The sequence below is a fragment of the Mesorhizobium sp. P2_B11 genome, assembly GCF_056404855.1.
This window is the reverse complement of sequence record NZ_JBFUDF010000004.1, coordinates 560,021-614,732: the sequence shown is the minus strand read 5'-3', so window position 1 is coordinate 614,732 and position 54,712 is coordinate 560,021. Positions and strand designations below refer to the sequence as shown.

Here is a 54,712-nt window from a genome sequence, read left to right as displayed (position 1 = left end):
GGTCATGGCTGCCTTACCCTCCCCCTTGTGGGGAGGGTCGATCCGCGAAGCGGAGCGGGGTGGGKGTTCTCGTAGGGCGCTACCCCCACCCCGCCGACCGGCTGCCGCTTTGCGGCACCCGCTCGGCGACCCTCCCCACAAGGGGGAGGGTGGAGGTCGGCGCGATCCGGCAGGACGGAGTGAGGGCGCGAAGGAACTCTCATTCTCGAAACTGAGCACCCCGACAGGCAATCCGCAAGTATAGGATCAGCCCGCCAAATACGTGTCCGCCCAGTTCGAAACCGCCCAGCGCGGATTGTTGGCGATGTTGCCCACCGTATCGCGCGCGACGCTGATGAAGCTCCATTCGGCGACGTTGATCAGCGGCAGGTCGGCTGCGACCTGTTTCTGGAATTCCTTGTACAAATCGGTGCGCGCTGCGGTGTCGAGCGTCTCCGATGCCTTGGCGATCAGCGCGTCAAGCGCTTCGTTCTTGTAGCCGCCCTGGTTGGAGAACGGCACGCCATCGGGAATGCCGCTCTGCACCAGGATGGTGGTCGAGATCGCCGGGTCGCCGCGGAACACCGGCGGACCGACGGCGAGGTCGAAGGCGTGATCGGTGTAGACGGCCTTGATGTGGGCGGGCGCATCGTTGTTGACGATCTCGGCGTCGATGCCGATCGCCGCCAGCGCCTGGCGCAGATAGTCGCCGAACTGTTTTGTCTCGTTGAAATAGGGCGCCGGTAAAAGCCTGAGCGCAAAGCGCTTGCCATCATCGGCCTTGGCGTAGCCGGCCTCGTCGAGCAGTGCGTTGGCCTTGGCGACGTCGAATGGATAGGTCGGCACGTCGGCGGTGTAGAATTGCGGGTCGTTCTTCGGCACCGGGCCGGTGGCGGTAGCGGCATAGCCGAGGAACACCGTCTTGACGACGAAGTCCTTGTCGATGGCATGCGCGATCGCCTGGCGCACCTTCACGTCCGCCAGTTCCTTGCGGCGATGGTTGATCTCGACGACCAGCTGATAGGTCAGCCCCTCATAGCCCTTGGAGATCACCTTCAGGCCCGGCACCTTGGAGATGCGGTCAAGGTCGGCCAGCGGCACGGCGGAGAAGGCGGCAAGCTGGATCTCTTCGGCCTCGAGCGCTGCCGCTGCTGAGGTGCGGTCGGGCAGCACCTGATAGATGATCTCGTCGAGATAGGGCTCGTCCTTGCCCCAGTAGTCGGCGTTTTTCGTGAGCTTGTAATACTGGCCGGCCTTGTACTCGCCGAACTTGAACGGGCCGGTGCCGATGGGTGCATTGTTGGCCGGGTTGTCCTCGATCTTGCCGACCTCGTAGATGTGCTTCGGCACGACGCTCGACAGTGCCGGCAAGGCATTGCGGATCAGCTGGAACGGCGTCGGCTTGGCGAATTTGAACACGGCGGTGAAGTCGTCCGGGGTGTCGACGCTGGCCAGATCCTTGAACACGGTGCGGCCGAGATTTTGCAGCGGCTTCCAGATCTGCAGCGCCGAGAAAGCGACGTCGGCCGAAGTGAACGGCTTGCCGTCATGCCATTTGACGCCCTCGCGCAGTTTGAAGGTCACGGACAGCCCGTCGGCGGCGCCTTCCCAGGAGAGCGCCAGGCGCGGCTGCAGGCCGTCCTTGCCGTCGAACGAGGCTTCGGCCAGCGTTTCGACGATCTTGCTGGAGATGAAGAAGACGCCGTTGGAGGCGACAATCGCCGGATTGAGGTTGCGCGGTTCGGAATCGGCGGCAAGCACGAGGCGGCCGCCCTTTTTCGGCGTCTGCGCCCAGCCCAATGTCGGCATGGCGGTTGAGGCCAGCAACAGGGCTGAGCCCGAAAGCAGCGTGCGCCTGGAAATGGTGAAATCTGACATGATCAACCTCCGTCCTCTCCGCGACCCTGCCGGGCGCGCCAATCCCCTTGGGCGCTGGCAGGCTATGCCAGCACCTTGCGGCGATTATGGCCCTTGCCAAGGGTTTCGCCAGAGACGGAATTGGCGCATCCTTGCTTGGCTTTGAAATTTTCGTCCGCTGGACCAGTTAGAAGCAGTGGTTCCATCGAGCTATCCTGGTAGGACCAGATTTGGCCGATGCCGATCGAATGACGACTTGGTGACCGGCAAGCGGTGCTATTTGCTGTGTTCTGGCTGGACCAGAGTGGGCAAAATGGTGCAGATTTGGTCGACAGCCAAGGGATCGGGCGCAGCGCGACCGGCGGTCCCATGGAAATCAGGGAGAGAACAATGAACATCGCCCCGGGCAAGAGCGCCGTCAGCAATATCCCGTTCGACCAGGCAAGGGTCGACCGGCTGATGGAGGAGGCCGGTATCGATGTGCTGCTGGCGACGTCCAAGCACAACACGCAATATCTGCTCGGCGGCTACAAATTCATCTTCTTCGCCGCCATGGATGCGATCGGCCACAGCCGCTATCTGCCTGTCGTCGTCTATGAAAAGGGCGGGCCGGACCATGCCGCCTATATCGGCAACCGCATGGAAGGCGCCGAGCATCAGAACAATCCGTTCTGGACGCCGACGCTGCATGCCGCCTGCTGGGGCACGCTCGACGCCGCCAATCTTGCGGTCGAGCATGTGCGCAAGATCGGCAAGGCAGGCGCCCGCATCGGCATCGAGCCGGCCTTCCTGCCATCGGACGCCTATGCGCTGATCCGCAAGGCGCTGCCGGACGCCAAGCTGATCGACGCGACAGACATGCTGGAGCGCATGCGCGCCATCAAGACAGAGGCCGAGCTCGAAAAGCTGCGCATCGCTTCCGAGCTGATCACCGATTCCATGCTGGCGACCATCCAATGGGCGCGCACGGGCACGACCAAGGCCGACATCATCGAGCATCTGCGGCGCGAGGAAACCAATCGCGGCGCGCATTTCGAATATTGCCTGCTGACGCTGGGCGCCAGCCACAACCGCGCGGCGTCACCGCAGGCGTGGAAAAAGGGCGAGGTGCTGTCGATCGATTCCGGCGGCAATTATCACGGCTATATTGGCGACCTCTGCCGTATGGGCATTCTGGGCGAACCCGATGCCGAGCTCGAGGATCTGCTGGCCGAGGTCGAGGCGGTGCAGCAGGCGGCCTTCTCCAAGGTCAAGGCGGGCACCATCGGCGGCGACATGATTTCGCATGCTGAGGGCGTGCTGAAGAAATCCAAGGTCGCTCCCTACACCGATTTCTTCGCCCACGGCATGGGGCTGATCACCCATGAAGCACCGTTCCTGATGACCAACCACCCCGTCACCTATGAAGGCACCTATGCGGGCAAACCGCTGGAGACGAACATGGTGCTGTCGGTGGAGACGACCATGCTTCACCCGACGCGGGGGTTCATCAAGCTGGAGGACACGCTGGCGGTGACGGATACCGGGTATGTGATGTTTGGGGATCGCGCGCGGGGATGGAACAGGGGTGGGACGGCTTAATTATAGTACGCCAGGATTGCCATTTTCAGGCTCGGAATAACCGCGAGCTCGCCTGACCGCTTCGTCGTAAAATATGAGCCAGGCAGTTTTAGCGCTTCGGATATGGCTATGTCCGTTTCGCGTGGGTTGTTCATGCACTGCAAGGATAGTGAGAAAAAGCCCTCCGGACCGACCCAGCCCTGTGGCACAGGCGTGTCCTGCCATTCGGCGTAGCTGTAGTAGTAAGCGTTCCGATCTGTGGCTGGATAGCCCCGACCCTGACGGGCATTTTGGAAAAACGACACCCCCTGTTGCCCAATTGCGGAAAGTGTCTCATCGGTCAGGTCGAAAATTGCTCCGCCACAAGCCTTCCGGAGAAGGACTACCGCATCGCTTCCTTGTGTGTTGACGCGATATGTCTTTATCTTATCGGGTAGTGCTTTCGTGTAAAAAGCACTCTTATAGTGCTCCCATCCGACCCAGGTTGATAGCGCGGCCACTACCGGAATTATCACGAAGTACCGGCGCAAGAATATGCCCCTTTCTGAGCGGGAATCGGCTGTCGGATAAGCCTATGTTTTGCCTTGAAGCCGGTTATTCGAAGGCGTTTATGTGCAGATTTCCACGATTTGAAAAATCTATGCGCCCGCCGGAATTAGCCTGAAATCCGGCAACTCCCGCAACACCAGTTCCGGTCCCGCCGGCGAATAGACGACGAAGAGTTGCATCGGTCCGTCGCCCGTGTTCAGCGTCGAATGGAAACGGCTTTCCGGCACGTAGATGGTGCAGCCGGGGCCGACCTTGGCGACGACCGGGTTGCCCTGTTCGTCCTCGACCATCTGCTCGCCATGGCCTGAGATGACGAAGATGATCTCTTCCGCGCCGGGATGGTTGTGGCGGGTGTGACCTTTGCCTGAGGGCAGGTCGACGACGCCACCGGAGAAACGCTCAGCGCCATTCACTTCAGGCGCGACCGTCAGCGCAAGCTTGCCCCAATCGAAGCCGAAGGCGCTGACGTCCTTGGGGTACACGAACACCTTGCTCTTGTCGGTCATCTCTCATCCCTTCTTCTTGTTCGGCGTTGTCTTGCGGTCGTGCAGCGTGACGGCTTTGAAATCCGCCGTCTGCCTGGCGATCGCGGCTTCGGCCGGCAGCCTCTCCATCGAGCTTGCGCCATAGAAGCCATGCAGGCCCTTGCAGCGGTCGAGGATGTAGCGGGCGTCGTCCGGCATCGAGATCGGCCCGCCATGGCAAAGCAGGATGACGTCCTTGCGCACCGAACGCGCGGCATTGGCGATAGCGTCGATCTCGACCACGCAGTCATCCAGCGACTTCGCCGACGTCGCGCCGATCGAGCCGCCTGTCGTCACGCCCATATGGGCGACGATGATGTCGGCGCCGGCCTTGGTCATGGCGCGGGCCTCGTCTGGGTTGAAGACGTAGGGCGTGGTCAGAAGGTCGAGCTTGTGCGCCTCGGCGATCATGTCGACTTCGAGCCCGAAGCCCATGCCCGTCTCCTCGAAGCTTTGCCGCATGCTGCCGTCGAAGAGGCCTATGGTGGGGAAGTTCTGCACGCCGGAAAAGCCCATCGTCTTCAGCTCGGCCAGCAGCAGCGGCATGATGACGAACGGATCGGTGCCGTTGACGCCGGCCAGCACCGGCGTCTTCTTCACCACCGGCAGCACCTCATAGGCCATTTCCTTGACGATCTCGTTGGCGTTGCCATAGGCGAGCAGCCCGGCGGCGGAACCGCGTCCGGCCATGCGGTAGCGGCCGGAATTGTAGATGATGATGAGGTCGATGCCGCCGGCTTCCTCGGCTTTGGCCGACAGGCCAGTGCCGGCGCCGCCGCCGACGATCGGCACGCCGTCGGCGATCATCGCCTTGAACTTCTTCAGTATGTCCTTGCGCGGTATGGCGGCCATGTCTGGGCTCTCACTGTCTGGCGATGTCGAGGAAGGCCGCGGTTGCAGCCTTGGCAAATTCCGGATCGTTGATGTGCAGCGGCAGCCGCGTGACGCGGCGCGTAGCGTTCGGCTTGATGGAGCGCTCGACGGCATCGTACAGGACGGCGTCGGCCTCAGCGTCGAAGAAGGCGCCGCCTTCGATGTCGAGCGCCGAGACGCCCTTTTCCGGGATCAGGAAGTGTACGGGACCCTCGCAGCGGCTCAACCGCTCGCCGATCCATTCGCCGATCTTGCGGCATTCATCCACTGTAGTGCGCATCAGCGTGACGTTGGGATTGTGCTCGTAAAGCAGCCGGCCGCGATACTTCTGGGGAATGGTCGGCGGCGCCCAGAAATTGACCATGTCGAGCGCGCCGACCGAACCGACATAGGGCAGCTTGGTGCGCGCGATGGCGCCGAAGCGATCCTCGGTTGCCGGCAGCACGCCGCCGAACAGCAGGTCGCAAACCTCCGTCGTGGTGATGTCGATGACACCGGCCAGCAGGCCGCTGTCGGCCAGCTTCTCCATCGAGCGGCCGCCGGTGCCGGTGGCGTGGAAGACCATGCAGTCGTAGTTTGCCCGCAACTGGTCGGCGATCGCCGTCACGCAAGGGGTGGTGACGCCGAACATGGTGAGACCCAGTGCCGACTTGCCGGTCGCGGCCGGCGCGGGTTTCGCTGCCATCCCCGCGATGGCCTGAGCCGCATTGTGCAACACGACACGCGACAGCCGGTTGAGGCCGGCCATGTCGGTCACCGAGGGCATCATGATGATGTCGGAGACGTCGACATACGGTGCGGTGTCGCCGGATGCGAGCGTCGAGACCATGATCTTCGGGACGCCCAGCGGCAGCGCGCGCATGCCGGCAGTGATGATCGAGGTGCCGCCGCCGCCGCCAATACCGATCACGCCTGATATGTCGTCGCGCGACCGGATGAAGCTGGTGAAGGCGGCGCCCATGCCGGCCACCGCTGTGCCGCGATCATCGATACCGAGCACACTGCCGGCTCCGCCCGGATGATGTGCCGCGACGTCGCTGGCTGGAATATCGACCGACACGGTGGCGCCGCGCGTGCCGATGTCGACGCGGGCAACCGAACTGCCGGTGGCGGCAATCGCATCGGCCAGGAAGGCAAGTTCCTCGCCCTTGGTGTCGGCGGTGCCCACCACATAGATGCGCTTCATCGCGTTCCCCGTCTTCGGTGTGCTGGGTCTGGCCGCGAAGGCCATTGCAATTTTTTGAGACGCGCGTATCGTATTGACATGAATGTCTCACGTCAACAAGCCGCTGGGAACGACGACGCCAACGAGGCGTCCGAACGCGGCCCGCGTGCCCGCACGAAACGGCTGATGCTGGAGACGGCGACACGGCTGATGCAGGCGGGCGTCACGCCCTCGGTCAGCGAAGTCGCGGAGGCGGCGGAGGTGTCGCGCGCCACCGCCTATCGCTATTTCCCGAGCCAGGCAGCCCTGGTGCATGCCGTGGTCGACGAGGGGCTCGGGCCGATCCTGACCTGGCAATCGGCCTCGAAAGATCCACAAGGCCGCGTCGCCGAACTGTTCGACACCGCGATGCCGCGCATCGAGGCTTTCGAGGCGACCTTCAAGGCGGCGCTGAAACTGTCGCTCGACCAGTGGGCGCAGCGCCAGGCGGGCACGCTGGGGGGCGAACCGCAGTTCACACGCGGTCATCGCGTCGAGCTGTTGAAGGACGCCATTGCGCCGCTCAAGGGGCAGCTGCCGCCGCGCGAATTCAAGCGCCTGGCGCAGGCGCTGTCGATGATGTTCGGCGTCGAAGTGCTGATCGTGCTGAAGGACATATGGGGGCTCGACAGCCGCGGCATGCGGTCGGTCGCCCAATGGGCGGCGGGCGCCCTGGTGCGTGCGGCGATGGCGGAAGCTGATGCGGTTCGACCGGCGGCAGCGGCGAAATAGCGCCAATCTGGTTCGACCAGATTTGGGCGAGCACTACTGACATTAACCAGGATGTAGGTGCCAAAACAAGGCTCTCCTATATCAAGGAGTAGGAAAATTAAGGGAAAACAGTCAGATACATGAGGAATCCGGTTATACAAGCTCCGGCTGTGGTCCAAGAAAGGGCTTGACGGCTATCCAAAATTGGTAATACCAGATCAGGACAGAAAAAGCGGATCGAAAGTGAGAGCTGCGATCCATTTTCCGGCAAAGCGAGGAGGCTTGGAACCGGAAAGGTGCGATCTCGGGAGGAACTACCAGGGCCGGCTTCACCGCCGGCTCGCATGACAAGGTAGAATGCGCACAAGGGAGGAAATGATTATGCGCAAGACAATGACCAGCCTGCTTGCTGGTATCGGCTTAGTGCTTGCCTGCGGAACGTCCGTTTACGCGCAGGATAAATCGCTCACCATCTTCTGGGCGGAATGGGATCCGGCCAATTACCTGCAGGAACTCGGCAACGAGTACGAGAAGGAAACCGGCGTCAAGATCACGGTGGAAACCACACCGTGGCCCGACTTCCAGACCAAGGCCTTCACCGAGTTCAACGCCCATGGCGACGCCTATGATATGGTCGTCGGCGACTCGCAATGGCTCGGCGCCGGCTCGACCGGTGGCCACTATGTCGACCTGACCGACTTCTTCAACAAGCACAAGGTCGGCGAAGTGATGGCGCCAGCGACGGTGAAATACTATGCCGAATATCCGGGCGGCAGCAGCAAGTACTGGGCCATTCCGCTCGAAGGCGACGCCGTCGGCTGGTCTTATCGCAAGGACTGGTTCGAAGACCCCAAGGAAAAGGAAGCCTTCAAGGCCAAGTATGGCTACGATCTCGACGTGCCGAAGGATTTCAAGGCGCTGCGCGACATCGCCGAATTCTTCCATCGGCCGGATCAGAAGCGATACGGCATCGCCATCTACACCGACAATTCCTATGACGCGATGGCGATGGGTTTTGAGAACGCGTTGTTCTCCTTTGGCGGCGAGCTGGGTGACTATAAGACCTACAAGGTCGATGGTTTCATCAACTCCGACAAGGCGATCGCGGCGCTCGACGCCTACAAGGAACTCTACAAGTTCACGCCTCCGGGCTGGGCCAAGTCGTTCTTCGTCGAAGACAACCAGGCGATCACTGAAAACCTGGCCGCGATGAGCATGAACTACTTCGCGTTCTTCCCCTCTCTGATCAACGAGGCGTCGAACCCGAACGCCAAGAACACCGGCTTCTTCGCCAATCCTGCCGGCCCCGGCGGCGACCAGTTCGCCGCGCTCGGCGGTCAGGGCATCTCCATCGTTTCCTACTCCAAGAAGCAGGAAGAGGCGACGAAGTTCCTTGAATGGTTCATCAAGGACGAGACCCAGAAGAAGTGGGCAGCGCTTGGCGGCTACACCTGCAGTGCCGCAGTGCTCAAGTCGGAGGAATTCCAGAACGCCACGCCGTACAACAAGGCCTTCTACGAGACCATGTTCAAGGTGAAGGACTTCTGGGCGGTGCCGGAATATGCCGAACTGCTGCAGCAGCTCAACCAGCGCGTCTATCCCTACATGATCGGCGGTGAAGGCACCGCCAAGGAGACGCTGGACGCGCTCGCAGGCGACTGGAACGCGACGTTCAAGAAATACGGCCGCGGCCAATAAACAATATGCCTCACGGAGGGGGTCTTTGCGCCTCCTCCGTTTTCTTTTTTGAACCGGGAGCAGGGTCTTGGCGACCACGATGATCACCACGCTGGACAGGTCCTCGCGAGCCGCCGCACGCGGCCTCAGCGACATTTCGATCCGCAATCTCTTCATCATTCCGACGATCCTGTTCCTGATCGTCTTCAACATCTTCCCGCTGATCTATTCGCTGGGCTATTCCTTCACCGATTTCCGCGCCTCGACCAATGCGCCGGCGAATTTCGTCGGGCTGCAGAATTATCGCGACCTGCTCAACGACCCCTATGTCTGGTCCAATTTCGCCATCACCGCGAAATACGTCATCATCTCGGTCGCCGGCCAGCTGCTGGTCGGCTTTGGCGTCGCCATGCTGCTCAACCGCGACATTCCGCTGAAGGGCTTGCTGACGACGCTGCTTCTGTTGCCGATGATGCTGTCGATGGCGGTCGTCGGCCTGTTCTGGAAACTGCTCTACGATCCGTCTTTCGGCATCATCAACTATGCGCTCGGCCTCGGCACCTTCGAATGGCTATCGGATCCGAAAATGGCGCTCTATGCGGTTGCGCTTACCGACATCTGGATGTGGTCGCCCTTCGTCATGCTGCTGTCGCTGGCCGGTCTCTCGGCGGTGCCGAAGCATCTCTACGAGGCGGCGGCGATCGACCGCGCCGGGCCGTTCTACACCTTCTTTCGCATCACGCTGCCGCTGGTCGCGCCGATCCTGATGATCGCGGTCATCTTCCGCACCATGGAGGCATTCAAGACCTTCGATCTAGCCTACATCCTGACCAGCCAGCCGACGGCCGAACTGATCTCGATCCGGCTCTACAAGATGGCGTTCCAGGAATGGCAGACCGGGCGCTCCTGCGCACTAGCCTACATCGTGCTGATCATGGTGCTGGCCATCACCAATATCTACGTCAAATACCTCAACAAGGTGAAGGAGCGCTGAGATGGCTGCCGTGCGCACTTCTTCCGAAATCGGCTTCAACCGCGTTGCAATCGTCGCCGTCCTGTTGGTGACGATCATCTTCCTGGCGCCGATCTACTGGATTGCCTCGACGGCATTCAAGCCGCGCAACCTTGCCACCACCATCCCGCCGACGGTCGTCTTCCAGCCGGAAATATCGCCCTTCGTCAAGCTGTTCACCAAGCGCTCGCAATTGCGCAACCCAGCGTCGCCGGAGGAGTATGCAGCCGCTCCCTGGTGGGAGCGCGTCGTCTTTGACGGCGGCGAAAAGATCGTGCGTGACGGCAAGGGCCAGGTGCAGTGGTCCGGCTATCCGAGCCGCTTCATGAACTCGTTGATCGTGGCCATAACCTCGACGGTGCTGGCGGTCGGCATGGGCACCTTCACCGCCTATGGCTTCTCGCGTTTCAAGGTGAAGGGAGAGGCGGATCTGCTCTTCTTCATCCTGTCGACGCGCATGCTGCCGCCGGTGGTCGTCGCCATTCCGATGTTCCTGATGTACCGGGCGGTTGGCCTCAACGATTCCCACCTCGGCCTGATCATCCTCTACACCGCTTTCAACCTGTCCTTCTCGGTCTGGCTGATGAAAGGCTTCATGGACGAGATTCCGAAGGAATACGAGGAGGCCGCCCTGGTCGACGGCTACACGCGCATGGAAGCCTTCTTCAAGATCGTGCTACCCGAGGCCGCAACCGGCATCGCCGCCACCGCCGTCTTCTGCTTTATCACGGCGTGGAACGAATATGCCTTCGCACTGATCATGACCAGCCGCCGTGCCCAGACCGCGCCGCCCTTCATTCCCAGCCAGGTCGGCTCCGGCCTGCCGGACTGGACGGTGATTGCGGCAGGCACTTTCCTGTTCCTGCTGCCGGTCGCGATCTTCACCTTCCTGCTCCGCAATCATCTGTTGCGCGGCATGTCCTTCGGAGCGATCCGCAAATGAGCTTTCGAGCCATCAACCAGAAATATCTCGAACCCGGCTCGCAGATCCTGATGGTGCTCGGCATCGTCGCGCTCTGCCAGCCCTGGAACATGCTACTGCACACATACGGCCTGACCATCATCCTAATCGGCCTGATCGGCTTCAACATCACTTCGAAGATCGCGCCGGAAGAGGAAGCCGGCACAGGCCATGGCGCGGACGAGCCGGCGCGAAATCCGGGAGCACCGCATTGACCCAGATCGAGCTTCGCGGCGTGCAGAAGTTCTTCGGCGCCGTCCAGGTCATCAAGGACCTCAATCTCAAAATCGACGACAACGAGTTCATCGTTCTGCTTGGCCAATCCGGCTGCGGCAAGACGACGACGCTGCGCGCCATTGCCGGGCTGGAGACGATCGATGGCGGCGATATCCTGATCGACGGCAAGCCGGTGCAGCACCTCAAGGCCGCCGACCGCGACATCGCCATGGTGTTCCAGTCGTTCTCGCTCTATCCGCATATGAGCGTCTACGAGAATGTTGCTTTCCCACTCAGGGCAACGCGCAAGAGCAAGGCCGAGATCGACCAGGAAGTGCGCTCGGTCGCCAAGACGCTGCAGATCACCGACCTGTTGGGCAAGAAGCCGTCGGCATTGTCGGGCGGCGACATGCAGCGCGTCGCTATCGGCAGGGCGCTGGTGCGGCGCCCGAAGGCGATGTTGATGGACGAACCGATCGGCGCGCTCGACGCCAAGCTGCGCGAAGAAATGCGGGCCGAGATCAAGCGGCTGCACATCAAGCAGGGCTCGACCACCATTTATGTCACGCACGACCAGATCGAGGCGATGAGCCTCGCCGACCGCATCGTCATCATGCACGAAGGCGTGCTGCAGCAGGTCGGTTCGCCGGACGAGGTCTATTCGCATCCGGCCAATCTGTTCGTGGCGCAGTTCGTCGGCAGCCCGGTGATGAATGTCGCCGATGCCTCCGTCACCGAAACAGCGTCCTCGGCCTCGGTCACCGTCGGCGGCGCTGCCGCCGGTTTCGAATTCCCGCGGGCGCTTTTGTCCAAGCTCAATGGCCATGCCGGCGGCCAGCTGGCGCTCGGCATCCGGCCCGAAGGCGTGCTGGTGCGCCATGAAGCGGCGGAAGGTTTTCTGCCGGTCGAGACGCAGATCGTCGAGCCGCTCGGCTCCTTCGACATTGTCGACCTCAAGGTCGGCTCCAAGATGCTGCGCGCCCGCACCAAGAGCGGCTTTGTCGGCGGCCCCGGCGAAAAGGTCTTCGCCCGGATCGATCCGACGCAGGCGCATTTCTTCGACACGGCAAGCGGCAAGTCGCTCGAGGTGAGACTCTGATGGCGCATATCCAGCTCAAGAACATTTCCAAGAGCTTCGGCAACCACACAGCGCTCACCGGGCTCAATCTCGAGATCGCCGATGGTGAGTTCTTCGTGCTGCTCGGCGAGACGGGCGCCGGCAAGACGACGACGCTACGCATGATCGCCGGGCTGGAAAAGCCAAGCGAAGGCCAGGTGTTCATCGACGGCGTCGATGTCGCCGACTGGGGGGCGGCCGAGCGCGACGTGGCGCTGGTGCTGCAGCAATATTCGCTCTATCCGCGCTACACGGTGCGCGAGAATCTCGAATTCCCGCTGAAGCCGAAGATCCGCCGGCTGCCCGATGCCGAGATCAAGGACCGGGTTGCACGCGCGGCCAAGACACTGCGGATCGAGCATCTGCTCGACCGCAAGACCGATCGCCTCTCAGGCGGCGAGATGCAGCGCGTTTCGATCGGCCGCGCCATTGTGCGCAAGCCGCGTGTGTTCCTGATGGATGAGCCGCTGTCGGCGCTCGACGCCAAATTGCGCGAGGCATTGCGCACGGAGCTGAAGAACCTGCAGATCCAGCTCGGCGCCACCTTCCTGTTTGTCACCCACGACCAGATCGAAGCGATGTCGATGGGCGACAAGGTCGGCGTTTTGAACCATGGCCGCATCGTCCAGACCGGCACGCCGCATGAGATCTACAACAATCCGCGCGACACCTATGTGGCGAGCTTCGTCGGCTCGCCGCCGATGAACCTCATCGACGGCAGGCTGGTCAACAACCGCGCGGTGATGGCGCCGATGAATTTCGAACTGCCGCTTTCAGGGGGAGCCAAGACGGGCAGTGCAACCGACGGTCGCCCGCTCGTCTTCGGCATCCGTCCCGAGGATGTCTATCTCGAAAGCGGAGCGCCGGTCGAAGCACGTGTCCACGATGTCGAGAACCATGGCGTGGAAAAAATCCTGACTCTGCGGGTCGGCGACACGACGCTGCGCGCCACCGTGCCGGCGCGGACCGATGTGGCGATAGAGCAATCGGTGCGCTTCGCCTGGAATGCGGACAAGGTCGTGCTGTTCGACAAGGGCAGCGGCGTGAGCTTGCGGCACGCCAGCTAGCCCTCCTGCAGGCTCATCGCTGGCTCAAGCGGCGGCGCGACAACCCTACGGTTTTCGGTCCGCTGTCGTTGTGATGGCGGCGACGAAACGGTTGAGGTTGTCCTCGACATAGGCGGCCACCTCGGTCGTTGGGTCGAAACTCCACCACAGCAACGAGCCCTGCCAATGCGACGCCATCAGCAGGCCGACGTCGTGCGGCGTGTTGGGCGTTGCGGCGAAGCAGGCGGCAAGAGCCTCGCTTAGAAACGCCTTCCAAGCGGCGCCGCGTGCCCTCAGCACCGGATCGCGCAAATCCTCGCGCAGCACGAGCAGGCCTTCGGCGTAGGCTTCGATGCCGCCATAGCCCTGCGACAGTCCCACCAGAAGTTGGATGGCGCCGGTCGGGGTCTTGGCAACGGTCTCCGTCAGTTCCCTCGTCTTGGCGTCGAGGCCATCCCAAGCGTGGAGCAAGGTGCGCTGCTTCAGTTGCGCCTTGTTGCCGAAACGCTGGACCAGTGTCGCGCCGGAGAGGCCGCACGCCTTTGCCAGCCGTTCGAAGGTGAGCGCCTCGGGGCCATGCTCATGGATCAGGCGGTGTGCGACTTCCAGCACCTGCTCGTCGGATTGGGTTTTTGGTCGAGTCACCTTGACATCTCAATATAACCGAATGATCATTTATATATGATGAGAGCAGCGCAAGCCAGCGCGGTTTGGTCGATAGATTCGTTTGGGAGCGTACCATGACGTTGCACGGAAAAGTCGCTTTGGTCGCTGGCGCCACCCGTGGCGCCGGGCGGGGAATCGCCGTCGAGCTAGGCGCTGCCGGCGCCACCGTCTATGTCACCGGGCGCAGCACGCGCGGCCAACCATCGGAGTATGCCCGGCCCGAAACCATCGAGGAAACGGCGGAGCTGGTTTCCTCGAACGGCGGCAAGGGTATTGCCGTGCAGGTCGATCATCTGGTAGCCGACGACGTACGCCGGCTGGTCGAGCGCATCCGCGCCGAACAGGGCCGGCTCGACATTCTGGTCAACGATGTCTGGGGCGGCGAAACTCTGTTCGAATGGAACAAGCCGGTCTGGGGCCATAATCTTGAGAACGGCCTGCGCCTGCTGCGGCTTGGCATCGACACGCATCTGATCACCGCGCACCATGCGCTGCCGCTGATGATCGAGCGGCCGGGCGGTCTGCTGGTCGAGGTCACTGATGGCACTGCCGAGTACAATGCCGAGCACTACCGGCTGTCGCCCTTCTACGATCTCGCCAAGGTGGCGGTGAACCGCATGGCATGGGCGCATGCCAAGGACCTTGCCGCGCATGGCGCCACCTCGGTGTCGGTGACACCCGGCTGGTTGCGTTCGGAAATGATGCTGGAAGCCTTTGGTGTCACCGAAGACAATTGGCGCGACGCCACCGCCAACGTGCCGCATTTCGTCATTTCCGAGACGCCACGCTTTGTCGGCCGCGCCGTCGCGGCACTTGCCGCCGATCCGGATCGTTCGCGCTGGAACGGCCAGTCGCTGTCCAGCGGCGGGCTGGCGCAGGTCTACGGCTTTACCGACCTCGATGGTTCGCGCCCGGATGCCTGGCGCTACGTTCCGGAAGTACAGGACGCCGGCAAGCCCGCCGATGCCACGGGCTACCGCTGATCGATTGGATCAGACCGATCGGCCATCGAAGTCGAAGACCGACAGGGAGGACGCGTCGATGTCGGCAACGCAGTTGATGTTGATATAGGCGCTGCGTTCGCTGCCTTCGCGCACATCCTCGGCAAAGGGATGGATGCCGCAGGTGCGGCAGAAGCGATGCGCCATGGCGTAATTGCCGAATGTATAGGTGCCGAGATCATCGCCCCAGGCCAGCACGGTCAGGCTGTCATACGGGATGGCGGCCAACAGGGCGCCCTTGCGCGAGCAGATCGAACAATTGCACCGCACAGCGCCGGTCAGCTCGGCCTTGAATTCGAACGCTACCTTGCCGCAGTGGCAGCTGCCTTTGTACAGCATCAGTCTCTTCCTATCGCTGGCAGGTGCAAAGGCACGCTGGCCGGGTTATCCCTTCGGCAGGCCCAACCGGCCGCCAGAAACTCTCTATGCTTGCTTTAAAGACGTTCCACCTTGGCGGAGTCCGACATCGACATGCAATCAATCCGCGATCGTCTCGAAATCATCCTGTCACGTCTTGCCAATCGGGCAGCGGACGAGAAGGTCTACACAAAGCTCTATATCGAGGCGGCGCGGGCCGCGGCCGATGCCAGCGAAGCGCGCAAACGGGCCGGCGTGAGCCTCGGGCCGCTCGACGGCACAATCGTCTCGATCAAGGATCTCTTCGATGTCGCCGGCGAGCCGACCTCGGCCGGTTCGCTGATGCTGAAGACTGCGGCGCCTGCTGGTTCGGACGCGGCCATCGTCAGCCGGCTGCGGCAGGCCGGCGCGGTCATCATTGGCAAGACCAACATGACCGAATTCGCCTTCACCGCGATCGGCGACAACCAGCACTACGGTACGCCCGGCAATGCCGTCGATTCCAGCCGCATACCTGGCGGTTCGTCATCGGGCGCCGGCGTCTCTGTTGGCGAGGGCACGAGCGAGATCTCCATCGGTTCCGATACGGGCGGGTCAATCCGCATTCCGGCGTCGCTCAACGGCGTCGTCGGCTTTAAGCCGACGGCGCGGCGGGTGCCGTTGAGCGGCGCTTATCCCCTGTCGGCGACACTGGATTCGGTCGGGCCGCTGGCACGCAGCGTTGCCGAATGTGCGGTTGCCGACGCGATCATGGCAGGCGAGGAACCAGTGCCGCTCCGGCCCGTTTCGCTCGCCGGGCTGCGCGTCGGCGTCCCGCGCGGTATGCTGTTCGAAGAAACGGAGCCGGAGGTCGCAGCAGGCTTCGAGCGAGGCTTGCGCGCGCTGGAGCAAGGCGGTGCGCGCGTCGTCGACCTGCCGATCGATGATCTGATTGCCGAGATGCGGCAAGCAACCAAACGCGCCTCGATCGCGTCGATGGAAGGCGCGGAGGTTCATGGCGACTGGCTGTCCGTCGGAGCATCGGTGCCGGTCGACCCGCATGTCATCGGGCCGCTTTCGCGTGCACTCGCCATTCCTGCCTCGGTCTATATCAGGACCATCCGCCGCCGTGGCGAACTCGCTGCCGCCATGGCCGAGCGCCTGGTGTCGACCGACGTGCTGGCCCTGCCGACCGTGCCGATCGTCGCGCCGTCCATTGTCGCTATGGCCAGCGACGAGGCGCTGCGCAACAAGGCCGAAGGTTTGCTGTTGCGCAACACCCAGGTCGCCAACCAGTTCGACCTCTGCGCCATCTCGCTGCCGATGCCCGACATGACGTTGCCGGCCGGGCTGATGCTGGTGGGCAGGCACGGGGACGATCGGCGCTTACTCGCCGTCTCCAATGCAGTTGGATATGCTATTCAACATTAACAATTTTCTCGCGGTGCCCCTATGAAATATGTGCCATTTCTTCGGGCCAGGATACTTATTGGACGTCTCGTCGTGTGGACGTTCGTATCCGTAATATTTTTTGGCTTAGTTTCGATATTGTTTTTCAGTTATTTCGATTTTCACTCGGGCCATCTCCAAATTTTTCCGAAGCTGAATAATTTTAAAGGATATATCGATTCCAATTTTTATGCATCATCGAACATACTGTGGGTCAATCTTTTTGCGTTCTCGATTCCCTACTCTTTTGTTTATTGTATCGCAGTGCCCTGCTGGGTTTTTGCGGCGGCATCACGGCATGATTGGACTGATCTGCGCCTGAGGTGGCAGACATTTTCGTTCATTCTCTTCGTTGCTCTGATCGTCGGCCTCGAGGTATATGAATATATATTTGGAGACGTACTGCTTATTGGTTATCGCCCGAGACTATATATGGTATCTTCTTTGTACGCATATACCGTATCTCAAATCGTAGCACTTATGGGTATCGCGAATTTTTTGCTTTTTACCGCCACGTTCATAACGTCGGCGAAGATATTCGGGCGACCGGAAGGAAACTAATGCGACGAGCAGTGCTTGCGTTCGCTGTCTTTGGCGGTGCGTTCGATGCCGGCCGCGACCAATGTCGGCAGGCTGTACTGCTTGCCGTTAAAGCTGTGGGGCCGGTTCTCGATGATACCGGTGACAACGAGCTTGCCGGCATAGAGCTTGTCTGAGAGGTCAAGCGCCTTGTCCTGCTGCGGCAGGCCGTCAATATCGACCCACACGCCCTTGACGATCTTGCCGGTAGCGAGGTCGAGAGCGCTGGTGGAAGGGCAGGGCGCCACCACGCACCGCAGGCCGTTGTCGCAGGGCACGTAGCTACCTTGCGCATCGGCCTGAGCCGCGGTAGCTGCCATGCAGGTGCCGGCAATCAGAACACGAATTCTCGTAGCGCTTTGGGCCATGTCGGCGAAGCTCGTCGCCAAATCCGGGAAGATTGAGGCGGGTCGCCGAACAGTCAGTCGGCCGGAAACCGCCTGCGGTAATGCTCGACCACGTCGGGGTTGCGCAGATTGACCGGCAGCCTGTTGGCCAGCACCAGCAAAGTCTCGCCGGCAGCGCCCACGCCCATCCGCATCATCGACTGTTCGGTAATGCCCGCCATATGCGGGGTGACGATGACATTGTCGAAACCGAAATAAGGATGATTTGCCGGCAGTGGCTGGGTGGCAAAGACATCGAGCGCGGCGCCGCCAATGCGGTCCTTGCGCAAAGCCTCGATCAGCGCATCGTCATCGATCACAGGCCCGCGCGAAATGTTGATCAAAAGCGCATCCGGCTTCATGCGAGCAATTCGCTCGCGGTTGATCAGACCGCGCGTCTCCGGCGTCAGCGGACAGCAGAGAACGATGATGTCGCTCTGTTCGACCAGCGCGTCGATCGACAGGAAACCGATCCTGTCGGGGGCCGGCTGCATGCTGCGCGTCGTCGCCACCACGTTGAGGCCGAAGCCATGCGCGGCGATATGGCCGACCGCCTGGCCGATAGCGCCGAAGCCGATGATGCCGATGGTCTTGCCGGCGAGCTCGCTGGCATGGCTCGCGTGGTCGCGGCCGGCATTCCAGCCCTTGGCGCGCAGGTCGCGATCGACCGAACGGAAGCGGCGAAGCAGGGCAAGGGCTGCGAACATCACATATTCGGCGACCGAGCGCGCATTGACCGCCGGCACGTTGGCGACCAGCACGCCGGCGGCGGCGGCTGCCTCCATCGGTACCATGTCGAGGCCGGCGCCGTGGCGGACCGCGGCCCGAAGCTTCGTTGCGTTTTCGAACAGCGCCGGCGGCAGCGGCGCGCGCACGATGATGACGTCGGCGTTCTTCGCTTCGGCGGTCAGGGTTGCAGCGTCAAGCGCGGAGGCGACGACGAGTTCGCCAGCGCCCACCAGCATGGCGGAGGCACGCGGATGCAGCGTGTGCGTGGACAGGATTCTGGGCATGGGGCTCTCGTTCTTAGTCGCAATTCCCAAGGGAAAAGGCTGCGCGCTTTCCCGGGAAAACCGTTTCACACTTTTCCTGGAATTGCTCTAGGCCTTTTCGAGCGTGGCGGCTTTCTGCTCCATGCCGCGGCCCTCGATGATCCCCTTCCAGTAGCTTTCCGCGCCTTGCAGATGGGCGCTCATCAGCGCCTGGGCGAGATTGCCGTCGCGGCGCAGCAGCGCCTCGTAGATCTGGATGTGCTCGGCATGTGAGCGCACTGAGCGCTCGGGGTCGTTGAAGTAGATCGGCAGGCGCAGCTCGCCCATCAGATAGTAGACGCTGCAGATGTTGTGGAAGACGCCGTTCTTGGTTGCCCGGACAATCTCGAGATGGAATTCGCGGTCCTCCTTGGCGAGGCCTTCGCCAGCGGCGATGCGCTCTTCGGACGCTTTCAGGATCTCGCGCAGGCGCTCGAAATTCTCTTCCGTTGCGCGCGAGCAGGCGAGTTCGGCGGCCTTGATCTCGTGGATCTTGCGCAACTCCACGGTCTCGTAGATCTGCACGGGATCGAGCGGCAGGCCCGCGCGGGCGAAAAGCGCCAAGGCTTCCACGCTGGCCTGCCTGGTGTCGACATAGATGCCGGATTTGGCGCGGCGCTCGACGATGCGCATGGCTTCCAGAATGGCCAGCGCCTCGCGGATCTGGCCACGGCTGACGCTGAAATGCTCCGCCAGTTCGCGCTCCGAGGGCGTGCGGCCGGTCTCCTTGTCCGAATGGGAGAACAGATAGGCGGCGAGTTCGGCGAGAAGGTTCTTTTCTTTCATCGTCAACTGCGTTGCGCGTGCGCCTCCAGGAACCGCTCCGAAATGGTGAATCCCAGACCCGGCTTTTCAGGGATCGCTATCATACCGTCTTTTGCTTCGACAGTCTCTTCGACAAGATCATGGATCATCGGGTTGGCGCCGAGCGAATATTCGACGGTGAAGCTAGCCGGCGAAGCAGCGCAAACATGCAATCCGGCAAAGAAGCAGGGCGCGCCGGCCCACAGATGCGGTGCAAAGCGCAGGTTGAAGGCGCTGGCGATGGTGCCGATCTTCATCGCCTCGCTGATGCCGCCACAAAAGGCCGGGTCGGGCTGGAAGATGTCGGCCGATTTCAGCACGGCGAGATCGCGGAAGGCATAGCGCGTCGCTTCGCTTTCGCCGGTGGCGATCGGGATCGAACCCGAAGCGCGCACCTCCGCCATGCCAGCCTTGTCGTCGGCGATGACCGGCTCCTCGAACCAGGCTAGGTCGAGATCGCTGGCGAGGTGGATGAAGCGCTTGGCCTCCGCCACCGTATAGGTGCCATGAGCGTCGACCATCAGCTCGACATCCGGGCCGAGCGCCTGCCGGGCGGCACGGGCGCGGGCGGCAGAAATGTGCGGGGCGCCGTCCATGGCGCCGACGCGCATCTTCAGCGCCTTGAAGCCACCCTTGGCGATGTAGGATTTGAGCTGCTCGCCGATGGCGTCGGCAGAGGCCCAGCCGCCGGAAGCGTAGGCCTGCATGCGATCGAGCTTGCGGCCGCCGATGAGCCGCCACACCGGCTGACCCAGCGACTTGCCGAGAATGTCCCACAGCGCGATGTCGACGGCGCTGATCGCTGCAACGCTCATGCCGCGCCGCGCCAGTTGCGGCATGGCGTGGCCGGCATGCGCGGCTGTCTGGTGGCGCACCCCGTTGTAGAGCATCTCCCAGATGATGCCGATATCGGCGGGGTCGCGGCCGATCAGCTGGGGGCCGACCTCATGGTTCAGCATGTGGACGAGCGCGCCATAGCTGCCGGCGCTGCCGGCGGCGTTCTTGCCTTCGCCCCAGCCGACCAGCCCGTCATCGGTCTCGATGCGCAGGATGGCGGCGTCGAAGGTCGTCACCTGACCGAAGTCGCTGCGATGCTGCTTCGCGACTTCGATCGGTATGCGGACCCACCAGGCCTGGACGTTTCTGATGCGCATGGTCATCCCCGGCCCCGCCGCCGGCAGGCGGAAGGGCGCATTCTCAATCGGATCGGCTACTTGATCAGCGGCAGCAGCGTTTCGGCGGTGATGCGCATCTGGTCGGTGTAGAATTTCTCCGTCAGCACACTGGAGCCGTGATCCTGGATGAACTTCAGCTGTTCGGGCGATATGTCGACCGGGTGGCGCTCGACCATATCAGGGTAGGGCGCGGCCGGCGTGCGATCGACGGGTGCGACGAACTCATTGGTCAGCGCGCCGTCATAGCCGACTTCCTTCAGCGTTTGCACGATCCGTGGCCAATCGATCTGGCCGAGGCCAGCGGCAAAGCGGTTGTTGTCGGCGACGTGGAAATCGAACAGGCGTTTTCCCACCTGGCGGATGGCGTCGTGGACGTTGAATTCTTCCATATGGAGGTGGTAGGCGTCGAGGCAGACGCCGCATTCGGGGCTGACCGCATCGGCCAGGGCGAGGGCCTGCGCACCGCGGTTGAACAGATAGGTCTCGAAGCGGTTGAGCGGCTCGACCGCGATCTTGACGCCGACCTTCTTGGCGTGGGTGAAGCACTCGCGGGTGGCGTCGACCACCCACTTCCATTCCTCTTCCTCGGTGCCGTCCGGCACCACCTTGCCGACGGTGGCTGGCACCAGCGTGATGATCTCGCCGTCCAGCTCGCTGATCATGGTCAGCACGTCCTTGACGTACTGCACCGAGCGTTCGCGCTGGCCCTGGTCCCTGGCGGCGAGGTTGCGTTCGCCCAGCATCAGCGTCACCGCGCCCCAGCAGCGTATGCCGTGTTCTTTCAGCAGCGCGCGGGTTTCCTTGGTCTTGTACTGCTCGGGCTCGCCAGAAATCTCGATCGACTCGTAGCCGAATTTCTTGATGCGCTTCAGCGTCACCTCCAACGGCTCCGCGCGCATCCAGTTGTGCGTCGAAAGATGCATGGTCTATCCTTCCCAGAATTCGTCTGTGCCAGTTCGCCTGCGACGCGCCTCACCGAAGCGCGTCTCATGTTTCCTCCCCAAGGCGCTCCAGCATTTTTACGCAAACTGGTTCGACCAATTGGGCCTGAATGGAGGTCTACAGCAAATTTTGTCGCGCGGCAAGAACTGCCGATGTGCGATCGCAGCATCCATTTACTGTGTTGATTATGCTTGCATATGTTCCCCATTTTGAGGTCCGCCGGCTGCTGCTCTCGCGAGTCAAATGGCTTGACCCATTTTCGGTATTTGGTAATACCAGAATGGCAAGTCGAGAATGCACATCGCAAAAGACCAAAGAGGCTGGCCCTGCTTTCATCAGGCGCTATGCTTGGTCCTTGGAAAAATGAATTGGGAGGATGCCGATGCCGTCGACAATGAAGGGTCCGGGGCTGTTTCTGGCGCAGTTCGCGGGCGATGCCGCGCCGTTCAATTCGCTGGCTTCGATCACCAAATGGGCGGCCGGTCTCGGTTACAAGGGTGTGCAGATCCCGACCTGGGATGCACGCCTGTTCGACCTCAAGAAGGCGGCGTCTTCCAAGACCTATTGCGACGAGGTGAAAGGCATCTGTGCCGACGCCGGCGTCGAGATCACCGAACTGTCGACCCATCTTCAGGGACAGCTGGTGGCGGTGCATCCGGCCTATGACGCGCAGTTCGACGGCTTCGCGCCGCCTGAGGTGCACAACAACCCGAAGGCGCGGCAGAAATGGGCGGTCGAGCAGATGAAGTTCGGCGCCAAGGCGTCGAAGAATCTCGGCCTCAAGGCTTCGGTGACGTTTTCCGGAGCGTTGGCCTTCCCCTACCTTTATCCCTGGCCGCAGCGGCCGGCGGGCCTGATCGAGGAGGCCTTTGCCGAGCTCGGTAAGCGCTGGAAGCCGATCCTCGACTTCTATGACGAGAACGGCGTCGATGTCGGCTACGAGATCCATCCAGGTGAAGACATTTTCGACGGCGCGACCTTCGAAATGTTCCTCGATGCTGTCGGCGGCCACAAGCGCTGCAACATCAATTACGACCCGTCGCATTTCCTTTTGCAGCAGCTCGACTATCTCGAATTCATCGACATCTATCACGAGCGCATCAAGGCGTTCCACGCCAAGGACGCGGAGTTCAACCCGACCGGGCGGCAAGGCGTCTATTCGGGCTATCAGAGTTGGACCAACCGCGCCGGCCGCTTCCGCTCTCTGGGCGACGGGCAGGTCGATTTCGGCGGCATCTTCTCCAAGCTCACCCAGTATGGCTATGACTCCTGGGCGGTGCTGGAATGGGAATGCTGCCTGAAGCATCCGGAAGACGGTGCGGCCGAAGGCGCGCCCTTCATCCAGCATCACATCATCCGCGTGACGGAAAAGGCCTTCGACGATTTCGCCGGCGGGACGACGGACAAGAAGATGCTGCGCGCGATGATGGGAATCTGACCGGCTTCGCCGGCAGTGGCACAAGCCAAAAGCAGAACGGATAAGACGAGGGAGACGAAAAATGGTCGGCGCATCGAAGTCGGAAGCGGGAGGCGGCCCGATCCGCTATGGCATGGTCGGTGGCGGCCAGGGCGCCTTCATCGGTGCGGTGCATCGGATCGCAGCGCGCATGGACAATGACTTCGTGCTGGTTGCCGGTGCGCTGTCGGCCAACCCGGAGCGCGCCAAGGCTTCCGCCGCCGAGCTCGGTCTCGATCCGGGGCGCAGCTACGCCTCCTATGCCGAGATGGCCAAGGCCGAGGCCAAGCGTCCCGACGGCATCGAGGCGGTGGCCATCGTCACGCCCAACAATGTGCATGTGCCGGCGGCCAAGGCCTTCCTCGAGGCCGGCATACACGTCATCTGCGACAAGCCGCTGGCCACTACATTGGCTGAAGCGAAGAAGCTTGCCGCAGTGGTTGAAAAGACCGGCAAGGTGTTCGTGCTGACGCACAACTACACCGCCTATCCGATGATCCGCCAGGCGCGCGAGATGGTGGCCAAGGGCGTGCTTGGCGACATCCGCATCGTGCAATCCGAGTATCCGCAGGACTGGCTGACCGAAGACCTTGCCGCTACCGGTCAGAAGCAGGCGGCGTGGCGCTCCGATCCGAAGCAGGCAGGGGCGGGCGGCGCGCTCGGCGACATCGGCACCCATGCCTATAATCTCGCCCGCTTCGTCTCCGGTCTGGAGCTCGATTCCCTGTCGGCCGATCTCGACGCTTTCGTGCCGGGGCGGCAGCTCGACGACAATGTCAACGTCATGCTGCGCTTCAAGCCGGTCGGCAAGACGCACCCGGCCAAGGGCATGATCTGGGCGAGCCAGGTGGCGCCCGGCCATGAGAACGGGCTGAAGCTGCGCATCTATGGTTCGAAGGGCGGGCTGGAATGGGTGCAGGCCGATCCGAACTATCTCTGGTACACGCCGTTCGGCCAGCCCAAGCAGCTGCTCACCCGCAACGGCGCCGGCGCGCTGCCGGTCGCCGGCCGCGTCAGCCGGGTGCCTTCGGGACATCCAGAAGGCTATCTCGAAGGTTTCGCCAACATCTACCAGGAGGCTGCACGGGCGATCCGTGCCGCACGCAAGAAGGGCGGCAAGCCGGGCAAGGATGTGGTGTTCCCGACGATCGAGGACGGCGTCGAAGGCATGGCGTTTATCGAAGCCTGCGTGAAGTCGTCGAAGAAGAACGGGGCGTGGACGAAGCTTTAGGCGGCGCCTCCCCCTCACCCGGATTACCAGCCGAATTGCGAAGAGCAATTCGGGGCAATCCGACCTCTCCCCGAGGGGAGAGGAGGTGCGGTCGACGCTGAGTTCTCTTCTCCCCGATGGGGAGAAGGTGGCCGTGAAGCGGCCGGATGAGGGGGCATGGCGCGAGGCTGGCGAATGAGACCAGCGCGCCGTCACATGGGGAGGGAATGTCGATGAAAATCGGCATGTGCATGTTCTTGTGGACGACCAGCGTCTCGAAGAAGCACGAGGCGCTGCTCAGGGACATCAAGGCGACGGGCTTCGACGGCGTCGAGATCCCGGTCTTTGCCGGCGCGCCTGACGATTACAAGAAGCTCGGCGAATTGCTCGACCGCATCGGGCTGGAGCGCACGGCTGTGACCGCTATGGGCGATCCGGCGATGAATCTGATCTCGCCGGATGCCGCCACCCGCAAAGCCGGCATCGACTACATGAAATGGGCGATCGACTGCAGCGTGGCACTCGGTGCGGACAGGCTGAGCGGTCCGCTGCATTCGACGCTCGGCGCATTCTCCGGCAGTGGGCCGACGGCCGCCGAGAAGAAGCGCTCGATCGCTTCCCAGCGTGCGATCGGCGATCATGCCGGCAAGCGGGGTGTCACCATCGGGCTCGAGGCGCTCAACCGCTTCGAATGCTATCTGCTGAACACGATGGCCGACCTGTCCGAACACATCGACGCCATCGACCGGCCGCACATCAAGGCGATGTACGACACCTTCCACGCCAATATCGAGGAAGCCGACCCGATCGGCGCCTATACCAGGCATCGCCGCAACGTCGTGCATATCCACATTTCGGAGAATGATCGCGGCGTGCCGGGGCGCGGCAATATTCCCTGGGCCGAGACGTTCTCGGCGATCCGCAAGAGCGGCTATGACGACTGGCTGACCATCGAGGCGTTCGGGCGGTCGCTGAAGGATCTGGCTGCGGCGACCAAGGTGTGGCGGGATTTTTCGGAGACGCCGGAAGCGGTGTATCGGGAGGGGTATAGGCATATCAGGGATGGGTGGAGGAAGGCGGCTTAAAGGCCTCGGGCCTGGTCCATCTTCTATCTGCGTTCACTGCGGTTGCCAGGTGGTTCCCCCACTCCGTCTCGGCTTCGCCGAGCCACCTCTCCCCCCTCCGGAGGGAGAGGAAGGGAGCCAGCCCGCATAAGTTCGCGCCCTTCCTCTCCCCCGTCGATCGGGGGAGAGGTGTCGAGCGAAGCTCGACGGAGTGGGGGTCGACCCTTTAGCGCCCGGCGAGACGATGCTTGCGCTTCTGCGTCACAAGGCTACCCCTGCTCGGCCTGGATCCTGTTGTAATCATGGATCGTGCGGCTCAGCCTGCGGCGCAGGAAGTTCGAGATGTTGTCGAAGATGAAGACGACGAGCAGGATCAGCAGCACCATGTAGAAGACGTTGGCCCAGTTGGAGTTGGTGCGCATCGCTTCCCAGAGTTTCAGGCCGATGCCGCCGGCGCCGACGGCGCCGATGATGGTGGCGCCGCGTGTGTTGGATTCCCACTGGTAGAGCGTCTGGCTGATGAAGACCGGGATCACTTCCGGCATGACGCCATAGCGCTGCACCAGCAGGCCGTTGGCGCCTGTCGACTTGATGCCTTCGCGCGGCTTGTCGTCGATGTTTTCCAGGCTTTCCGAATAGGTTTTGCCGAGCGTGCCGATCTCGGTGAAGAAGATCGCGGCACTTCCGGCCAGCGGTCCCGGGCCGAAGGCGCGGGTGAAGAACAGCGCCCAGATCAGCATGTCGACCGAGCGCATGAAATCGAAGAAGCGTTTCAGCACCTGGCCGAGCAATCCGCTCGGCGTGATGTTGCGGGCGGCGAAGAAGGCGAGCGGAAAGGCGACAAGGCCGCCGAGCAGCGTGCCAAGGAAGGCCATGACGATGGTTTGCATCAGTTTCGTCCAGACGTCGCCGTGCTGCCACTGCGCATTGTTCCAGATGTTGTCGCCGGCCAGCGCGAGGTTCGAGGTGCCGGGCTTTAGCTCGGGTCCGGACCAGATCAGCGAGATCACTTCACCAGCCGATTTGCCGAAGAAGGGCGAGCGCGTGTCGAAGACGAAATTCGCCCAGCCGAGGAAACGCTTGCGGACCTTCACGCGGTCGACGGTGACGCGCACCTCGCCAACAAAGCCCATCCTGGCGACGATCTCGTCGTCATGCGCGGTGATCCAGGCGGGCACCGGACCCGAAATCACCGGCTTGCCGCTGGTCAGCGCGACCGGCACCGTCTGGCCATTGGCGACGATCGTCGCCTTGGTCTTGTCGAAGGTGACGGACTTGGCCTGGCGGTCGATCAGGACCGTGAACGTGCCGTCCGCATTCCTGACGACCCAGTCGGGATTGGGGTTTTCGCCAAGGGCGGAAAAGCGTGGATATTTCGGCGTGATCTCGGGCTGGTCGAGGCGGAATTCCGGCTGCAGATCGTAGCTGATCCATTGCGTCAGGAAGAGCGGCAGGCGCTCCCAATGCGATTCCCGCATCACTTGCGGCAGGTTGAAGAACCACAAGGCGTAAATGAGGTAAAGCACGGTACCGGCGACCAGGAACAGCGGCCAGAAGCGCTGGTGGAACGGACGATGGAACACGTGCGGATGGCGTTCCTCGATGGCTTTGATCTCGTCGACTGTCATCGCCATAGGTGTATCTTTTTGTTTGACCATGATCTTTTCCGAAAACCGGGTCCACTTTTCGGGATCATGGTCAGGCCCCGCCCATCAGGAAAGCCTGCTCACCCACCAGCTTGCGGCGCAGCCAGGCGGAGAACTGGTCGATGATGAAGATGGTCGTGAACAGGAGCAGCACCAGCGCCAGCGTCTTGGCGCCGAAGCCGCGCGAGATCGAGAGCTTCAGCTCCTCGCCGATGCCGCCGCCGCCGACGGCGCCGATGATGGTCGAGGCGCGTACGTTAATTTCGACGCGCAGCAGCGTGTAGGACATGAAATTGGGCAGCACCTGCGGCAGGTCGGCGAAACGCACCCGCTCGAACCAGTTGGCGCCGACGGCCTTCAGGCCTTCCTCGGCGCGCATGTCGATGTTCTCGTTGATCTCGTAGAACAGCTTGCCCAGCGCGCCGATCGAATGCAGGCCGATGGCGATGATGGCGGCGATCGGACCGACCGAGATAATGGCCGCGAACAGGCCGGCAATGACGATCTCCGGGAAGGCGCGCAGCAATTCCATGAAGCGCTTGACGACGAGCCGTAATGCCGGATGCGGGGTCAGGTTGCGCGCGGCGATGAAGGAAAACGGCACGGCAAAGATGAAGCCGATGAAGGTCGAGACCAACGCCACGTTGACTGTGGTCAGCATCAGCTCGAAATATTCGGGGATGTAGAAGCCGCCCCAGATGTAGACGCGACCGAGCGGGAAGTTGAATTCCTGGGTGCCGGTGTCATGCGGCGAGGCGATATCGAACAGCGCCCGCCAGACGTCGTTCCAGTCCTTGGGGATCAGCCAGCTGAGGAAATCGAGAATGTGCGGCAGCCGGTCCCAGAAGTGACCGGCGTTGGCCTCGTCGGCGAACCACATGCTGGAAAGCATCGCGGCAAGCAGCAGCGCGACGCCGAGCACGGTATAGAGCCGGCGCAGCGATGTCTGGCGTCGCCAGGCATCGGCCGTCTGGTGAGGGGCGCCTGAGGGCGATGTCACGGAAAGGGTCATGATCGGAGATGCAAAAAGGGCGGTGCTTTGAGCACCGCCCTTTTCGATTTCGCCGTTAGCCGCCGATGGCTGCCTTACGGGCTTCGACGATGACTTTGTAGAAATCAGGCTTGACCGGGACGTAGCCGGTGAAATCGCCGCCCTCGACGCCTTCGAAGCAGGCCTTGTCCTTCTTCGGCAGGTCGGTGAAGAACGCGGTCAGCTTGGCGGTCATGTCGTCACCGAGTGCGGTGCGCACGACCAGCGGGCCGTTCGGGATCAGGCCCGAGCGCCAGACTTCGACGAAGTCGTTGGGGTCGACGGCGCCCTTGGCGGTTACCTTGTGGAAGGTGCCGGAGGTGTAGCCGTTCTTGAAGTCGCCGATGCCCGAGGAATCGTCCACGGCGACGTCGACCTTGCCGTCGCGGACGGCGAGGATATTGTTCTCATGGCCGCCATTGAACTGGGTCGAGGCGAAGAAGGTTTCGTTCGAGGCGCCGGTGTCCTTCGGGATCTGGGTCAGCGGGATCAGGTAGCCCGAGGTCGAATCCGGATCGGCGTAGCCGAGCTTCTTGCCCTTGGCCGACTTGATGTCGGTGATGCCCGAGGACTTCAGCGCCAAGCCGATCGAATAATAGCCGGTGGCGCCGTCGGTCTGCTGGGTGGTGAGGATCGGGGTGACCGCCTTCGGGTCCTTGATGTAGACGCTGGCATAGCCGGAAGCGCCGAGTTCGGCGAAGTCGAGCGTGCCGCCGAGCAGGCCCTGGATGACGCCGTCATAGTCGGCGGCGGGGAACAGCGACACTTTTTCAAAGCCGAATTCGGTCTTCAAATGGTCGGCCAGGCACTGGTAGTTGCGCAGGCGGTCGGTTTCGTTCTCGCCGCCGAGGATGCCGACGCGGAATTCCTTGAGGTCGGCCGCGTGGGCCATGCTGGTTGCCATGGCGAGCACCGATACGGCGCTGAAAACCATCTTCCTGAACATTTTATCTCTCCTGTAAGTTCCGGCCCCGCGCCGGCAGCGTTCTTGATTTTGACAGATGCCCTTGACGCGGGCTGACGATCCCAGTCGCTCAGTTCTTGTCCATGATCTTTTCCGAAAACCGGTATCCACTTTTCGGGATCATGGATCAGTACCCGGGGAATGCGGGCTCGAGCGGGCTGGCGGATGCGGCGATCTTTTGCTTGTAGGCGATGCTGGTCGAGGTGATGGCCTCGGAGATTTCGGCGCCATTGGCGTCCGCGCCATAGACCAGGCGCACCGCTTCGCGGTTGAGCTCTTCCGGCGCGCCGTCGAAGACGACCTTGCCGGCGGCCATGCCGATGATGCGGTTGCAATAGGCACGCGCCGTGTCCAGCGTGTGCAGGTTGGTGACGACGGTGATGCCTTCGCGCAGATTGATGTCCTGCAGCGAGTCCATCACCACCTTGGCGTTGAGCGGGTCGAGCGAAGCGATCGGCTCGTCGGCGAGCAGCACCTTGGGCTGCTGCATCATGGCGCGGGCAATAGCGACGCGCTGCTGCTGGCCGCCGGAGAGCGTGCCTGCGGGTTGCAATGCGGTGCGGGCGATGTCGAGGCGTTCGAGGGCTGCGACCGCCTCGGCGCATTCGGCGCGGGTGAACATGCCGAGCAGGTTGGAAACGGTCGAGCGGTGATTGAGCCGGCCGAGCAGAACGTTGGTCAAGACGTCGAGGCGCGGCACAAGGTTGAACTGCTGGAAGATCATGGCGCAGTCGCGCTGCCATCGCCTGAGCGGTGAGCCGCTAAGCCGGGAGACCTCGGCGCCGTCAAAAAAAATCGACCCCTGGCTGGGGTCGATGAGACGGTTGATCATGCGAAGAAGGGTGGATTTGCCGGCACCCGAACGGCCGATGATGCCAACCATCTGGCCCTGCGGAATCGACAGGTCGATGGCGCTGACGGCGGTGTTCTTGCCAAATCGGCGGGAGACGCCGCGGATTTCGAGCGTGGCAGAGCTTGCTGACATGGCAGGTTCCAGTGCGGACCATATTGATCGTCAGGCTTTCGCCTAACGCAGGCACATGAACCTGCCGTGTCGCCAGCATGTCAGTTTTGTTACGCTCCACAGATGTGAGTTAGGAGTGGCCCAAGATCAGCAGCTCTTCGAAATGATTCATGTCGTTAAAGCTGCAGAAGGCGGGCGGCTTGATTTCGATCACCGGGGTCTGCCGTTCAAACAGCGCCAGACTGTCATCGAAGAAGCCCTGCCATTCGCCAGCCCTATCGTCAGCAAGGCGCTGGATTTGGTAGGCGAAGGTGATGTGGAAAACGTAAGCGTCATGATCGGGATGGCGGTAGCCGAACGGCACTGACAGCGCATCTCGCCATGCGGCCATGATGCGCCTGTCCTCTTCAGTGGCGCCCGCAACGGTGAGACCGGTCGGCACGACCTCAAGCACCTTGATGTTGAACGGGGCAAGGCCCTCAAAATCCTTCAGCCGCTTGAGATAGAGGCTGGTCATGTCGTCGATGCTGGTGTCCAGCGGCACGTCGCTCGGCCAGTAGGGCAAGCGGCGACGGTATTCGATGATGCCCTGGAACAGCGTCATGTGCAGGCTTGAGATGGGCGTGAAGGCCAGCCGGTCGGCATCCGGCATGGCGCGCATGCGCTCGCGCACCTCGATGACAACAGCCTCGGAAGGCGACCTGTTGACGAGATGGCTGACGACCGTGTTGCCAGGCTCGGGCAGGAATTTTCCTGATGTGTCGTAGCGGGTGCCGAGATGCACCGGAGGCTTGGGGTTGGTGCTTTCGAAAAAGCCGGCGAGCGAGGGTCTGATGGTTTGAGGCATTGCGATCTCCAAAGGGAAGACCGCGTCTTGTCCCGAGTCCTGTGTCAAGGATGTGAACCGGCCGGTCCTATGACGATGATGTGATGGGCTATCCGCCGTATTTTTCCAAGAAGGCTTCCGCTTCAAGCTCGCGAAAATCGTCAAGCGCGGCGCGCAGCCTGGCATGGTCCCAGTCCCACCAGGCGAGCGCCTGATATCGTTCGGCGGTGCGGCGGTCGAAGCGTTCGCGGATGTGTTTTGCCGGCACGCCGCCGACAATGGTGTAGGGAGCGACGTCCTTCGAGACCACCGCGCCTGCGCCGACCGCGGCGCCATCGCCGATGGTGACGCCGGGCAGGATGGTCGAGCCGTGCCCGAGCCAGGTGTCGTGGCCGATGGTGACGCGCTTGGCACGCCGCTGGGCGAAGAATTCGCTCTCATGCTCGGCGTCGTCCCAATAGTCCGACGCGCGGTAGGTGAAGTGGTGCAAGGTCGGCCGCCAGGTCGGATGGTTCGTGGCGTTGATGCGCACGCTTGCTGCAATGTTGGAGAACTTGCCGATGGTCGCACACCAGACGGCGCAGTCCTGCATCATGTAGGAATAGTCGCCGAGGATGCTCTCCGACACCCGGCTTCGGTCGGCGATCTCGGTCCAGCGGCCCAATGTCGAGTTTTCGACCTGCGCCGTTTCGTGGACGAATGGCGCTTCCGACAATTTCCTGCTCATGCGGCGATTTTTCCGGCGGCGAAAGAGGTGACGTCGATGATGCGATCGGCGACCGCGTCACGGACATCCAGGTCATGGAAGATTCCGAGCAAAGCCACGCCCGCCGCCTTCTTGGCGGCAATCAGTGCAACGACGACATCGCGGTTCTTGGCATCGAGCGAGGCGGTCGGCTCGTCGAGCAGGAGGACCGGATGCTCGGTGATGAAACCGCGCGCGATGTTGACGCGCTGTTGTTCGCCGCCGGAGAAGGTCGCCGGCGGCAGCGCCCAGAGTTTTTCAGGCAGGTTGAGCTGCGCCAAAAGCGAGCGCGCCTTCGTCCGCGCGACCTCGCGCTCCTCGCCGCGCTCGACCAGCGGCTCGGCCACGACATCCAGTGCGGAAACGCGCGGCACTGTACGCAGGAACTGGCTGACATAGCCGATCGTCTGGCGGCGCACGGCCAGCACCGTGCGCGGGCTTGCATTGGCGAGATCGATCAGGCCGCCTTCGTGCTGGACGATGATCTGGCCTTCGTCGACGGCGTAGTTGCCGTAGAGCATTTTCAGGATCGAACTCTTGCCGGCGCCGGAGGGGCCGCCGAGCACGGTGCATTCGCCGGCGCGGATCGAGAACGAGACGCCGGCGACGACAGGCAGTTTGATGCCGTCGCGCAGATGCATGGTGAAGCTCTTGGCGACGTCGGAGACAACGAGGGGCGTCGGCATCAGAAGGTTCTCCGATTGTCATTCGTTTGCGGGCCAGCACCCCCCTCTGCCTTGCCAGGCATCTCCCCCTCAAGGGGGGAGATCAGCAGCGTGTCGGCCTCGCTCATTCTGCAACGTTGAAGTCTGGCGAAATCGGCAACGACAGTTAATCTCCCCCCTTGAGGGGGAGATGGCCGGCAGGCCAGAGGGGGGTGACTTGGCGCCATCGTCACACCTGCAAAATCGAGGAAACAAGCAACTGCGTGTAGGGCGCGCGCGGGTCGTCGAGGACGCGGTCGGTGAGGCCGCTTTCGACGACGCGGCCGTCCTTCATCACCATCATGCGCTGTGACAGCAGCCGGGCCACGGCGAGGTCGTGGGTGACGACGATGGCTGCCAGGCCGAGATCGGTGACCAGGCCGCGCAACAGGTCGAGCAGGCGCGCCTGCACCGACACGTCGAGGCCGCCGGTCGGCTCGTCCATGAACACCAGCCGCGGGCCGGTGACGAGGTTGCGGGCGATCTGCAGGCGCTGGCGCATGCCGCCCGAAAAGGCGCGGGGTTCGTCGTCGATGCGGTCCTCGTCGATCTCGACGCGTGACAGCCAGTCGACGGCAGTGGCGCGGATCTTGCCGTAGTGGCGATCGCCGACCGCCATCAGCCGCTCGCCGACATTGGCGCCGGCCGATACCGTCATGCGCAGGCCGTCAGCCGGGTTCTGATGGACGAATCCCCAGTCGGTGCGCATCAGGAAGCGGCGCTCTGCCTCGCTCATGCGGTAGAGCTCGCGGAACTGACCGTCGCGCATGCGGTAGCTGGCGGTGCCGGAAGAGGGCAACAGCCGCGTCGACAGGCAGTTGAGCAGCGTCGTCTTGCCGGAGCCGGACTCGCCGACAACAGCCAGGACTTCACCCGGCCACAGGTCGAAGGTGACGTTCTCGCAGCCGACGCGCGAGCCGTAGAATTTGGACAGTTCCGAGACACGCAGCAGAGGTTCGTCGGTCATTCTGCGGGCTCCATGGCTTCTGGGGCAAGGTGGCCGCGATGGCCATCAGCGCGCCGCTTCTCGCAATGGTCGGTGTCGGAGCAGACGAACATGTGGCCGCCATGGTCGTCGAGGATGACCTCGTCGAGATAGACATTCTCGGCCGCGCACAGCGCACAGGGCTGGTCGAAGGTCTGCACCTCGAACGGATGATCCTCGAAGTCGAGGCTGACGACATCGGTGAAGGGCGGCACGGCGTAGATGCGCTTTTCGCGGCCAGCGCCGAACAGTTGCAGCGCCGGCGAGCGGTGCATTTTGGGATTGTCGAATTTCGGCGTCGGCGAAGGATCCATGACATAGCGGCCTTCGACCTTGACCGGATAAGCATAGGTGGTGGCGATGCGGCCGTGTTTGGCGATGTCCTCGTAGAGTTTCACATGCATGAGGCCGTATTCCTCCAGCGCGTGCATTTTGCGGGTCTCCGTCTCACGCGGTTCGAGGAAGCGCAAAGGCTCGGGGATCGGCACCTGATAGACCAGCACCTGGCCGGCGCTCAGCGGATGTTCGGGAATGCGGTGGCGGGTCTGGATGATCGTGGCGGTTGCCGTGTCGGTGGTGACAGCGACATTGGCGACCTTCCTAAAGAAGGCGCGGATCGAGACCGCATTGGTGGTGTCGTCGGCGCCCTGGTCGATGACCTTCAGCACATCATCCGGACCGATGATCGAGGCGGTCACCTGCACGCCGCCAGTGCCCCAGCCATAGGGCATCGGCATTTCGCGCGAGGCGAACGGCACCTGATAGCCCGGAATGGCGATGCCCTTGAGGATCGCCCGGCGGATCATCCTTTTGGTCTGCTCGTCGAGATAGGCGAAGTTGTAGGTGGCGATGTCGGTCATGGCGATCACATCCACTCCCTGCTATTGAATTGACGCCCCGAAAACGGAAGTAAAGGCGAAGTCGGATGACCCAGACCGGTTGGATACATATTGGAATTCTGCTTCTGGCCTTCGCCTGCGTGGTCGGCTTTGTTCTTCGGCGTTTGTTTTTGCCCGCTTCGAGAGAAGGCGCGCATCTCACAGGCGGAAACGGCGGCTATGTCGGCGGGCATAGCACCCATTCCCATGATGGCGGCGATGGGAATGGCAATGGTGGAGGTGGCGACTAGGCTCATTCCGCGGCCTCCTTCTTGTCTTCCGGCAGGTCGGCATTTTCGCGCGCGTCGTGTTCGGCGCGCATGCGGCGCACGAGGTCGAGTTCGGCCTGGAAGTCGACGTAGTGCGGCAGCTTCAGATGCTCGACGAAGCCGGTCGCCTGGACATTGTCGGAGTGCGAGATGACGAATTCCTCGTCCTGCGCGGCAGCGACGACATCCTCGCCGAGTTCCCTGGCGCGTAACGCGCGGTCGCACAGCGCCATCGCCATGGCCTTGCGCTCGCTCTGACCGAAGACCAGACCGTAGCCGCGGGTGAATTGCGGCGGCGCCTTGGCCGAGCCCTTGAACTGGTTGACCATCTGGCACTCGGTGACGCGGACCTTGCCGAGCGGTACAGCGAAAGGCAGTTCCGGTACGTCGAGCTCCAGCTCGACCTCGCCGATGCGGACCTCGCCAACGAACGGGTGATTGCGGGCGTAGCCGCGCTGGGTGGAATAGCCGAGCGCCAGCAGGAACCCTTCATCGCCGCGCGACAGCGCCTGCAGGCGGATGTCGCGGGCCATCGGGAATTCCAGCGGCTCGCGGGTGATGTCGCCCGGGATATGATCCTGCGGCATCTCGCCATCCGGCTCGATCAGACCTTCGCGGGCGAGGATTGCCGAGACGCGCGGCATGGCTTCCGCCTCACTGGGACGCTGCAGCGGCTCGGCGACATCGGCGCCGGTGGCAAGTTCGGGGTCGAGCAGACGGTGGGTGTAGTCGAAGGTGGGTCCAAGCAACTGGCCGCCGGGCAGGTCCTTGTAGGTCGCCGACACGCGCCGCTCGACCAGCATGGCGCCGGTGTCGATGGGATTGCTGTAGCCGAAGCGCGGCAGCGTGGTGCGGTAGGCGCGCACCAGGAAGATCGCCTCGATTATGTCGCCGCGCGCCTGGACGATGGCGAGCGCTGCCAGTTCCCTGTCATACAGCGAGCCTTCGCTCATCACCCGGTCGACACCGAGCGCCAGCTGTTCGACGATCTGGTCGAGGCGCAAAGCCGGCACCGAACGGTCGCCGCGCCGGCGGTCAGCAAGCAGGCTGTGCGCATTGGCAATTGCGGCTTCGCCGCCTTTTACCGCGACATACATTCTATGCCTCCATCGTCTTGATGCGCGTCGTGCGCGGCAGGCAGGCGATGCCGCCGGTGGCCGCCAGGATGATGTCGACGCCGCGCGGGAAGCGCTGGCCGTTCTGCTTCCACTGTTCGACGAAATGACGCGGCATCTGCGCCGGCGCGATGGTCGCGCTGGTTTCGATCCCGGGGCCTTCAAGCAGCAGCGGCGCGCCGGAGGTCAGATTGCTGACCTGCAGGATCAGCGTCGTCGAGCGGTCGGGATAATCCTGCGTGCCCTGCGAAAAACCGTCGAGGGCGGCCATCTCTGCTGGATTGGCGATCAAGGCGAAATGCGCATCGGCCGGTGTGTTGGCGAGTGGCGCGCCGGCGTGGAAGCCGAGCCAGGCTTTTACGGCGGCCGAAGCCTGCAAAGCAGGGTCGAGCCAGAGCGGCGTGTCGTGGTCGCACAGCGAAAGCGCGATGGCGCCTGCGGTGGCCGACATCGGCGCCGGCGGGCGGGCGAAGACCGGCAGAGGCTGTATGCTGCCCGGCCTTGCCATGGCGTCCATGACGGCACGGAAGACGGTCTGGGCGTTGAACACCGGGTCGGCAAAACCGCCGTCGATCGATTGGGCTGCGATGTCCATCAGTCTTCTCCGCGCACCATGGTGAAGAAATCCACTTTCGTTGCCGCCGTCTCGGCGCGGCGTTTTTCGCGCGCTTCGCCCTGGGCTGCGCGCAGCGGCGCCACCAGTGCGGTCTCGACCGTGGGACGCTGCGCTGGGTCCTGCCAGAGCGCGTCGGCGATTGCCGCGAGCCTCGCCTTCTTCCGGTCGCGGCCGAGCATGTAGCTGTGGCCGACCTGTCCGGAGGGCAGCCGCACGGTGGCGCGGGTGACCGTGGCTTCGCCGACATTGAAGGGCGCGCCGCCGCCGCCGATGCGGCCGCGTACGGTCACCAGTCCGGTTTCCGGCCCGCGCAAAAGCTCGGCTTCGGAGGTCAGGCCGGCCTCGTTCCAGAGCCGGGCGATGTCGTCGCCGCTCGCCTGCGCCAGCGTCGCCATGACGGCTTTGCGCTCGGCCTGGTCGCGGGCTTCCTGTCCTCGCATGCAGCAACTCCCTGAAGGTGTAAAATTGGTCTAGTGATATAGACAACTATACAAATTATACCTATTATCTAAACCGTGTCCATGACGGGTGGATGACATGGGCGTGATCGGGGGCAAAAATGGCCGGGCAACAGATGGCGAGCAGCATTGAACGGCGCAGCGGCGTCTCTTTGTGGCGGCAGATCGCCGACCAGATCCTGCACTCGATCGCCGCCGGCGAGTTTGCCGAGAATGCCGCGTTGCCGCCCGAGGTGGCGCTGGCCGAACGCTACGGCGTCAACCGCCACACAGTGCGGAGCGCCATATCGGCGCTGGTACAGGAAGGCGTGCTGCGGGCCGAGCAGGGGCGCGGCACCTTCGTCTTGTCGCGCAAGCGGCTGTCCTACCCGATCGGCGCCCGCACACGGTTTTCGACGGGCCTGCAAGGGCAGACGTCGGAACGCCATATCGTGCTGCTCACATCAGCGGTCGAGCCGGCCAGCCAGCGCGTCGCCGAGGGCCTCGGCCTTGCCAGGGGTACTGAAATGATCCGGCTGGAGACGCGCGGCGAAGCCGACGGACGGCCGGTGTCGCGCGCTGCCAGCTGGTACGAGGCCAAGCGTTTCACCGGCATAGATGCCGTGATGGCGGAGACCGGTTCGATCACCGCCTCGCTCCGGCGTTTCGGCGTGGACGACTATCTCAGGCAATCGACGGTGCTGTCGGCACGCCATGCCGATGCCGCCGACCTTGCCGACCTCAATCTCCAGCCGGGCGCCATCGTGCTGGTCGCGGTCTCCGTCAACGTCACGCCGGATGGCCGGCCGATCCAGTTTTCCGAAACGCGGTTTCCGGCGGAGCGGGTGGAACTGAAGCTTTCGGCCCTGTAGAGACTGCCGAGACTCACGCTGATATCAGACCAGCTTGGTCGCGCTTATTTTCAGCGGCTTGACGTTTGAGAACCGCCTTCCCCCACTCCGTCTCGGCTTCGCCGAGCCACCTCTCCCCCCTCCGGAGGGAGAGGAAGGGAGCCCACCTTGCTAAACTCGCGCCATTCCTCTCCCCCGTCGATCGGGGGAGAGGTGGCTCGGCGAAGCCGAGACGGAGTGGGGGTCGACCTGGGCGGGCCGTCGTCAGTTCGGGCCGGGTTATGCCCCAACCTCGATGACCGCCTTGATCAGCCCCGATTTCTCGTGCGCCCAGCGAGCGAGATCATCTGGCGTTTTGGCCAGCGTGGTGCGGTGGGTGACAAGTTTCGCCAGCGGCACGGCGCCGTTGCGGATCGAGGCGGCGACGTGGTCGAAGTCGGCTTTCAGCGCGTTGCGGCTGCCGACCAAGGTCATCTCGCGCTTGTGGAATTCCGGATCGGAAAAGACGATGTCGTCCTTGACCACGCTGACCAGCACCAGCGTGCCGCCATGCGCGACATGGGCGAAGGCCGACTGCACCGATTGGGTGTTGCCGGTCGCATCGAAGACCACGTCGAACCCTTCGCCACCGGTAGCATCGCGCACCAGTTCGGCTGCCGTTTTTTGCGAGGCGTCGAGCGTGGCGAAGCCGAGTTCGCTTTCGGCAAAGCCAAGCCGCTCGCTGCTCATGTCGAGCAGGCTGACGTCGAGCCCGGCGATGCGGGCGAAGATGGCTGTGCCAAGCCCGATCGGGCCGGCGCCGATGACCAGCGTGCGGGCGCCTGGTTCAGCGCGGGCGCGGCGCACGGCATGGGCGCCGATGGCCAGGAACTCGACGGCCGCGGCATCGGCCAGCGACAGGCCGTTTGCCGGATAAAGATTCTGCGCCGGCACCAGGATCTGCTCGGCCATGGCGCCGTCGCGATGGACGCCGAGCACTTCGATCCGCACACAGCAATTCGGCTTGCCCTGCCGGCAGGCGATGCATTTGCCGCAAGCGAGATAGGGGTTGATGATGACGGGCTCGCCGACCGCGAGGTCTACGCCTTCGCCGGTCTCGACGACAGTTCCCGACACTTCATGGCCCATGATGCGGGGGTAGGCGAGGAATGGATGTTTGCCCTCGAAGATATGATAGTCGGTGCCGCAGATGCCGACATGGCTGACCGCGATCAGCGCCCAGCCGGCAGGCGGAGCGCCCGGTGCGGCGCGGTCTTCCAGAACAAGGTCGCCGGGCGAGCGGCAGATGACGGCTTTCATTCAGCAATACCAGTGTTCAAAAAAGGCGCCGGTCCGTCGAGCGGACCGGCGAAGACAGTCAGGGAGGATTATTTGCCGCGGCGGCGCAAGCCGTCGAAGTAGACGATGACGATGATCAGCACGCCGGTGATGATGCGCTGCCAGAAGGCGTTGACGTTAAGCAGATTGGCGCCGTTGTTGATGGTGGCGAGAATGAAGGCGCCGAGCAGCGGACCATGCACCGAGCCGACTGCGCCGAACAGCGAGGTTCCGCCGATGACCGACGAGGCAATCGCCTGCAGCTCCCAGCCCTCAGCCTGGGTCGGATTGCCGATGCCGATGCGCGAGGCGAGCAGCACGCCGACGAAGGCGGCGCACAGGCCAGACAGCGTGTAGGCCATGTAGATGGTGCGCTGGACGTTGACGCCAGACAGGCGCGAGGCCTCGGCGTTGGATCCCACAGAGAAGAGATAGCGGCCCCAGCGGCTGTGATGCAGGAAGATGTAGGCCGGGATGCCGACCAGGATCACCATCCAGAACAGGTTGGGGACGCCGATGAAGGAGTTGCGCGAAAACTCCTGGAAGGCGTCGTTGTTGATCGAGATCGAGTTGCCGTTGGTCATCAGCAGGCCGATGCCGCGCAACGAGGTCAACGTCGCTAGCGTGATGATGAAGGGCGGCAGGCCCATCTTGACGATGCCGAAGCCGTGGAACAGGCCGATGGCGACGCCGACGAGCAGCGTCAGCAGGATGGCGATAAAGACCGGCACGCCGGCATTGATCAGCATGGCGGCGATGACGGTGGCGAAGCCGACGACGGCGCCGACCGACAAGTCGATGCCGCCGGTGATGATGACGAAGGTCTGGCCGACCGCCAGGATGGCGATCATCGAGCCCTGGCGCAAAAGGTTCGAGATGTTGTTGGCCGACGCAAAGCTCTGCGTCGACACCGACAGGATGACCCACAACAGAACCAGCAGCGCCAGCAGCGTCAGCCCGAACAGGGCGTTGTAATTGCGTTTCGGTTTTTCGGCAGGAACCGCTTCGGTGCTCATGTCTGTCCTCCCAGCTTTTCTTGTTTCTCGGCGAGCGCCTGTGTGAGAATTTCCTCGTGATCGGCGGTGCGGAAGCCATGCGTGGCGACCAGCTTGCCGCGCCGGAAGACGTGCAGCGTGTCGGCCAGTTCGTAGACTTCCGGCAGATAGGACGAGATCAGGATGATGCCGGCGCCTTTCGACAGAAGCGCGCCGAACAGGCGGTAGATCTCGGCCTTGGTGCCGACATCGACGCCGACCGTCGGCTCGTCGAAGATGAACAGCTTGGCGCCATGTGCCAGCCATTTGCCGATGACGATCTTCTGCTGGTTGCCGCCGGACAGGCTGGAGGCGAGCGCGCCGCGCGTCGGCGTCTTGATCCTGAGGTCGGCGATCTGGCGGTCGGCCTCGGCCTTCTCCTTGGCGCCGGAGATCAGCATGTTGCTGGAAATGCGCTTGTAGATCGGCAGGTTGAGGTTGAGGCCGACCGGCAGGTTCAGGCACAGGCCCTGGTCGCGGCGGCTTTCCGGCGCCAGCGCCATGCCAAGCTTGATCGCGTCGTGTTCGGAATTGATCAGCACCGGCTTTCCTTGCCACAGGATCTGGCCGGCCGACTTCTTGTGGCGGCCATAGAGCGTGGTGACGAACTCGCTGCGGCCGGCGCCGATCAGGCCGTAGAGGCCGACAATCTCGCCGGCGCGCACCGTCATCGAGACGTTCTCGAAGCCCTTGCCCGACAGGTTCCTGGTTTCGACGATCTCGGCGCCAGGCGTGAAATGCTCCTTGTGATAAACCTGCTCGATCGAGCGGTTGATCATCAGCTTGACCAGCTCGGCGTCGTTGGTCTCGGCAATGTTGCGGGTGCCGACCAGCGTGCCGTCGCGCAGCACCGAAACGCGGTCGGCGAGCTCGAAGACTTCTTCCATGCGATGGCTGATGTAGATGATGGTGACGCCTTCGCCCTTCAGCCGGCGGATCAACGTGAACAGCTGGTCGGCTTCCTTGCGCGTGAGGTAAGCGGTCGGCTCGTCGAAGATCAGGAATTTTGTGCCGCGCACGGTGGCCCGGGCTGCGGCGATCAACTGCTGCTGGCCGATGGTGAGGTCGCCCAGCGTAACATGCGCCGGCAGGTCGAAGCCGAGACCGTCGATGATCTTCTGCGCTTCCCTGACCATGGCGCGCTGCTGCAAGATGCCGAAGCGCGAATTCTCCTCGCCGAGGAACATGTTGGCGGCGACGGTGAGGTGGCGGCAGAGCACGACTTCCTGGTGCACGGCATTGATGCCGAGCGCCATCGCCTCGTGCGGGGTGGCGAGTGCGGCCGGCTTGCCTTCCCAGATGACGTCGCCGGAGGTGCGCGGCATGACGCCAGTCAGAAGCTTGATGAGGGTGGATTTGCCGGCGCCGTTTTCGCCGACGATGGCGTGGATCTCGCCTGCCTTGAAGGCAAGGTGGACGGGCTTCAGCGCATGCGTGCCAGGATAGCGCTTTTCCAGCCCGTGCAGTTCGAGGATCGTCCTGCCGGGTGCCAGCGTTGGGGCGGGGTGCAGGTCTTGCGCCGTCGACGTCATGACAATCCTCCCAGATTGGTCTTACGAATGGGCACGAAGCGATGCGGCGTGGCCGCGTCGTCAAGGCACTCGGCCGGCTTCTATCAGGGCCGGTAAGGGATGTTTCCGGGGCAACGAGGCCCCGGAAACGATGCGCTTGTGGAAAGGCTTAGTCGAGCTTCGGATTGAGCAGCGCGTCGATCTTCGGCTCTTTCATGTTGGCCTTGGTGACCAGGTTGGCGCCGGTGTCGACATTGGCTTCGACCTTCTCGCCCTTGGACGCCGCGAGCGCGGTCTTGATGCCGTCATAGCCCATCCGGTAGGGGTCCTGGACGACGAGGCCGGAGATGACGCCGTCATTGAGGAACTTGATCAGCTTCTCGTCGCTGTCGAAACCGATCAGCCCGACCTTGCCGGCAAGGTTGTTCTCGGCGATCGCCTGGCCAACGCCCTGCGCCATGATCAGGTTGGAGGCGAAGATGCCTTTCAGGTCCGGATTGGCGGTGATCAGGTCGGTGGCGATGTTGAGGCCGGTGGTGGCCTGGCCGTCAGCGTATTTGTCGGCGATCAGTTCGAGGCCGGGATACTTGGCCTTGAGCTGTTCCTTAAAACCCTGCGCGCGCTGTTCGAGCGAGCCGGCGCCTGGAAGGGCGGTGATCAGCGCAACCTTGCCCTCGACCTTGCCGCCATTGGCTTCGCCGATGGCTGCGGCAAGACCGTCAGCGGCGACGCGGCCGCCCTGGACGTTGTCGGTGGTCAGGAACGAGGTGAAGGCCTTGGAGTCGGCGCCGGAGTCGATGCCGATGACCTTGACCTTGCTGGCTGCTTCATCGATCGGCTTGCCGAGCGCCTTGAATTCGGTCGGTGAGATGACGACGGCGGCCGGGTTGCCGGCGACGGCGTTCTCGAGGATCGAAATCTGGCCGTTGACGTCGGTTTCAGCCTGGGCGCCGAGTTCCGGCACGTTGACGCCGAGATCCTTGCCGGCCTTGCGGGCGCCGGCCAGAACGATCTGCCAGTAGAAGGACGTGGTGTCCTTGACGATGATCGGAATGGTCACGTCCGCCGCCGAAGCCGGCGCCGTGTGCAACGCGCCGGCAAGCATCGAGGCGGCTGCGAGCGCCACAAGTGAGCGGCGGTTGAGAATGCTGGTCACGAATTTCATTAGGAATCCTCCCTAGATCGCCCGGTGAAGGTTACGGAAGCTCCATTCGGTAGGCGCGGCCCAAACAGAACTTTATCAATAAAAAACAGTTGCCGCTTTTTGATAGTGCATCGACCCAGCCGACGCAAGCGGTGTTTCATATCGGCCTTCGCATGGCTCGGTGGAGAAGCCTCCTTGCCGATCCTCAATGCCACGTCCAGACGCTCCCGATCCTCCTTGACCGTCATGGAATATTAATTCCATCTTCGAGTCAATATGGAATGTTCATTCTTTCCTAGGAATCGCGTGATCGTCGTCAGCCGAGTTCCTGGACGACGGTGTAAGGAGCATATTTGGCGAATTCCGTTTGCGGCACCTTGATGTCGAACAGGTCGAGATTGCGTGTCAGATTGGCGGCTTTGGCCGTTCCGGTCAGCACGCTGGCCACGATCGGCTCGTGCAGCGGGAACTGCAGCGCGGCCGCCGCCAGCGGATAGCCACCCTCGGTGGCGATTATCTCCATCGCGCCGACACGCTCCAATATGTCCTGCGTCGCCGGCAGATAGTCGAAATGCGCGCCGTGCACAGGGCCGGTCGCCAGGATGCCGGAGTTGAAGACGCCGCCGATGATCAGCGAGGTCTGCCGCTGCCGGCAGAGCGGCAAAAGCTCGGCCTCGGCAGAGCGGTCGAGCAGCGAATAGCGGCTGGCAAGCAGGATGCAGTCGAGCGGGGCTTCGCGCAGCACGTCGAGGCAGATCTGCACCTCGTTGACGCCGAGCCCATAGGCGGAAATGACGCCGGACGATTTCAGCTCTTCCAGCGCTTTCAGGCCGCCATCCATCAACTGGCGAAAGTGCAGCTTGGTCTTCTCGACGCCATGCGTGTAGGTGCCGATGTCATGGACAAACAGGATGTCTATCCGGTTTAGCCCAAGCCGCGCATAGGAGAACTCGACCGAGCGCATGATGCCGTCATAGGAATAGTCGTAGTCGAGCGCGAAAGGCAGCGGGTCGACATAGGAATGATCGGGAACCTGATCTTCCGGCACGGGGCGGAACAGGCGCCCGACCTTGGTCGACAGCACATAGGAATCCCGTGGCTTGTAGCGCAGGAAATCGCCGGTCCGCCGTTCCGACAGGCCGAAGCCATAGAAGGGCGCGGTGTCGAAATAGCGCAGGCCGGCCTCCCAGGCGGTCTGCAGCGTCTCCATCGCCGCCTCGCGTGGACAGGCCCGGTAGAGGCCGCCGATCGCCGCCCCACCGAAGCTTATCTCGGTGACCTCGAGCGCAGTCGTGCCGATGCGGCGTTTGTCCATCCAAAGCCTCCCTTGCAGGCTATCTTGCAGCCCGTAGTTTTTTGTCAGTGTTTTACAGCGTTGCGCCGAGGTGCCACGGCACGAACTCATTGTCGCCGTAGCCGAACGCCTCGCTCTTGGTCTTGCGGCCCGATGCGGTCTCGACGATCAATTCGAAGAGTTCGCGGCCCATGCCGGCGATGGTCTTTTCGCCCGAAGCGATGACACCGCAATTGACGTCCATGTCCTCTTCCATCTGGTGGTACATGGTCGAGTTGGTGGCGACCTTGATCGACGGCGTCGGACGGCAGCCGAAGCAGGAGCCGCGGCCGGTGGTGAAGACGATGATGTTGGCGCCGCCCGCCACCTGGCCGGTGGCCGAGACCGGGTCGTAGCCGGGCGTGTCCATGAACACCAGGCCGCTGCCGGTGACCTTCTCGGCATAGCCGAAGACGCCGTTGAGCGGCGTCTGGCCGCCCTTGGCAACGGCGCCCAGCGACTTCTCCAGAATGGTGGTCAGGCCGCCGCGCTTGTTGCCGGGCGAAGGGTTGTTGTCGATCGAGGCGCCATGCTTGGCGACATGGTCTTCCCACCACTTGACGAAACCGTCGAGTTTCTTGGCGATCTCCGGGGTCGCGGCGCGATAGGCGAGCAGATGCTCGGCGCCATAAATCTCCGTCGTCTCGGACAGAATGCCGATGCCGCCGACGCCGGCCAGGATGTCGACGGCAGCGCCAAGTGCTGGATTGGCCGTGATGCCCGACATGCCGTCGGAGCCGCCGCATTGCAGGCCGACGACGATTTCCGAGACCGGGATGGGCTCGCGCTGCAATGTGCCGACTTCCTCGGCGATTTCAGCCAGCACGCCCATGGCCTTTTCCACCGATTTGCGCGACCCGCCGGCGTCCTGGATGTTGAAATGGCGTTTTCCGGCGGCGGCACCCTTCTGGCCGTAAAGGGTGAGCTGATTGACCTCGCAGCCGAGGCCAACCATCAGCACGCCGCCGAAATTCGGATGGCGGGTATAGCCGGCGAGCGTCCGGTGCAGCACCATCATGCCGTCGCCGGTGCCGCTCATGCCGCAGCCCTGGCCGTGGACGATCGGCACGAAGCCGTCGATCCCCGGATATTTCGGCAACAGCACGCGGTTGGCTTCGTCGGCAATGGCATGGCAGACGGTGGCCGAGCAATTGACGCTGGCGATGATGCCGATGAAGTTGCGGGTGCCGGCGCGGCCGTCGGCGCGGCGATAGCCCATGAAGGTGCGGGCGCGATCGGCTTCCGTCGCGTGCTCCGCCTCGCTCGGCGGCACCACCGGCAGGCGGCCGCTCTCGAAAACCAGATTGTGCGAATGGACGTGCTCGCCGGGCGCGATGTCCTGCGTGGCGCGGCCGATCGCCTGCGCATACTTGACCACCGCCTCGCCGGCGGCGATAGGCTTGATCGCCACCTTGTGGCCGGGCTCGATCAAGGCCGTCGCGACGGCTCCGCCGGGCAGAGCGGTACCGATCTCGATGCGGCCATTGGCGACCGCGACATTGTCGGCGGGGGAAAGAAGAATGCTGTTCGAGGCGTTCACGGGCAGTTTCCTGGGTCTGTTCCTGGGGGGATGCGCGGATTGACACGCGTCTGTTTCCATATAATGTCTTTTATCGGGAAAAAACATTTGTGCGTCAATTGTTTTTTCAGGAGGAGACCATGCATCCGATGGACGCGTGGGTTGTAGGGAGCCGCGTCTGACACGCAAAGCGTTTTGCTTTATCGGGTCATGCGCTAGGAACATCTGTGATATCGCGCTTCAAGCCAGCCACAGCAAGCGCCGGCGCGCAACGGGGCAGGGATGTCGAAGAGCAACAACGTCTACAAGGATGCTTACAACAGGGGCCTGCGGCTGCTCGATGAAACGCAGAGTCTGCCGTCCGAGCCGGAGTTGGGCACTCTGCTCGGCGTCAGCCGCACCACGGTGCGCACCATTCTGGCGCGCATGGAAGAAACCGGGCTGATCGCATGGAACAAGCGCAACAAGACGGTGCTCAGGGCGCCGAAGCCGGGCGATTTCTTCCCTGAGGAAGAGACCGACACGCTGGCCCAGATCATCGAGCGCTCGTTCATGCGCAGGCTGCTCGCCGGTGGCGCCGAGGCCGGCATGCAGATCAACGAGCTCGAGCTGGCGCGCGAGATCGGCGTCGGCACCACCAGCGTGCGCGAATTTCTGATCCGATTCTCCCGCTTCGGCCTGATCGAGAAGCGGCGCAACAGTCACTGGGTGCTCAAGGGCTTTACCCGCGCCTTCGCGCTTGAACTCACCGAAATCCGCGAAATGTTCGAACTCCGCTCGGCGGCGGCCTTCGCGGCACTGCCGCAGGACAGTCCGGGCTGGGCCGATCTCGACCGCCTGGAGGACGAGCACCGGCTTCTGGCCAGCGAGATCGCAACGCGCTTCAACGAATTCTCGGAGCTCGACGAGCGCTTCCACCGGCTGATCCACCGGGCGTCACACAATCGCTTCATCGTCGATTTCTACGATGTCATCGCCATGATCTTCCACTACCACTATCAGTGGAACAAGGCGCAGGAGCGCGAGCGCAACGAAGTCGCGGTCGGCGAGCATCTCGCCTATATCGCGGCGCTTAAATCGCGCGATCTCGGCAAGGTCGACGCCGCCTGCCGCAAACATCTGAAGTCGGCGCGCCACACGCTGCTGACGTCGATCCCGGAGATTGGTGTCCGCCCAGCTTCCTGACAGCATTGCACGCGCGACATTGAACGCGCCGCGTTGCCGCAGCGATGATTTGGCGATTTTCCGGCTGCTTGCCGCGTGCTAGACATCTGCCGTTGCTGCGTGAAGAGGCAGGTTTTTGAACATCCGGCGTAAGAGATGGAGCATAACGGCCGCGTTTGTCGCGGCCTGTGTGTTGCTGCTCCAGTCGACGCTCGGCGCCTTTGCTTTCGGCACGGCGCCGGATGCCTCGCAGCTCGACGCTTTCGGCAACGTCATCTGCACCCATGAGGGAGCGGTCCCGCTTCCCGGCGGCGACCCGCACCAGCAGCATATGCCGGCATGTTGCATGCTTGGCTGCAGCATGGCCTCGGTTGCTTATGCGCCGCCGCCCGGTGTCGGCCTGGTCCAGGTCAGCCTGTCCTTCGAGACTGTCGCCTTCGTGCTTGCCTCTGTCAGGCATCCCGATGTCACGCGCGAACGTTCTCCGGCCAATCCGCGCGCGCCGCCGCTTACGGCCTGAAACTGCGGCACCTCGCGTAACCTGCGCGAGCGCCAATCATCCAATCACCGACATTGTTTGCGACCGGCAACGGCGCGACCTCATATTCATGGAGCTTTCCCATGTCCCGTTTTCTTCGTGCCGCCGCATTCCGCCGCAGCACGTCTTTCTTCCGCACGATCGAGCAGCGTCTCGGCAGCGCTGTCTTCGCCTTCGCTCTGTTGGTCGTCGGCGCCCATTCGGCTCTGGCACATGAGTTCAAGGCCGGCGACATCGAGATCGAGCATCCCTGGTCGCGGGCGACGCCTGCCGGCGCCAAGGTCGCCGGCGGCTACTTCACCATCGTCAACAAGGGCAGCGTGCCGGACCGGCTGCTGTCGATAGCCTCCGACATTTCGGCAAAGGCCGAACTGCATGAAATGGGGGTGAAGGACGGCGTCATGACCATGCGCCCGGTCGAAGGCGGCCTGGAAATCCCGGCGGGCGGCAAGATCACGCTCGGCCCCGGCGCCTACCACATAATGTTTATGGATCTGAAGCAGCCGCCCAAAGAAGGCCAGATGTTTGCCGCCACGCTGACCTTCGAGAAGGCCGGAGCGGTGACCGTCGAGTTTGCCGTTCAAGCCATAGGCAGCGCGCCACCCCAGGAAGACAACGACTGACCAATTATTGCCAACCGATTTTCGAGAGGGACCATCATGAACAAGTATCTTTTGCCGGCCGCTGCATGTCTCGTCCTGGGGACAAGTGCCGCCTTCGCCCATATCACGCTCGAGACGCAGGAGGCCGCGGTCGGCTCGACCTACAAGGCCGTGCTGCGTGTGCCGCATGGCTGCGACGGCAAGGCGACGATTGCCGTGCGCGTGCAGATCCCGGAAGGAGTGATCGCGGTGAAGCCGATGCCCAAGCCCGGCTGGACGCTGCAGGTCAAGAAAGGCAAGTACGAGAAATCCTACAAGCTCCACGGCGAGGACGTGACGTCGGGCGTCAAGGAAGTCGACTGGAGCGGCGGCAGCCTGCCGGACGAATTCTACGACGAGTTCGTCTTCCGCGGCACGCTGGCCGCCGATCTGCCGGCCGGCCAGAAGATCTATTTTCCGGTGGTGCAGGAATGCGAAGGCGCCACCACGCGTTGGATAGAGATTCCGGCGGCCGGCCAGGATGAGGATGCGCTGGAAGATCCGGCGCCTGGCCTCAACCTCCTGCCGAAGAAGTGATGCATTGGCGGCGCGCTGCTTTTCAGCGGCGCGCCGCTGTTTCGATGGGTGGCATGAGCGTGGTCTATTTCCAGCGGATAGAACGGACAGTCGGCGGATGTGCCGGCCAGCTGGCTTGGGGCCTGCTGGCCGCGATCCTGCTGCTTGCAGTCCTCGCCGTGCCGAATGCGGCCTTCGCCCATGCGGCGCTGATCAAAGCGGAGCCGGCCGACGGGGCGGTGTTGGCGCAAGCGCCGAGCCAATTTTCGCTGACCTTCAGCGAGCCGGTGTCGCCGCTGGTGCTGACCCTTGTGCGGCCCGACGGCACGCCTGTCGCGCTGACCTCGTTTCGGCTGAACGACCAGACGGTCGAGATCGACAATCCGCAAAAGCTCGGGGCCGGCACGCATGTCCTCAGTTGGCGCGTGATTTCTGAAGACGGCCATCCGGTCGGCGGCTCGGTGGTGTTTTCCGTCGGCGCGCCAAGCCAGGCGCCGGCGGTGGCGGACGCCGTCGATCTGGATCTGCGCTCGGCACTCTGGACCGGCAAGGTTCTTCTCTACATCGGCCTTTTCCTCGGCGTCGGCGGCGCCTTCGCGCTGACCTGGCTGGCGCAAGGCGTGCGCTGGGGTCAGCGTTTCGTCATTGCCGCCATATTGTGCGGCCTGGTCGCAGCACCGCTGTCGCTCGGGTTCCAGGGGCTGGATGCGCTGGGGGCGCCACTTGCCAGGCTGGCGCAACCGGTGGTCTGGCGGACCGGGCTCGGCACCAGTTTTGGATGGACGGTGATAATCGCTCTGGCGGCGCTCGGGCTTGGCCTGTTGTCGCTGGTCGGGCCGCGCGCCGTTGCCAGGCCGCTGGCGCTCGTTGGACTTGTGGGCGTCGGCGCGGCCCTTGCCGCCAGCGGTCATGCCAGTGCAGCCGAGCCGCAATGGCTGACGCGGCCGATGGTGTTCCTGCACGGCGCCGGCATCGCCTTCTGGGCCGGAGCGCTGCTGCCGCTCGGTCTGGCGCTGAACAGCCAATCGGCGGAGGCCGGCGCATTTCTGCGGCGGTTTTCACGCACGATCCTGCCTGTGGTGGCGATGCTTGCAGGGGCGGGCATCGTGCTCGCCATCATCCAGGTGCAGACGCCGGCGGCACTGGTCGACACCGCCTATGGCCGGCTGCTGCTGATCAAGCTGGCGCTGCTGGTGTTTCTGTTCACGCTGGCTGCGGTCAATCGCTGGCGCCTCACCGCCTTGGCCGAGGCCGGAGCGACGGAAGTGCGGCGCCGGCTCAGCCGCTCGATCTCAGTCGAGATGCTGATCGTGCTCCTGATCTTCGGCATTGCTGCCGGCTGGCGCTTCACGCCGCCGCCACGGGCGTTGGCGATCGCCGCGGCGCAGCCGACGTCTACCCATATCCACACGCTGAAGGCAATGGCCGACATCGACATCACGCCCGGCCACACCGGGGAGGTCACCGCTTCCATCGTCGTCATGGACGGCGATTTCGGTCCGCTCGACGCCAAGGAAGTGACGCTGGTGCTGTCCAAGCCCGATTCCGGCATCGAGCCGATCAAGCGTCCAGCGACCAAGCCCGGCGACGGCACCTGGCGCGTCGATAATCTCGTCATCCCGGTACCCGGCCGCTGGACGGCTCGGCTCGATATACTCATCTCGGACTTTGACATTGTGAAGATAGAGGCGCCGATCGATATCCGTGCCGAGTGAAATTCAGCCGGCCTGCGAAGTGCGCTCAGCCGAGTTCCTGGGCTAGTCCGATCAGATGCCCTTCAGGCCCGCGGATGTAGCAGAGCCGATACACATCCTGGTAACGGACGACTTCACCGACGAGCTCCGCGCCACGCTTGCGGAGCCTTTCAAGCGTGTCGTCGATGTCGTCCACGGTAAACATGACGCGGAGGTAGCCCAGAGCGTTCACCGGGGCGTTGCGATGATCGGCGACGACAGGCGGCGTGAGGAAGCGGGAGAGCTCGAGCCGGCTATGGCCGTCCGGCGTGCGCATCATGGCAATCTCGACCCGCTGATCGCCCAGTCCAGTGACACGTCCGGACCATTCGCCTTCGATCGTCGCCCGCCCTTCGAGCTCGAGGCCGAGTACGCGAAAGAAGGCAATCGTCACTTCGAGGTTCTCGACGACGATTCCTACATTGTCCATCCGTTTGACTGCCATGCGTCCAACCTAACGCCATATGTTCGATCGGCAAGGCGTTGGCGGGTCACCAACGGACACTTCCTGACTCGGTCTGACCTGGATCTCACGCAGCACGGGGCCGTCACAATTCAGCGAAGCGGTTGACGCGGCGCGAAAGGCCCGTCAATCATCTGGCCGAAGAACGGGCATCTCGCCGAAACGGGCATCCCCGCAAAACGCGCCTCAACAAAAGATCCGAAAACAGGGAAGAAACGATGGAAAAAGCCGAAATCGGCCTGATCGGCCTTGGCACGATGGGCTCCAACCTGGCGCTCAACATCGCCGAGCACGGGCACCGCATCGCCGTCTTCAACCGCACCAAAGCGCGTACCGACGCCTTCCTCGAAAGCGCCGGCGCGCTGCGCGACAGGGTGGTGCCCTGCTACAGCCTGGAGGAACTCGCCGAATCCATCCGGCCGCCGCGGCCGATCATCATCATGGTGCTGGCCGGCAAGCCGGTCGACGAACAGATCGAAGCGTTGCGCGGCGTGCTGTCGGCCAACGACATCGTCATCGACGCCGGCAATGCCAATTTCCGCGACACGATGCGGCGCTTTTCCGAGCTGTCCGGCTCCGGCCTGACCTTCATCGGCATGGGTGTGTCCGGCGGCGAGGAGGGCGCGCGCCATGGGCCGTCGATCATGGTCGGCGGCACCGAAGAATCCTGGAAGCGTGTCGAAAGCGTGCTGACCGCGATCTCGGCCAAGTTCAAGGACGAACCGTGCGCCGCCTGGCTCGGCACCGATGGTGCCGGGCATTTCGTGAAGACCATCCACAACGGCATCGAATATGCCGACATGCAGATGATCGCCGAGATCTACGGCATCCTGCGCGACGGTCTCGGCATGGGGCCAAAGGAGATCGGCAAGGTCTTCGAAGACTGGAACAAGGGCCGGCTCGATTCGTATCTGATCGAGATCACCGCCAAGGTGCTGGCCGCCGACGATCCCAAGACCGGCAAGCCGGTGGTCGATATCATCCTTGACCGCGCCGGCCAGAAGGGCACCGGCAAATGGTCGGTCATCGAGGCGCAGCAGCTCGGCATTCCGGCCACCGCCATCGAGGCCGCAGTGGCGGCACGCGTGCTGTCGTCGATCAAGGACGAGCGTCAGGCGGCGGAAAAGGCCTATGGTAATATCGGCGTGACCAGGGTCTCCGGCGACAAGGCGGCACTTCTGAAAGACCTGGAGCTGGCGCTGCTCGCCGGCAAGATCGCCGCCTATGCGCAAGGTTTCGCGGTGATGAGCGGCGCCTCGAAGGAGTTCAACTGGAACCTGCCGATGCCGACCATTGCCAAGATCTGGCGTGCCGGCTGCATCATCCGCTCGCAAATGCTCGACACGATGGCGGAGGCCTTCGGCTCCGGCGGTGCTTCCACCAACCTTTTGATGGCGCCGGCCTTCATCACCATGATGCAGGAGGCGCATCCGTCGCTCCGGCGCATCGTCGCCAAGGCTTCCGAAGCCGGCTCGCCGGTGCCGGCGCTGGCATCGGCGCTCGCTTATTTCGACAGCTACCGCCAGGGCCGCGGCACGTCGAACCTGATCCAGGCGCAGCGCGATTTCTTTGGCGCGCACGGCTTCGAGCGCATCGGCGAGCAGGGGGCTTCCCATGGACCGTGGGGCAGCGGCGGGGCGGGTTAATCGGCCGTAGGGTTGCGATAAGCGACCACGTCACCCGGCTTGACCACTGTCTGCAAAGAGCCGGGTGCGCCGCCGCCGATCCAGCCGAGCACGGCGCGGGCGAGCTCGGTGCCGGCGAGCCGGAAGTTCTCGTTGACGACCAGCAATTCCCGGCGGAACAGATGCAGCAGTTCCGACGACTGTTTCGACACCACATCGACGTCGCGGCCGAGTTTCAGGCCGGCATCCTCGATGCCGGCGACGATGGCCAGCGTCGCGGCCGCGGCGCTGCTGACGAAACCGTCCGGCCTGATGTCGCGGCGCATCAATTGCGCGGTCCGCGTCCTGATCTGATCGATCGACTGGTCGATTGAAACGGTGTTGAACGGCACTTCGCTGGCGCCGACCTCGCCCAGCGCATCGGCAAAGCCGTTCACCGTGTGGCCGTAATAGGTGAGCCCGACCGGCGGCGTCACCAGCGCCAGCCGGCGCCGGCCCATGCCGGCCAGATGCCGTACCGCCTCGGCGGCGAAGGCGTAATTGTCGAAGTCATGATAGGGATGCACGAGCCCCATATCGGTGCGGCCATGCGTGGCGAAGGGAATGCCGCGCTCCAGCATATAGCGGGCGCGCGGGTCATTGGGCTGCGTGCGCGAAATGATGACGCCGTCGGCCGAGCCGGACTCGACCAGATACTTCACCGGGTCCAGCGGATCCTGCGAGCGCGAATAGGGCGTGACGATCAGGTGATAGGGCGTGTCGGCAATCACTTCGGTGACGCCGTAGATGATATCCGAGACGAAGCTCATCAGTTCGTGCTCGGTGTTGAGCACCAGACTGATGACGTTGGTCTTGCCGGTTCTGAGGCGCACGCCGGCGCGGTTCGGCCGGTAGCCGATCTGCCTGGCGACGAGCTGGACGCGCCGCCTGGTCTCGGCGCCGATCTCCGGGGCATCCTTCAACGCGCGCGAGACGGTGGTGACGCCGAGCCCGGTCATGAAGGCAAGCGTCTTCAGCGTCGGGCGCTCATGCGCCGACGCGTCGCCGTCCTTGTCCGTCTGGTCCCTGTCCATTCGTCCCGCCCCATCAGGCGCATAGCAGTCGCCGGCTCAACCGACAATCACTTCCATAGCGATGTGGCACGGCAGTTCACCCGCCAAGCGTCATATACTGAAACGTTACAGATTGCCAATCACGCTGCCGCCAGCGGTTCCCAAGCCATGGTTCTTGCAAGGTTTTCGCTGTCGTGGCGTCACGCGATCCGTCTCGGCTTGTGATGGATTTCTTGCGCTGCAGCATGATTTCGCAGCGCAACAGCCTACTTTTTTGCCGGGTTTGGCGGCTTGCGCGCAAGGAATTTGTTCGCGTCTCGAAAAAATATCGGACCGACTTTCGCTGAGGGGTTGCGCGCACCGCACAATTGCCGTATCGAAAATCTGTAACGTTTCAGATTCTGGGAGGAACCGAAATGCGATATAAACTTTTGACCGCTGCTCTTGCCGCGACGGCCGCGCTGCAATTTGCCGGCCCGGCAGCCGCGACCGACCTCGAAGTCACCCATTGGTGGACCTCGGGCGGCGAGGCGGCGGCGGTTGCGGAACTCGCCAAGGCCTTCGATGCGACCGGCAATCACTGGGTCGATGGCGCCATTGCCGGGTCCGGCGGCACCGCGCGGCCGATCATGATCAGCCGCATCACCGGCGGCGATCCGATGGGCGCCACCCAGTTCAACCATGGCCGGCAGGCGGAAGAGCTGGTGCAGGCCGGTCTGATGCGCGACCTCACCGACGTCGCCACCAAGGGCAAGTGGACGGAACTAGTGCGGCCGAAGAGCCTGCTCGACTCGTGCACCATCGACGGCAAGATCTATTGCGTGCCGGTCAACATCCATTCCTGGCAGTGGCTGTGGCTGTCGAACGAGGCCTTCGCCAAGGCTGGCGTGCCGACGCCGAAAGACTGGAATGAATTCGTCGCGGCAGCGCCCGCGCTGGAAAAGGCCGGCATCATCCCGCTCGCCGTCGGCGGACAGGCATGGCAGTCCTCCGGCGCCTTCGACGTGCTGCTGGCAGCCGTTGGCGGCTCCGATGCATTCCTCAAGGTCTACAAGGACAAGGACGCCAAGTTTGCCGCCGGCCCCGAGATCGCCAAGGTCTTCAAGGCTGCCGACGACGCCCGCAAGATGGCCAAGAACACCAATGTCCAGGACTGGAACCAGGCGACCAATCTGGTCATCACCGGCAAGGCCGGCGGCCAGATCATGGGCGACTGGGCGCAAGGCGAATTCCAGGTTGCCGGCAAGGTCGCGGGTAAGGACTACACCTGCCTGCCGGGCCTTGGCCTGAACGAAGTGATCGCCACCGGCGGCGACGCTTTCTACTTCCCGCTGCTCAAGGATGCCGACAAGTCCAAGGCGCAGGAAGTGCTGGCCGAAACGCTGCTCGACCCCAAGACGCAGGTCGCCTTCAACCTGAAGAAGGGCTCGCTGCCGGTGCGCGGCGACGTCGACCTGAACGCTGCCAACGACTGCATGAAGAAGGGCCTCGCGATCCTCGCCAAGGGCGCCGTCATCCCGTGGACGGACCAGCTGATGTCGCAGGACACCCAGAAGCAGAAAGAGGATCTCTTCGCCGAATTCTTCGCCAAGCCAGACATGACCGTCGAAGAGGCGCAGAAGCGCTTCGCCGACCTCATCGCGGCGGCAGATTGACGTTGGAGGCAATCCGCCTCGCTCCCGGCCTTGCCACAAGCAGGGCCGGGAC

54 protein-coding genes are annotated in these 54,712 nt (G+C 63.1%); 21 read left to right on the top strand and 33 right to left on the bottom strand.

Annotated elements, in window-relative coordinates; all coding sequences use genetic code 11:
• Positions 1-246: 246 nt before the first annotated feature.
• Together AC1DYJ_RS16595 and AC1DYJ_RS16590 are read right to left on the bottom strand one after the other, a co-directional pair.
• Entirely contained in the window at positions 247-1,857 is a 1,611-nt protein-coding gene (locus AC1DYJ_RS16595) for an ABC transporter substrate-binding protein (protein WP_477287499.1), read from the bottom strand.
• A gap of 62 nt (positions 1,858-1,919) precedes the next feature.
• Positions 1,920-2,042 (bottom strand): hypothetical protein, encoded by a 123-nt coding sequence (locus AC1DYJ_RS16590; RefSeq protein WP_477287501.1) that lies wholly within the window; start codon positions 2,040-2,042, stop codon positions 1,920-1,922.
• A 184-nt stretch (positions 2,043-2,226) separates the two neighbouring features.
• On the opposite strand from AC1DYJ_RS16590, the gene AC1DYJ_RS16585 reads away from it, so the two are divergent.
• A complete protein-coding gene (locus tag AC1DYJ_RS16585) occupies positions 2,227-3,417 on the top strand; it encodes a M24 family metallopeptidase (RefSeq protein ID WP_477287503.1) in 1,191 nt (396 codons plus the stop codon).
• 617 nt (positions 3,418-4,034) lie between these two features.
• On the opposite strand, the gene AC1DYJ_RS16580 is transcribed toward AC1DYJ_RS16585, so the two are convergent.
• The 3 genes from AC1DYJ_RS16580 to AC1DYJ_RS16570 are packed head-to-tail and all read right to left on the bottom strand — an operon-like array spanning position 4,035 to position 6,528.
• Entirely contained in the window at positions 4,035-4,451 is a 417-nt protein-coding gene (locus AC1DYJ_RS16580) for a cupin domain-containing protein (protein WP_477287505.1), read from the bottom strand.
• Between the two features lie 3 nt (positions 4,452-4,454).
• Positions 4,455-5,321 (bottom strand): phosphoenolpyruvate hydrolase family protein, encoded by an 867-nt coding sequence (locus AC1DYJ_RS16575; protein ID WP_477287506.1) that lies wholly within the window; start codon positions 5,319-5,321, stop codon positions 4,455-4,457.
• A 10-nt stretch (positions 5,322-5,331) separates the two neighbouring features.
• Positions 5,332-6,528, bottom strand: a complete 1,197-nt coding sequence (locus AC1DYJ_RS16570) for a Tm-1-like ATP-binding domain-containing protein (protein WP_477287507.1) — start codon at positions 6,526-6,528, stop codon at positions 5,332-5,334.
• A 78-nt stretch (positions 6,529-6,606) separates the two neighbouring features.
• Here AC1DYJ_RS16570 and AC1DYJ_RS16565 point away from each other — a divergent pair, with 78 nt between their 5' ends.
• The 7 genes from AC1DYJ_RS16565 (at position 6,607) to AC1DYJ_RS16535 (ending at position 13,307) form a co-directional block, all read left to right on the top strand.
• Positions 6,607-7,278: a TetR/AcrR family transcriptional regulator gene (locus AC1DYJ_RS16565; protein WP_477287509.1), complete on the top strand. Its 672-nt coding sequence runs from the start codon at positions 6,607-6,609 to the stop codon at positions 7,276-7,278.
• A 360-nt stretch (positions 7,279-7,638) separates the two neighbouring features.
• On the top strand, positions 7,639-8,955 hold the full coding sequence (locus tag AC1DYJ_RS16560; protein ID WP_477287511.1) for an ABC transporter substrate-binding protein: 1,317 nt from the start codon (positions 7,639-7,641) through the stop codon (positions 8,953-8,955).
• 67 nt (positions 8,956-9,022) lie between these two features.
• Complete coding sequence (locus tag AC1DYJ_RS16555; protein WP_477287513.1) at positions 9,023-9,928, top strand: carbohydrate ABC transporter permease; 906 nt, start codon at positions 9,023-9,025, stop codon at positions 9,926-9,928.
• A gap of 1 nt (position 9,929) precedes the next feature.
• Entirely contained in the window at positions 9,930-10,889 is a 960-nt protein-coding gene (locus AC1DYJ_RS16550) for a carbohydrate ABC transporter permease (RefSeq protein ID WP_142867318.1), read from the top strand.
• Positions 10,886-11,122, top strand: coding sequence for a hypothetical protein (locus AC1DYJ_RS16545; protein WP_477287516.1), 237 nt, complete (start codon positions 10,886-10,888; stop codon positions 11,120-11,122). Before AC1DYJ_RS16550 ends, AC1DYJ_RS16545 begins: the two co-directional genes overlap by 4 nt.
• Positions 11,119-12,222, top strand: a complete 1,104-nt coding sequence (locus AC1DYJ_RS16540; RefSeq protein WP_477287518.1) for an ABC transporter ATP-binding protein — start codon at positions 11,119-11,121, stop codon at positions 12,220-12,222. The genes AC1DYJ_RS16545 and AC1DYJ_RS16540 overlap by 4 nt, the downstream gene beginning before the upstream one ends.
• Positions 12,222-13,307, top strand: a complete 1,086-nt coding sequence (locus tag AC1DYJ_RS16535) for an ABC transporter ATP-binding protein (RefSeq protein WP_477287520.1) — start codon at positions 12,222-12,224, stop codon at positions 13,305-13,307. The genes AC1DYJ_RS16540 and AC1DYJ_RS16535 overlap by 1 nt, the downstream gene beginning before the upstream one ends.
• 45 nt (positions 13,308-13,352) lie before the next feature.
• On the opposite strand, the gene AC1DYJ_RS16530 is transcribed toward AC1DYJ_RS16535, so the two are convergent.
• Complete coding sequence (locus tag AC1DYJ_RS16530; protein ID WP_477287522.1) at positions 13,353-13,931, bottom strand: TetR/AcrR family transcriptional regulator; 579 nt, start codon at positions 13,929-13,931, stop codon at positions 13,353-13,355.
• 95 nt (positions 13,932-14,026) lie between these two features.
• Between AC1DYJ_RS16530 and AC1DYJ_RS16525 the strand changes: the two genes are divergently transcribed.
• The gene (locus tag AC1DYJ_RS16525; protein WP_477287524.1) at positions 14,027-14,935 is read left to right on the top strand and encodes an SDR family oxidoreductase; all 909 of its coding nucleotides are present in this window, start codon (positions 14,027-14,029) and stop codon (positions 14,933-14,935) included.
• A gap of 9 nt (positions 14,936-14,944) precedes the next feature.
• Here AC1DYJ_RS16525 and AC1DYJ_RS16520 read toward each other — a convergent pair whose 3' ends face one another.
• Complete coding sequence (locus AC1DYJ_RS16520) at positions 14,945-15,292, bottom strand: GFA family protein (protein ID WP_477287526.1); 348 nt, start codon at positions 15,290-15,292, stop codon at positions 14,945-14,947.
• A gap of 132 nt (positions 15,293-15,424) precedes the next feature.
• Between AC1DYJ_RS16520 and AC1DYJ_RS16515 the strand changes: the two genes are divergently transcribed.
• Positions 15,425-16,720, top strand: coding sequence for an amidase (locus AC1DYJ_RS16515; protein ID WP_477287528.1), 1,296 nt, complete (start codon positions 15,425-15,427; stop codon positions 16,718-16,720).
• Positions 16,721-17,295: 575 nt separating this feature from the next.
• On the opposite strand, the gene AC1DYJ_RS16510 is transcribed toward AC1DYJ_RS16515, so the two are convergent.
• The 5 genes from AC1DYJ_RS16510 to AC1DYJ_RS16490 form a co-directional block, all read right to left on the bottom strand.
• A complete protein-coding gene (locus AC1DYJ_RS16510; protein ID WP_477287530.1) occupies positions 17,296-17,637 on the bottom strand; it encodes a hypothetical protein in 342 nt (113 codons plus the stop codon).
• A 101-nt stretch (positions 17,638-17,738) separates the two neighbouring features.
• A complete protein-coding gene (locus tag AC1DYJ_RS16505) occupies positions 17,739-18,716 on the bottom strand; it encodes an NAD(P)-dependent oxidoreductase (protein WP_477287532.1) in 978 nt (325 codons plus the stop codon).
• 87 nt (positions 18,717-18,803) lie between these two features.
• Positions 18,804-19,520 carry a FadR/GntR family transcriptional regulator gene (locus tag AC1DYJ_RS16500; RefSeq protein WP_477287534.1) on the bottom strand — a complete coding sequence of 239 codons (717 nt, stop codon included), beginning with the start codon at positions 19,518-19,520 and terminating at the stop codon, positions 18,804-18,806.
• Between the two features lie 2 nt (positions 19,521-19,522).
• Positions 19,523-20,692 (bottom strand): mandelate racemase/muconate lactonizing enzyme family protein, encoded by a 1,170-nt coding sequence (locus AC1DYJ_RS16495; RefSeq protein WP_477287536.1) that lies wholly within the window; start codon positions 20,690-20,692, stop codon positions 19,523-19,525.
• Between the two features lie 56 nt (positions 20,693-20,748).
• On the bottom strand, positions 20,749-21,636 hold the full coding sequence (locus tag AC1DYJ_RS16490) for a sugar phosphate isomerase/epimerase family protein (protein ID WP_477287538.1): 888 nt from the start codon (positions 21,634-21,636) through the stop codon (positions 20,749-20,751).
• A gap of 401 nt (positions 21,637-22,037) precedes the next feature.
• On the opposite strand from AC1DYJ_RS16490, the gene AC1DYJ_RS16485 reads away from it, so the two are divergent.
• From AC1DYJ_RS16485 to AC1DYJ_RS16475, 3 genes are all read left to right on the top strand, one after another.
• Positions 22,038-23,093 carry a sugar phosphate isomerase/epimerase family protein gene (locus tag AC1DYJ_RS16485; protein WP_477426154.1) on the top strand — a complete coding sequence of 352 codons (1,056 nt, stop codon included), beginning with the start codon at positions 22,038-22,040 and terminating at the stop codon, positions 23,091-23,093.
• Positions 23,094-23,154: 61 nt separating this feature from the next.
• Positions 23,155-24,342 carry a Gfo/Idh/MocA family protein gene (locus tag AC1DYJ_RS16480; RefSeq protein WP_477287542.1) on the top strand — a complete coding sequence of 396 codons (1,188 nt, stop codon included), beginning with the start codon at positions 23,155-23,157 and terminating at the stop codon, positions 24,340-24,342.
• Positions 24,343-24,554: 212 nt separating this feature from the next.
• Positions 24,555-25,406, top strand: coding sequence for a sugar phosphate isomerase/epimerase family protein (locus AC1DYJ_RS16475; RefSeq protein WP_477287544.1), 852 nt, complete (start codon positions 24,555-24,557; stop codon positions 25,404-25,406).
• A gap of 248 nt (positions 25,407-25,654) precedes the next feature.
• Here the strand turns inward: AC1DYJ_RS16475 and phnE (AC1DYJ_RS16470) are convergent, their stop codons facing one another.
• The 13 genes from phnE (AC1DYJ_RS16470) to phnG form a co-directional block, all read right to left on the bottom strand.
• Positions 25,655-27,019, bottom strand: a complete 1,365-nt coding sequence (phnE, locus tag AC1DYJ_RS16470; RefSeq protein ID WP_477426152.1) for a phosphonate ABC transporter, permease protein PhnE — start codon at positions 27,017-27,019, stop codon at positions 25,655-25,657.
• Positions 27,020-27,083: 64 nt separating this feature from the next.
• Positions 27,084-28,043, bottom strand: a complete 960-nt coding sequence (gene phnE, locus AC1DYJ_RS16465; protein ID WP_477287548.1) for a phosphonate ABC transporter, permease protein PhnE — start codon at positions 28,041-28,043, stop codon at positions 27,084-27,086.
• Between the two features lie 55 nt (positions 28,044-28,098).
• Positions 28,099-29,007: a phosphonate ABC transporter substrate-binding protein gene (phnD, locus tag AC1DYJ_RS16460; RefSeq protein ID WP_477287550.1), complete on the bottom strand. Its 909-nt coding sequence runs from the start codon at positions 29,005-29,007 to the stop codon at positions 28,099-28,101.
• Between the two features lie 145 nt (positions 29,008-29,152).
• Positions 29,153-30,010, bottom strand: a complete 858-nt coding sequence (gene phnC / locus AC1DYJ_RS16455) for a phosphonate ABC transporter ATP-binding protein (RefSeq protein ID WP_477287552.1) — start codon at positions 30,008-30,010, stop codon at positions 29,153-29,155.
• 109 nt (positions 30,011-30,119) lie between these two features.
• Positions 30,120-30,836, bottom strand: coding sequence for a DUF1868 domain-containing protein (locus AC1DYJ_RS16450; protein ID WP_477287554.1), 717 nt, complete (start codon positions 30,834-30,836; stop codon positions 30,120-30,122).
• Between the two features lie 88 nt (positions 30,837-30,924).
• Positions 30,925-31,542, bottom strand: a complete 618-nt coding sequence (locus AC1DYJ_RS16445; protein WP_477287556.1) for a DapH/DapD/GlmU-related protein — start codon at positions 31,540-31,542, stop codon at positions 30,925-30,927.
• Positions 31,539-32,246, bottom strand: a complete 708-nt coding sequence (gene phnL / locus AC1DYJ_RS16440) for a phosphonate C-P lyase system protein PhnL (protein WP_477287558.1) — start codon at positions 32,244-32,246, stop codon at positions 31,539-31,541. Before phnL ends, AC1DYJ_RS16445 begins: the two co-directional genes overlap by 4 nt.
• 208 nt (positions 32,247-32,454) lie before the next feature.
• Positions 32,455-33,231 (bottom strand): phosphonate C-P lyase system protein PhnK, encoded by a 777-nt coding sequence (phnK, locus tag AC1DYJ_RS16435; protein WP_477287560.1) that lies wholly within the window; start codon positions 33,229-33,231, stop codon positions 32,455-32,457.
• Positions 33,228-34,109 carry an alpha-D-ribose 1-methylphosphonate 5-phosphate C-P-lyase PhnJ gene (locus AC1DYJ_RS16430; RefSeq protein ID WP_477287562.1) on the bottom strand — a complete coding sequence of 294 codons (882 nt, stop codon included), beginning with the start codon at positions 34,107-34,109 and terminating at the stop codon, positions 33,228-33,230. Before AC1DYJ_RS16430 ends, phnK begins: the two co-directional genes overlap by 4 nt.
• Positions 34,110-34,114: 5 nt before the next feature.
• Positions 34,115-34,384, bottom strand: coding sequence for a hypothetical protein (locus AC1DYJ_RS16425; protein WP_477287564.1), 270 nt, complete (start codon positions 34,382-34,384; stop codon positions 34,115-34,117).
• On the bottom strand, positions 34,381-35,493 hold the full coding sequence (locus AC1DYJ_RS16420) for a carbon-phosphorus lyase complex subunit (RefSeq protein ID WP_477287566.1): 1,113 nt from the start codon (positions 35,491-35,493) through the stop codon (positions 34,381-34,383). Before AC1DYJ_RS16420 ends, AC1DYJ_RS16425 begins: the two co-directional genes overlap by 4 nt.
• Before the next feature lies 1 nt (position 35,494).
• Positions 35,495-36,106, bottom strand: a complete 612-nt coding sequence (phnH, locus tag AC1DYJ_RS16415) for a phosphonate C-P lyase system protein PhnH (protein ID WP_477287568.1) — start codon at positions 36,104-36,106, stop codon at positions 35,495-35,497.
• Entirely contained in the window at positions 36,106-36,567 is a 462-nt protein-coding gene (gene phnG, locus AC1DYJ_RS16410) for a phosphonate C-P lyase system protein PhnG (RefSeq protein WP_477287570.1), read from the bottom strand. Before phnG ends, phnH begins: the two co-directional genes overlap by 1 nt.
• A 119-nt stretch (positions 36,568-36,686) precedes the next feature.
• Between phnG and phnF the strand changes: the two genes are divergently transcribed.
• The gene (gene phnF, locus AC1DYJ_RS16405; protein ID WP_477287572.1) at positions 36,687-37,436 is read left to right on the top strand and encodes a phosphonate metabolism transcriptional regulator PhnF; all 750 of its coding nucleotides are present in this window, start codon (positions 36,687-36,689) and stop codon (positions 37,434-37,436) included.
• A 258-nt stretch (positions 37,437-37,694) separates the two neighbouring features.
• Here phnF and AC1DYJ_RS16400 read toward each other — a convergent pair whose 3' ends face one another.
• The 6 genes from AC1DYJ_RS16400 to AC1DYJ_RS16375 all read right to left on the bottom strand — a co-directional run bounded on the left by AC1DYJ_RS16400 (position 37,695) and on the right by AC1DYJ_RS16375 (position 45,294).
• A complete protein-coding gene (locus tag AC1DYJ_RS16400) occupies positions 37,695-38,714 on the bottom strand; it encodes a zinc-binding alcohol dehydrogenase family protein (protein WP_477426150.1) in 1,020 nt (339 codons plus the stop codon).
• A gap of 68 nt (positions 38,715-38,782) precedes the next feature.
• The gene (locus AC1DYJ_RS16395; RefSeq protein ID WP_477287576.1) at positions 38,783-39,748 is read right to left on the bottom strand and encodes an ABC transporter permease; all 966 of its coding nucleotides are present in this window, start codon (positions 39,746-39,748) and stop codon (positions 38,783-38,785) included.
• Positions 39,745-41,298: a sugar ABC transporter ATP-binding protein gene (locus tag AC1DYJ_RS16390; protein ID WP_477287578.1), complete on the bottom strand. Its 1,554-nt coding sequence runs from the start codon at positions 41,296-41,298 to the stop codon at positions 39,745-39,747. The genes AC1DYJ_RS16395 and AC1DYJ_RS16390 overlap by 4 nt, the downstream gene beginning before the upstream one ends.
• Before the next feature lie 148 nt (positions 41,299-41,446).
• The gene (locus AC1DYJ_RS16385; RefSeq protein ID WP_477287580.1) at positions 41,447-42,442 is read right to left on the bottom strand and encodes a substrate-binding domain-containing protein; all 996 of its coding nucleotides are present in this window, start codon (positions 42,440-42,442) and stop codon (positions 41,447-41,449) included.
• 295 nt (positions 42,443-42,737) lie between these two features.
• Positions 42,738-43,736, bottom strand: coding sequence for an aldo/keto reductase (locus AC1DYJ_RS16380; RefSeq protein WP_477287582.1), 999 nt, complete (start codon positions 43,734-43,736; stop codon positions 42,738-42,740).
• Between the two features lie 52 nt (positions 43,737-43,788).
• The gene (locus AC1DYJ_RS16375; protein WP_477287584.1) at positions 43,789-45,294 is read right to left on the bottom strand and encodes a UxaA family hydrolase; all 1,506 of its coding nucleotides are present in this window, start codon (positions 45,292-45,294) and stop codon (positions 43,789-43,791) included.
• 261 nt (positions 45,295-45,555) lie between these two features.
• Between AC1DYJ_RS16375 and AC1DYJ_RS16370 the strand changes: the two genes are divergently transcribed.
• From AC1DYJ_RS16370 to AC1DYJ_RS16350, 5 genes are all read left to right on the top strand, one after another.
• Positions 45,556-46,458, top strand: coding sequence for a GntR family transcriptional regulator (locus AC1DYJ_RS16370; protein WP_477287586.1), 903 nt, complete (start codon positions 45,556-45,558; stop codon positions 46,456-46,458).
• A gap of 142 nt (positions 46,459-46,600) precedes the next feature.
• Positions 46,601-46,957 carry a DUF2946 family protein gene (locus tag AC1DYJ_RS16365; protein WP_477287784.1) on the top strand — a complete coding sequence of 119 codons (357 nt, stop codon included), beginning with the start codon at positions 46,601-46,603 and terminating at the stop codon, positions 46,955-46,957.
• Between the two features lie 101 nt (positions 46,958-47,058).
• Positions 47,059-47,598: a copper chaperone PCu(A)C gene (locus tag AC1DYJ_RS16360; protein ID WP_477287588.1), complete on the top strand. Its 540-nt coding sequence runs from the start codon at positions 47,059-47,061 to the stop codon at positions 47,596-47,598.
• Between the two features lie 36 nt (positions 47,599-47,634).
• Entirely contained in the window at positions 47,635-48,153 is a 519-nt protein-coding gene (locus tag AC1DYJ_RS16355; RefSeq protein ID WP_477287590.1) for a YcnI family copper-binding membrane protein, read from the top strand.
• A gap of 53 nt (positions 48,154-48,206) precedes the next feature.
• The gene (locus tag AC1DYJ_RS16350; protein WP_477287592.1) at positions 48,207-49,847 is read left to right on the top strand and encodes a copper resistance CopC/CopD family protein; all 1,641 of its coding nucleotides are present in this window, start codon (positions 48,207-48,209) and stop codon (positions 49,845-49,847) included.
• Positions 49,848-49,872: 25 nt separating this feature from the next.
• Here the strand turns inward: AC1DYJ_RS16350 and AC1DYJ_RS16345 are convergent, their stop codons facing one another.
• Positions 49,873-50,310, bottom strand: a complete 438-nt coding sequence (locus AC1DYJ_RS16345) for a VOC family protein (protein WP_477287594.1) — start codon at positions 50,308-50,310, stop codon at positions 49,873-49,875.
• Positions 50,311-50,546: 236 nt separating this feature from the next.
• On the opposite strand from AC1DYJ_RS16345, the gene gndA reads away from it, so the two are divergent.
• Positions 50,547-51,974 (top strand): NADP-dependent phosphogluconate dehydrogenase, encoded by a 1,428-nt coding sequence (gene gndA / locus AC1DYJ_RS16340; RefSeq protein WP_477287596.1) that lies wholly within the window; start codon positions 50,547-50,549, stop codon positions 51,972-51,974.
• Here gndA and AC1DYJ_RS16335 read toward each other — a convergent pair.
• Entirely contained in the window at positions 51,971-53,026 is a 1,056-nt protein-coding gene (locus AC1DYJ_RS16335) for a LacI family transcriptional regulator (RefSeq protein ID WP_477287598.1), read from the bottom strand. The genes gndA and AC1DYJ_RS16335 overlap by 4 nt on opposite strands.
• A gap of 395 nt (positions 53,027-53,421) precedes the next feature.
• Here AC1DYJ_RS16335 and AC1DYJ_RS16330 point away from each other — a divergent pair, with 395 nt between their 5' ends.
• Entirely contained in the window at positions 53,422-54,660 is a 1,239-nt protein-coding gene (locus AC1DYJ_RS16330) for an ABC transporter substrate-binding protein (protein ID WP_477287600.1), read from the top strand.
• The last annotated feature ends 52 nt before the right edge of the window (positions 54,661-54,712 follow it).

Coding starts and splice junctions, on each gene's coding strand:
- AC1DYJ_RS16595 (WP_477287499.1), bottom strand. CDS start 1,857: ATGTCAGATTTCACCATTTCCAGGCGCACGCTGCTTTCGGGCTCAGCC.
- AC1DYJ_RS16590 (WP_477287501.1), bottom strand. CDS start 2,042: ATGGAACCACTGCTTCTAACTGGTCCAGCGGACGAAAATTTCAAAGCC.
- AC1DYJ_RS16585 (WP_477287503.1), top strand. CDS start 2,227: ATGAACATCGCCCCGGGCAAGAGCGCCGTCAGCAATATCCCGTTCGAC.
- AC1DYJ_RS16580 (WP_477287505.1), bottom strand. CDS start 4,451: ATGACCGACAAGAGCAAGGTGTTCGTGTACCCCAAGGACGTCAGCGCC.
- AC1DYJ_RS16575 (WP_477287506.1), bottom strand. CDS start 5,321: ATGGCCGCCATACCGCGCAAGGACATACTGAAGAAGTTCAAGGCGATG.
- AC1DYJ_RS16570 (WP_477287507.1), bottom strand. CDS start 6,528: ATGAAGCGCATCTATGTGGTGGGCACCGCCGACACCAAGGGCGAGGAA.
- AC1DYJ_RS16565 (WP_477287509.1), top strand. CDS start 6,607: ATGAATGTCTCACGTCAACAAGCCGCTGGGAACGACGACGCCAACGAG.
- AC1DYJ_RS16560 (WP_477287511.1), top strand. CDS start 7,639: ATGCGCAAGACAATGACCAGCCTGCTTGCTGGTATCGGCTTAGTGCTT.
- AC1DYJ_RS16550 (WP_142867318.1), top strand. CDS start 9,930: ATGGCTGCCGTGCGCACTTCTTCCGAAATCGGCTTCAACCGCGTTGCA.
- AC1DYJ_RS16545 (WP_477287516.1), top strand. CDS start 10,886: ATGAGCTTTCGAGCCATCAACCAGAAATATCTCGAACCCGGCTCGCAG.
- AC1DYJ_RS16535 (WP_477287520.1), top strand. CDS start 12,222: ATGGCGCATATCCAGCTCAAGAACATTTCCAAGAGCTTCGGCAACCAC.
- AC1DYJ_RS16525 (WP_477287524.1), top strand. CDS start 14,027: ATGACGTTGCACGGAAAAGTCGCTTTGGTCGCTGGCGCCACCCGTGGC.
- AC1DYJ_RS16520 (WP_477287526.1), bottom strand. CDS start 15,292: ATGCTGTACAAAGGCAGCTGCCACTGCGGCAAGGTAGCGTTCGAATTC.
- AC1DYJ_RS16515 (WP_477287528.1), top strand. CDS start 15,425: ATGCAATCAATCCGCGATCGTCTCGAAATCATCCTGTCACGTCTTGCC.
- AC1DYJ_RS16510 (WP_477287530.1), bottom strand. CDS start 17,637: ATGGCAGCTACCGCGGCTCAGGCCGATGCGCAAGGTAGCTACGTGCCC.
- AC1DYJ_RS16505 (WP_477287532.1), bottom strand. CDS start 18,716: ATGCCCAGAATCCTGTCCACGCACACGCTGCATCCGCGTGCCTCCGCC.
- AC1DYJ_RS16500 (WP_477287534.1), bottom strand. CDS start 19,520: ATGAAAGAAAAGAACCTTCTCGCCGAACTCGCCGCCTATCTGTTCTCC.
- AC1DYJ_RS16495 (WP_477287536.1), bottom strand. CDS start 20,692: ATGCGCATCAGAAACGTCCAGGCCTGGTGGGTCCGCATACCGATCGAA.
- AC1DYJ_RS16490 (WP_477287538.1), bottom strand. CDS start 21,636: ATGCATCTTTCGACGCACAACTGGATGCGCGCGGAGCCGTTGGAGGTG.
- AC1DYJ_RS16485 (WP_477426154.1), top strand. CDS start 22,038: ATGCCGTCGACAATGAAGGGTCCGGGGCTGTTTCTGGCGCAGTTCGCG.
- AC1DYJ_RS16480 (WP_477287542.1), top strand. CDS start 23,155: ATGGTCGGCGCATCGAAGTCGGAAGCGGGAGGCGGCCCGATCCGCTAT.
- AC1DYJ_RS16475 (WP_477287544.1), top strand. CDS start 24,555: ATGAAAATCGGCATGTGCATGTTCTTGTGGACGACCAGCGTCTCGAAG.
- phnE (WP_477426152.1), bottom strand. CDS start 27,019: ATGGCGATGACAGTCGACGAGATCAAAGCCATCGAGGAACGCCATCCG.
- phnE (WP_477287548.1), bottom strand. CDS start 28,043: ATGACCCTTTCCGTGACATCGCCCTCAGGCGCCCCTCACCAGACGGCC.
- phnD (WP_477287550.1), bottom strand. CDS start 29,007: ATGTTCAGGAAGATGGTTTTCAGCGCCGTATCGGTGCTCGCCATGGCA.
- phnC (WP_477287552.1), bottom strand. CDS start 30,010: ATGTCAGCAAGCTCTGCCACGCTCGAAATCCGCGGCGTCTCCCGCCGA.
- AC1DYJ_RS16450 (WP_477287554.1), bottom strand. CDS start 30,836: ATGCCTCAAACCATCAGACCCTCGCTCGCCGGCTTTTTCGAAAGCACC.
- AC1DYJ_RS16445 (WP_477287556.1), bottom strand. CDS start 31,542: ATGAGCAGGAAATTGTCGGAAGCGCCATTCGTCCACGAAACGGCGCAG.
- phnL (WP_477287558.1), bottom strand. CDS start 32,246: ATGCCGACGCCCCTCGTTGTCTCCGACGTCGCCAAGAGCTTCACCATG.
- phnK (WP_477287560.1), bottom strand. CDS start 33,231: ATGACCGACGAACCTCTGCTGCGTGTCTCGGAACTGTCCAAATTCTAC.
- AC1DYJ_RS16430 (WP_477287562.1), bottom strand. CDS start 34,109: ATGACCGACATCGCCACCTACAACTTCGCCTATCTCGACGAGCAGACC.
- AC1DYJ_RS16425 (WP_477287564.1), bottom strand. CDS start 34,384: ATGAGCCTAGTCGCCACCTCCACCATTGCCATTCCCATCGCCGCCATC.
- AC1DYJ_RS16420 (WP_477287566.1), bottom strand. CDS start 35,493: ATGTATGTCGCGGTAAAAGGCGGCGAAGCCGCAATTGCCAATGCGCAC.
- phnH (WP_477287568.1), bottom strand. CDS start 36,106: ATGGACATCGCAGCCCAATCGATCGACGGCGGTTTTGCCGACCCGGTG.
- phnG (WP_477287570.1), bottom strand. CDS start 36,567: ATGCGAGGACAGGAAGCCCGCGACCAGGCCGAGCGCAAAGCCGTCATG.
- phnF (WP_477287572.1), top strand. CDS start 36,687: ATGGCCGGGCAACAGATGGCGAGCAGCATTGAACGGCGCAGCGGCGTC.
- AC1DYJ_RS16400 (WP_477426150.1), bottom strand. CDS start 38,714: ATGAAAGCCGTCATCTGCCGCTCGCCCGGCGACCTTGTTCTGGAAGAC.
- AC1DYJ_RS16395 (WP_477287576.1), bottom strand. CDS start 39,748: ATGAGCACCGAAGCGGTTCCTGCCGAAAAACCGAAACGCAATTACAAC.
- AC1DYJ_RS16390 (WP_477287578.1), bottom strand. CDS start 41,298: ATGACGTCGACGGCGCAAGACCTGCACCCCGCCCCAACGCTGGCACCC.
- AC1DYJ_RS16385 (WP_477287580.1), bottom strand. CDS start 42,442: ATGAAATTCGTGACCAGCATTCTCAACCGCCGCTCACTTGTGGCGCTC.
- AC1DYJ_RS16380 (WP_477287582.1), bottom strand. CDS start 43,736: ATGGACAAACGCCGCATCGGCACGACTGCGCTCGAGGTCACCGAGATA.
- AC1DYJ_RS16370 (WP_477287586.1), top strand. CDS start 45,556: ATGTCGAAGAGCAACAACGTCTACAAGGATGCTTACAACAGGGGCCTG.
- AC1DYJ_RS16360 (WP_477287588.1), top strand. CDS start 47,059: ATGTCCCGTTTTCTTCGTGCCGCCGCATTCCGCCGCAGCACGTCTTTC.
- AC1DYJ_RS16355 (WP_477287590.1), top strand. CDS start 47,635: ATGAACAAGTATCTTTTGCCGGCCGCTGCATGTCTCGTCCTGGGGACA.
- AC1DYJ_RS16350 (WP_477287592.1), top strand. CDS start 48,207: ATGAGCGTGGTCTATTTCCAGCGGATAGAACGGACAGTCGGCGGATGT.
- AC1DYJ_RS16345 (WP_477287594.1), bottom strand. CDS start 50,310: ATGGCAGTCAAACGGATGGACAATGTAGGAATCGTCGTCGAGAACCTC.
- gndA (WP_477287596.1), top strand. CDS start 50,547: ATGGAAAAAGCCGAAATCGGCCTGATCGGCCTTGGCACGATGGGCTCC.
- AC1DYJ_RS16335 (WP_477287598.1), bottom strand. CDS start 53,026: ATGGACAGGGACCAGACGGACAAGGACGGCGACGCGTCGGCGCATGAG.
- AC1DYJ_RS16330 (WP_477287600.1), top strand. CDS start 53,422: ATGCGATATAAACTTTTGACCGCTGCTCTTGCCGCGACGGCCGCGCTG.